Raw genomic sequence first — 57,671 nt, forward strand, 5'->3', positions numbered from 1 at the left:
TTTGTCAACATTCTCGGTGGGCTGATTGCGTATTGCCATCAACCGAAGAAGCCCTCAATTGCGATTAACCACAATTTGCTGCTTCCGGCTTAACCCGAACTCAGGTTACTTTAGGTTCTAGGCAACCATAGTCAAAAGCCCTTTTCCAATCGCTGGAAAAGGGCTTTGCATTCTTCTAATTGTAAAAGATTTACTTTCTACTTCACTAGATGCAGCAGGTCGCGGACGACGCTGTAGCCAGCCAAGTCCCAAAGTAGATATGCGGTGAAACCGATCATCGCAAAGCGTCCATTCCAGAGTTCAGCTTGAGGCTTCCAACCAAATAAGAAAGCGTTGCGATCAGCTCCATTGTATGCTTCAGCGATTGGGGGTAATTCAGTTGCTTTGTTGGCTTGCATGATTAACATTCCTTAATGTTTTGTTATATCTCTATACTATTCGCGCATTCAACACTTGCTGTCTACCTTTAGAACCATTCCTGATTTATCTTGCCAGATTAGCGATCGCGTTTGCCAATTGCACTGAATCAATCGGCTTCGTCAGATGGAGCTGAAATCCAGCCTGGATCGAGAGCGGACGCTCTCGATCGCTAGCATAAGCCGTCAACGCGATCGCGGGAATCTGTCCGCCGACCTCAAGCGCTCTGATTTGACGAATCAGGGAATAACCATCCTCTCTTGGCATTCCGATATCCGCTAACAGCAAGTTGTATCGGACAGGATTCTCGGTTAACACTGCGATCGCGTCTCTTGCTGAGGTAACAACGACTACTTCAGCCCCAAGGTCTTGTAATATCCATTTGATCAAGTCGCGACTTCCAGCATCATCATCGACTGCTAGAACACACAGCCCTGCTAGTGAGGGGACTTCAGAGATCGATGAATCTATCTGTTCTGCTGTATCGGTTGATTCTAAATCGGTCGGCAATCGCCCCTCTTCAGATGAAGGCTCTATCTGAGTCGCATTCTGCGTGAAGTGCAGCGGCAACTTGACGGTTAGGGTCGCACCTTGGTTTTCACCGGGACTTGCTGCCTCAATCGTGCCTCCATGAAGCTCGACGAGATACCGCACGATCGATAAGCCGAGTCCGAGTCCCTGACTGGTTTTGGTACTGCTAGAATCTCCTTGACGAAAGCGATCAAAGACATAGGGTAGTAAATCTGCTGGAATACCCTGCCCTGTATCACTGACTCGAATCTGCGCTTGATTCTCCACCCATTCTAACGTGACTTCCACTCGTCCACCGGATGGTGTGAACTTAATTGCATTCGACAAAAGATTCCAAAGCACTTGTTGTAAGCGATCGACATCGCCCACAACCATGACCGAAGTTAAATGCGAAACGAGTTGAATCGACTTCGCATCTGCCGCTAGCCGCACCGCCTCGATCGCACTTATCACCACCATCGCCAGATCGAGTCGTCGAGTGTTGAGGTTCAACTTTCCACTGATAATCCGCGACACATCCAGCAGATCATTGATCAACTGCGCTTGTGTTTTTGCACTGCGCTCGATCAGTTCGATCGCGCGAGCGGCAGCTTCTTCTTCTAGGTTGCGGGTGCGAAGAATTTGTGACCATCCCAGCATGATATTGAGCGGGTTTCGCAGTTCGTGGGAGAGATTTGAGAGAAATTCGTCTTTGGCACGATTTGCCAGATCTGATTCTTGACGAGCGGCTTGCTCTTGTTCAAGTAGACGCGATCGCTCGATTTCAAACTGTTTGCGCTCAGTAATGTCTTCGATCTCCAGCAAAATTCGTTGCACATCACCTTCTTGAAGAACTTTCCAACCATTGAGTAACATCGTTCTCTGCCCAATGTGTTCAAATTGATGCTCGACCTCGAAATTATGAATCGGGACATTATCGGCAAGCACGTCTTCTAAGCGCGATCGCAGTGCGGGAATATTCCACTGCCCGTTACCCAGGTCAAAAATCGATGACTGTGCGGTTTCAGACGGTGAAACCTGAAACGTTTCATAGAACGATCGATTCGCTGTGTTGACTCGAAAATCCGACTCCAGCACTATCAATGGCACTTGCACTGTTTCCACGATCGCTTCTGCGTAGTTGCGGGCTGCTTCGAGCTTAGTGCCACTCCGTTTCAGCGCGTCAATGTCAATCATGACGATCACCACGCCATCGATTTGATTTTCGATAGTGCGATACGGACGGATGCGGAGCGTGTACCAATGTCCGCCTTGCGTTTGGACTTCTAACTCTTTGGCGCTCAGTGTGTCTAGAACTTCTAAAATCAGCGGTTCTAAGTCGGGAATGTTCAGATTGGCTCGGATATCGCTGAGCGGTCGTCCAGCATCAGCCGGAATGAAATTGAACAAGCGTTGCGCCATCGGGGTAAACCGTCGAATGCGTAAATCGTTTGTCAGCATCAAAATCGGAATGTTAATGCTGGCAAGTAAATTCGTTAAATCGTTGTTAACTTGGTGTAAGTCCGAATTGCGGCTGCGAAGTTCTTCGTTCGTGGTATTCAGTTCTTCGTTGGTGGCTTGAATCTCTTCTTTCGCTGTTTCTAACTCTTCGTTGGTACTTTGTAACTCCTCGTTGCTCGACAGGATTTCCTCGTTTGCAACTTTGAGATCTTGATGAATATGCTCCTGTTCTGAGATTACCACTTGCAGATATTCGTGTATTGCCATCCGCTCTTGATTTGCGGAGGCGAGTTCCTGTCTCAGCCGAGCATTTTCACGCTCTAAATCTCCTGGTATGCTCTCCGACTCGATCGCATTGCTCACAATCGGAGGCGCTTCTTCAAACAGCACTAAAAAGTGACGTTCCTCGGTTGGGGTCTTAAACGGAATCACCTGAAGATTCACAATGCTCGATCGCTCTCCCTGTGTCAGGTGTACCCCAGTCTTGGTGACGGGAACGTTTTGCCGTTGTGCCTGATAAATTGCGGCGCGTAGCTCGATCAGCAAGCCTTCTCGCGCCATGTTGAAGAGATTGAAGCTGGCAGTTCCAGGAACGAGTTTGAGATAGCGATCGATATCTCCCCGAAGTTGCAGAACTTCGATCTTGTCATTGACCACCACTCCCACGGAAGCATAGTGAATCAAGAGCAGTTGATCCACCTTTTTCTGTAAGTCAAATCGCTCGATCGCAACCGAGTTCACACGAGAACGCTCATCGGGCTTCACGATCGAATAGTTGCTGGTCACAAAGGAAAACGCCGGACGATTGGCGATTAGCTTCTTGGTATAGAGTTTGCACTTTTTATCGACTACTGTAAATAAGTCAGAGTATTTCCCGGTGCTTTCTGAGGTTCCCAGGAGCAAAAATCCGGTTGGATTAAGGCTGTAATGAAAGATGGGCATGACCCGTTTTTGCAGTGCCTCTCCGAGATAAATCAGCACATTCCGACAGCTAATCAAATCTAAGTTAGAAAAGGGCGGATCACTACCTAAGTCCTGCCGTGCAAACACACACAGCTCGCGCACCATCTTGTTGATTTGATAATTGCCGCCTTCCAGCGTATAGAAGAATCGGCGGCGGCGTTCTGGCGAAACATCCACCATTTGATTCTCGGAATAAATGCCCGCTCGTGCTTTGTGGATCGCCATCTCGCTAATGTCGGTGGCAAAAATCTGAATCGGGGGTTGAGTCGCTTTATCTGCCAAAAACTCTAGCAAACAAATCGCGATCGAGTAGACTTCCTCACCGGTCGAACAGCCTGCCACCCAGATACGAATCGGAAATTCTGCCGACTTGTTTTGCGTAATAGTTGGAAAAACTTGCGCTTGCAGCAGTTCAAAAGCATCAGGATCGCGGAAAAAGCTAGTGACGTGAATCAGAATTTCTTCATATAATGCTTGCACTTCAGCCGGATGCCCTTGTAAATACTCAGCATAATTCTCCAATCGCTCCAGCTTGTAGAGCAGCATCCGACGCTGAATTCGTCGATCAATTGTGTTGGATTTGTAGCGGCTAAAGTCAACACCCGTCGTCGATCGCAGCAGCGCGAAAATTGTGAACAGGGCTTCCTCGCTACTTTCAAGAGATTCCTCAGCCACAATCGACGAAAATGGGCGAGCAACAAAGGGACTGCGACTGAGATTTGCCAGTTCCTCGGCAATTTGTTGGGGCGGCAGCACAAAATCGACTGCGCCCGTCGCTACAGCCGTACTTGGCATCCCATCAAACTGTGCGGTTCCTTCACACTGAGCGAAGGTGATACCACCCGACGCTTTCACCGCCTTCAAGCCCACTGAACCATCGCTATCTGTCCCCGATAACACAACCGCGATCGCTTTGTGTCCGCAATCGGCGGCTAAGGACGCAAAAAAGGCATCACCCGGCATATATTTGCCATATACCTTTTCGCGGGCTGTCAGTCGTAGTGTTCCATCCTCCATCGTCATCTTCGTATTCGGTGGAATCACGAAGACTTGATTTGGCTCGATCGTCATGCCATCTTGCACTTCGTTGACGGGCATCTCCGTCACTCGATTTAATATCTCGCTCAACAAGCTTTTAGCATCGGGTGCTAAGTGCTGAATCAACACAAATGCCATTCCGGTATCAGTTGGGAGATGGCTCAGTAATTGTTTGAACGCTTCTAGTCCACCCGCAGAAGCAGCGATCCCCACGATCGGGAAGGGAGCATCAATTTCGGGCTGCGGCGTTAGATCAGACGCTTCCATCGAAGGTTGGGGTGAATTCTGCTGCTCGGACGGATGGGAGGTCATAGAATAAACCCTTTAGCTGCAAAGCTGATGTTTTAGATCGGAATTCGACTGTAATTTCAAACTGTATAAGATCACAACTTGATCCTTCACCTTAAACAAGTTCCTAAAGAATGAGTTAATGAAAACAATGGTTCGGATAATTTTAGGATCAGCAGTAGACAGAAAAGCCATCCATCCTTTATGGGCGCGAATTGTAAATGTAACGCACCGGATGGATAGCTGTATGAGCATTGTACAGAGCCTACTTGCCAAAGTGGGCGTTTTCGCAAACCGCAATTGAGCGTGATGACGACCTTATTTGCCACGATTCTGAGGCAAGGTGAACTTTACCAATTTGAGTCGTTACAGTGACCTGAGCGAGAAAACCTACCGCCGACTGTTCAAGAAACGGTTCGACTTCACGGCGTTCAATGCTGCCCTGATCCAAGCGGCGATTCCTGAGAACCATCTAACAATCGCGGTGATGGACTGTTCCTTTATCGCCAAAAGCGGTAAGAAGACCTTCGGGTTAGATGAATTTTACAATGGTTGCCACAGCCAAGTCGAGAAAGGTTTAGAGGTGTCGTTGGTTGCCGTGGTTGATGGAGAAACCCAAACAGGTTATGCCCTCTACTATCTTTGAACTGGTTGCGGGTTTTCCCGCCTGGGTGAATTTGTCTGAAAGCTCCTGATTGTCTGAGCTTCTACCGTTTCTGACTAAAATGGCTCAAGTCTTTTTCGTTTGACAGTCGCTTGGAGCAAGAATGGCTCAATCTCAACAGTGGCAATCGATTCCCACACATTTGACCCGAGAACAGTTTGAAGAATTTGTCTTGCCCCACTTGCACCTCGGCAGTCGTGGTCCTCAACCAAAGCTCTCTTTGCACGCGATCTTCAACTACATCCTGAAACTCTTGTACCTCGGCTGCCAGTGGAAAGAACTGCCGATCCAGCAGAACAAAGCGGGGCAGCCGGAAATCCACTACACTTGAATCTATTCCGCTTTTCGGCGCTATGAAACCCAGGGGTGTTTCGATGCCATTTTCGCAGGTTCGGTTCTGCAACTTCATCAGCAGGAGTTGCTCGACATCAGCGTGATCCACGGCGACGGCACAACGACCTCAGCAAAGAAAGGCGGGGACAATCTTGGATACAGTGGGCACAAACATCTCAAAGGAGATAAAGTCGTTGCTTTCTGTGACCGCAACTGCAATGTGATTGCGCCTTTTATTGCAGCCCCTGGGAATCGAAACGAGTCACCGCTATTGCCGGAAGCACTGCCACAAGTGACCCGGATTGCCAAGCAGGTCGGACTTGATCTGAGCCAAACAATCGTCAGTTTGGATAGAGTTTACGATAGTCGAGCCAACCGCAAAGCGATTTTCAATCGCGGCATGGTTCCCAACATTCCTGCAAATCCGCGTGGGAGAAAGACTCCGAAACGAGGACGCAAACCGAGTTTCGACTCAGCCATCTTGCAAGAACGCTTTCGCACAATCGAGCGAGTGTTCGCGTGGGAGGATAAGTTTAAGCGCTTACTGCTGCGCTTCGAGCGGATCAGTGGGTTGCACTACGCCTTGAAAATCTTGGCTTACACGATGATCAATCTCCGGCATTTCTGCCAGAGCTAACCCTTTTGTTTGTCCTTCATTCTCTTGGAGGTCTCTGCGGCAGAGACCCAGATTTGTCGTCCTTTGAAAACGGGAATCGGGGCGAAAGCCGTAGAAAAACGATTAACTCGCTCGTTCTGGTGCTTTGAAAGCTCAATTTGACCTTGCTGTTCATTACTTCAACTCAACTCTGAAGCAAACCCGCAACCAGTTGACAGTTACATGAGGAAATTGAAGCACACACTCAGCACCTGACAAAGCTCACCCAAGAAGCAGCGCCCGAATTAGTGCAAGCGTTTGGCATTGGTACGGATACCGCTGCTGAAATGCTGCTCACCTTTGGCGAGAATGCTGATCGCGTCCATTCCGAAGCTGCCTTTGCAAAGATGTGTGGGGTCTGTCCGATTCCAGCCTCTTCGGGCAAAACGCAGCGCCACCGCTTAAACCGAGGCGGCAGTCGTCAAGCCAATGCTGCTTTGTTTCGCGTCGTGATTGTGCGCATGCGATGGCATCAGCCGACCCAGGACTACGTTACCCGTCGGACAGCACAAGGGTTGTCGAAACGAGAGATCATCCGCTGTCTCAAACGCTATGTAGCACGAGAGATCTATCATCTCATTCGTAAAACATGCCCGACTCTTAAAGTGTCTGGCGTGAGTCATGCTTAGAACACAAAAAAGACCTTGACATCTATAGGAGCATCAGTACCGCCTCAGATCGTATTTGCGACTTCCCGCAGATCTCACAGCCTCCTAACTCTTCGATTAATTTGGATCGGGTTCACACACAACTTCGATTCCAACCAAGCTGTAGAAATTATGAGCAGCACGACGTAACTGATAAGGGTGTTTGCCGAGCAAAAAAGTCATCCACAGATCGATTAGACATCTTTTCCGTCCTGATTGAGTTCGAGAAATCTCCAAGGTGCAAACCAGATCAAGCAATGAAATTGTCTTCCGTTTGCGTTGTTGCAGCTTTTCCATCATCGCGACAAGTTCCGTTGTCCAAGCCTCAATCTCTTCTCCGTGCGAAAGGTCTTTGATCGCATCAATATCGATCAATGGCTGACGATCCGGTAACGCATCAAGCAGGACAACCGCGTCATCAATCATCGCTTCGCGAATTGCCTGCGCCACGGCTGCCTCTGAAATGTAATTGGATCGCAAGTCATGGGGAACCGACCAGTCTCCCTCAAGATTACAGGGCAGCGGCAGTAGCGGGATCGGCTCGATGAATTCCTCGAAATCCACCACCATTGATCGCCGCACAAAGGCATCGAAGAAGTCGATCGACACCACCGGGTCTCTCGCCCCACGCGGTTGCACTTCCGCCTTCACTGCCTCGATTACACCCACGTACTTGGCTTCGACGATCGTCGCCAGTTGAAGCAGGGCATTGGCTGCCACTTCCAGCACAGCGCGATCCTCTAGACCTGAAATTACCGCATCGAATTCCCGCAAGAGATCCAGCAGTTGGGCCTCTTGCGGAGCGCTCATCGCTGCTTGGAGATGCTCAAACAGATCGAGACGAATCATCCCGTTGCCTCCAGACAGCAAGGACGAATCGGGCAGCACTGCGGGTCACGTCGAATCTGTGCCGCAAACTTGCGGATGCCGTATTCTTTGTGCAGAACACGCAGCAGCGTGGCAGTATAAGCCTTGACTACCGTTGGGGTCATGCCCTCGCAGTGAACCGGAGCAATCTCCACAATCTGCTCATTGCCCTTCCACACTGAGCCTGCGATCGCGTGCACCGGAGAATCATATCCGCCCTCGCGATATACAATCAGCACAGCATAAGCGAGATCAGTGTAGGGCGACTCAATTTGCAGTTGTTGGAAGACTTGTTCCCGCTGCTTAATCGCCTGTTTCTGACAATTAATCTCAGAATTTCGTAGCCGAGATCGCTTCGGTGGGCAAAGCTTCGGGTCATAACAGCCATCGCTTGAGATGTTCGGATCGCGCACGAAATTCTGCGGGTCCGTTTTCGGTGAACCGTGGAGTTGATGCACCTGCTTGATCGCCAGTGCCGCGCACTTATAGCATTTTTGCGGTGCTTTCCTGGGCATCCCCACTTCCCCTAATTGCCACTAAACCTTCGGCTTATTTCCCTGCATTTAGAATTTCCGCCGCAGTCAATTGTAGCGTCGGGAATTGCGACGACAGGACCGGGTCGTCCCCTGCGAATGGTCGGGATTGATAAGCTCCGTTCACCAGCTCCAGCACATTCACCACAGCTCGATTGGGGTCAACCTGCCACAGTTCAGGAATGCCTCGCGCGGCATACTCTCTCGGCTTTTCAACATAATCACGCTGATAGTTTTTGCTGCTCGGGCTGCCGAGCGACACAACTTCCACCACCAGCTGTGGAACAGGCATTCCCAGTCGGATGATTCTTTCACCAGATAGTAAGGCGTTGATCGATTCCTCGGTGTGAACCATCAGATCTGGCTGTCGGGCTGTGACTTCACGCGATTCCACTTCAATCTGATGTCCGATTGCAAGCTGACGCGGACGAATGCCCAAGGCTGAAAAAGCAACCAGCAGTATAGCTGCGATCGTCGGGTTAATTGGATCTTCACTCGGCAATTCAACTAGCTCCCCATTCACCAATTCGTATCGAGTATCCGTTCCGTCGTCGTAGTCGAGATATTCCTCGATCGTCTTAAACTGTGGCTTCGTTTGCGTCATACCCCCTGCGCCTCCTCTAGCTCACTATCGCTGTAACAATCTTGCAACCCCAATTTGCACGTTTGGAAAAGCAAGCGGACTTACCACACCCTCAGTCAACACCGTTTGCTCCTGGTACTCCCCGTTCACTGGATTCCGAAAGACGTTTAGCTCTCTGGTTTTCAAATTAACCACCCAATACTCGCAAATACCTGCTTCGGCATAAACTTTAGACTTCACTTCCAAGTCTTTCTGCAAGCTCGTGTTCGAGTATTCAATGATCCAGTAAATGTTTTCAACGTATGGGTGATGAGATCGGTAAATCTCAACGGGCAACTGAACAATTGAAATGTCGGGTTCTGGCTCTGAACGGTTAGGCAGCGTGATCGGTTTAGCTTCTCGCACCTTGGCAAGACCACGCAACTGTTCCCTGAGATATTCAGCCGCTTCATCACTGAGCGACGAGTGCGGAACTCCTTCGGGCGACATCTCTACTAATTCTCCATTCAACAATTCAACAGGCACACCCTCAAAAATCCCCGCTTCTACCGCCTGGTGATAGCGATTGATCGTCCATTTCCATGTCGAGAGTGTCATGATGCTACCTCACAGTCCCGTAGTCAATTTGCAGTTTAGCTTGAGTCATGGTGTAGTCGCGCCCCTGGTTGAATAAGTGAGCATCAAATCCCCACTATGCAAAAATTTTACCGGATTTTGCCCATTTTACACCACAGGATTCATTACAAGATTACCTACACGCTAAAACCACAAAGCCCAAACAGAATAGATGTTTCAGCGTTCACAATTTTATGTGAGATCGATTTCTCTTAAAAAATGCTTATCCATACTGCAATAATACCGTAACTACAGATAATGGTTATTATTTGTAGTTGATCTCGAAACTTGAACGACGATCGCTGAATTCCGCTTTGGTCTATGAAGCGTAGAATTGGCAAAAGGCTTATGAGTTAAGGGCTTTAAGAGTGTTGCCACCTCTTCTTCAACTTGCTCTATTCAGGCGTAAGATCCCCAAAATTCTTTTCCTGTGTGGGTTGCAGCGATTATTGAAATTACTGTGCTTCGATGGTAACGACCACTTTATCTAAATGCCATTTGGCTACAATGAATGTAAGGGCGTTTACGATACAGATGATTGGCGGATTTTTGTCCAAACTTCTGGAACCATTCTCGCATCGATTCATACGTCACCTTGATGCCCCGATGAAGCCTCATCTTCTCGATGTCCCGGTAGCCCGATAGGAAGCTGTAGTATAGCCAGACACAGTAGCTGGAGATTTCGCTAGGGAAGCAATGACGGGAGCATATGAGAAGGCGTGATCCGGTTAAAGCGGTTTAATTATTCTACGTTCCGGTTAACCTGACAAGGTCGTTAAATACATCCTCAGAAACTATCAACTTCCAGCTATCGAGTAATAGAAAATAATCCAAATGTCCTCGATCGCCTCCGGTTTTAATCTGCTGCGGTTTACACCGTTAATCTCTAATCTCTGCCACCAAGTAGAACTAGAATCGGTAGACGTTGGAAGGTCACCTTCTCGAATGTTCAAAGCAAGCGAAGTTGGAATGGAAGACGGAGCAATCTTCGGTTTCGCATAGGGTAGACCAGTTACGGGGCTTCCATCTAAAGTAAACTCATTTCCTGCATCATTATTTAGATAAATCTTGAGTTTGGGAGTACTGTATGAGAAGCCTTCCTTGACTTTTAAGAACAATACGGCGCTGTTTAGAAAAAGCTTCTGTCCTCGTAAATGGAATGGAAAACGCTCTTGGTCTAACCTGATATTCATGCTATGAGCGACGGGCTGATTAGCGGCAGGAGCAGTAGGGCGCAGGAATCGGTGCCAGTCTGCTGGAAATTCGTGTTTCAAGCTAAACAGGCGAACAAGGCGAGAATTCGTTACATTCTCAATTTCTTGCTTTAAGGCTTTTTTCGCTTCATCTTTTAATATTGCTCCACCTTCTCGTGCTGTGTAGTTGAGCCTGATGATGACATCTGAAATGGTATTAAAGTCAAATGCATTGCAGTCTTGAGGCATATCAATTCGCCATCGAGAGACGGCACCTGCACCCTCAAACGGCAAGTAACGCTCGTCGCGGAAGCTTAGCTCGAACATGCCGCTATCGTTTTGGGCAGTACTGGTAGCGATCGACTGCATGGCAGCAAAGTTAGTTACAAAGCGATCGTCGTCATTTTCTAAATCTTCCTGATAAGGTTTGGTTGGAACACTCTTAATGCGGGTTTTGTTAGCCAGTAAAGTGAGAGTACAGTTAACGCTGGTGTAAGGTCCAGTGACACAAGGAATCGTTAAGCTAACAGATTTGATACGACGCATATAGTGACCAGGGTAGTCAGCATCAAATAAGGTTTCCGGTAGTTCAACGATGCATTGTCCGGTTTCCTTCAAAGTGATCAAAGCTAGCGGATCGTGGAGAACTAGCGAGATGTTCTTGCTAATTTCATACTCGCGCTTATTTTGATCAAGGTATGCCCGCTCCATTTGTTTGAGAGCAAGATAGAGGCGATCGCCAGCCAGCAGTCCTTTCCTCAAGCTATCCCAATAGCCGAATTGAATAAAGTTTGAGGTCGTTAACCCACGCTCAAAGCGATAGGCTTTCTCTGCTTTTTTAGCTAAATCATAAGCCATTTGATAGCACTGGAAATAAATTGCTGAGACTTCTCTAGTCATCCAGCTATAAAGCTCCTCATTCGTGTATTTGGTTTGTAGAAAAGTTGCAATTTGCTGAGCATTTTCAATTTGTTTCTCGTGACTTTTTAATTCATGTTTTGAGATCTTAATACGAATATCGGCGGCTGCAATTTGCTTATTAATTTGCTCTAATTCTTTAGCTGCTAGATTGTTTTGCAGTACCCATTCCTGTTTTCTCCTATCCTGTGAAGCTAGGGTAACTGCTCTAGTCGCTTCGTAGGTGTGTTGACCTGCCCAATTGTTCGCACGTCTAGCAAATGCATTTGTTGCTGAGCCAATGTTAGAACCTCCAAATGTTTGCACTAGACCTAAACCGGTTGAAATGTTAGGAAGTGCATGAGCCATGCTTGCCCAAAACTCAATATTAGCAGCATTTTCTTGGCGGTCTTGAGCAAGTCGAGAGCGTCTGAGATTCTCATCCTCCTGTTCAGTTGCTTGCTTTGAACCATTTGCCTCTTCTACTACAGGAATTTCTTGCTGAGAACCAGGAGTAAGACTAGGTGGTTTAAGGTCAAGGAGTTCCTGGTAATAGTGATAGCGGACCTCAGTCACTCTATGAGTCTTGACTAATCCTTCTCTGACTATGGTTGCTTCTTCTTTCTGCTTCTTCTTAATCTCGGTAATCAAGTTGAGAAGAACTGTTTCTTGATTCGCACGGATTGCTGCTAACTCTTCGGTGTCTTTCTTCTCAAGAGCCGAGAGTAACGCTGCACCTAACGATTTGAGGTCGTTACATAGCTCTAGTGCTTTTTGCAGCATGTAGGTGAAGCGATAATGAGGTGTAGGGGTATTGATGTCGTTGAGTACACGACTTAAGTCCAGTCCCTTTGCGACTGCCTGTACTAGCAGTGCTGGATCAATCGGTGGTTCAAACAGGGGCAATTCTCGCACTACGCCTTCAATATTCATACAGTGCCGAATCTTGAACAGGCGATCGCCGACTGTATCCCAATAGCCCAATAACTTATCGTTCTTTGGAATACAAAAATAGAGCAGCGGAGGCAGTGTTAGCTTAGGTGTGCCACTTGGAGAAGGAGTAGTTACAGTATCGCTAGGAGGTAGTAGATTTTCTACCTGAACTACAGTTCTTGAGATAGCGTCTAGATCTCGTTCAAGTTGAGCATAGCTTCGCGGAGCAATGGTTTGTTTAGGTTTGATACTTTGAGGACGAGGCCCTAAGATTTCAGCAGCAAGGATATAAAGCTGGGTTGCTTCATTGATAGATTCAATGGTGTCTTGACGAAACAGCTGATCTGCCCATGCAATTAAGTTGTCAATGTATTTCATGACAACAGTTTTCTGATAGGCTGAAATCCGCAAACGAGCAATTAGATGAGGATTAAAAGGATTTTTTCTCCATTGGTTAATCTGCATCTCAAGCGCTTGTTTCTCGTCAAGTCGTTTTGGATCTGTACCTTTGTAGTCCAATAGCGAGAGTAAATCTTTAAGCTGCTGTTCAGCATTGGGATTGTCATAAAAGGGTTTTATTTTCCAGAATCGCTTCAGTTTACTTTCTTCCGAATCAGGGTTTGGATCAAAGCCAATGGTTGGGTCAAAGATGTAATGGAACCATTTCTGGGCTTCCTCAAATCGCTGATTCTTCATCAAGCGATCGGCAATCAGCAGCGGTGCGTGGAAAAACAGCTCCCAATTGTAGAGGGAATACGTCCCCTTGTAGGAGAAATCGATGTCATCTTTAGGATAGGGAGTGCTGACGACATCCGATGGTTTGTAAGTGGTGTTAAAGTACTCCTGTTGAAGACGTTGACGACGAAGTTGTTGAGCCGCAGGCTTCATCAAATCCTTATTCGGATTTAGCAGGCCTTCAATACCGTGTCGATTCAGTTCTTTAATGAATGTACAAACATAGGGATGATAAAAGGTTTCAAACAAATATCTGAGTAGGTAGTTTGGAATTTGGGCTGGTTGGCGGCTTCCTACCATGCTTATGCTACCGTGAGAAGATACTATTTCAGAGTTTGCAATCCCAATTGGAGCGATCGTGCTTCCATTAGCGAGTCCACTAGGGGTAAGAGCACGGATTTCATCTCCACGCAAGAAGCCTCGATTCGGTTGAAACCGTCCCAAATCTAAGTTCGGTTTCCAACGTTTTGGGGAACCTTCAACAATTTTTGAAGTAACAAAGAAAGTTCTGCCCTGGTCTTGATAGAAGAAGGGGGTAAATGCCTGACGTGGAGGCATTAGGTTAGGTTGGGCTTTATTGATGGATTCAAGCAAACGGTCTATGAAAAGCTCGAATGGGCTGTACTGGTGTGGAAAGAGTAAACGAAATGTGCCGGGAGTTGCTCCTAAAGTGTACATATAGTCTTTCACTATATAACCTCTGAGAAGAGGACTGGTGTAGTTCTGAAAAATTAGCTTATCGTTGGTATTTCGTTTCTTCTCAATCCGCCTACCATCATGGTTTATCTCAATCCATTCACTTTCCTCAATCCACATACCCATGCGATCGCTACCAATAGCAGGAGTTGAAAGTAGTAATTTAAGGCTGCTCTGAACTTCTTTGTAAGGTTTAGTGTAATCGATGCCATCAGTAAAGCTTCCTTCCTGACAACCCGTAAACAGAAACAAACCAACACCTTGCTCCTTACTTATGCCTTTACGTGGTTCAAACCTTTCGACTACAATGTTTTCAAAGCACCAAATTGCTAGAAAGGTGTCAGTTACTTGTGCTGAAAAAACATAGTCCTTCTTGTTAGGATAACGAGATTTCACATTATGTGAATCAATAGATTTGAGAGTTCTGGAAAGAACCTTTTTGGTTGACCACTTACCATTTTTGTACTCGCTCCACGCCAATTGGATCTCCCAATACTTAGCATTAGGCAGTTCAGTCTTGGCTTGTTCAGTAAAAATTGCCCAAAATAGCCGTAGCCGCCGCTCATAGACAACTGGAATCAAATGATCGCCCTGAATATCTACATCAATTCTTTCCCAAGGAGTCCAATAAGCGCTATCAACCCAGCGGCGGTAATAGTAGAAACGGGGATCAGCCCCGATCGTGCGGCCAAAGACGTGCAGTATATTAGTGCCTTCTTCAATTTGGGCATACATCCCACAGATTTCGAGACGAGCAACTCCATCGAGCTTTTCTAGATAACTACGAAATGCCGTTTCAACAGTATCTGAGGTAACTTCATTTTGTAGTAATTCGCCTTCCAAATCTTTGAAGAACGGGGATTTATCATCCCGTAATTCTGGTTCGGCCCAGTTTTCTGGGTTGAGGAAGACTTGCAGGTTGGGAGCCCAAATGGGATGGTTTTTCATCCACTTCCACTGTTGAGCTGCTTCCTGACGCAGTGAAACCTGTTTCTCCAGACCTAGGAGGCAGCGTTGCACAAATAGCTGTACAGAACTAATTGCCTGCTTAATGCGGGAGGTCATCTGACAGGCGCTCATCTCTGGATCAATCAAGAAATAGGCATAAAGATCATTCACATCATCCAGGTTGGTCTTACCAATAAGATTGGGACGTGCGAGGAGGTAGGAAACTAATACATCACGTCGCTTCTCGCGCAAAGTATTTTGCAGTGGTTTAGCGATCGCAATCCATGCGTCATTGTCATATTTGGCTTTTAATGCACCTTTGATAGCTTGTACTTGATCAAAATCAGGAGTCTGCTGGCTCCAATCAAATAACTGTTTAGTAGGTACATCTAAACGTTGGCTCCAATTCAAGCAGTGTTGGAGTTTTAGTAGGCTAATCTCGTTCTTAAAGTTGTTTGCCGTGAAGTTAAACTGGGTTGTTAAATATTCAATCGCTTGCCTGTCCCATCCTGTTGCCAAAGCGAGTGTTGTTTGAGCTTCTGCTAATGAGGTAGCAGCAAATACATCGAGTAAGCTAGTTTCAGCACCGGATAAGCCATCTCGAAGTCTGACAAAGTCATTTAATCGCTGCCATTGCTGGTAGAAACTGGGTTTAAATGCTGTTGTGCTTAGAGGTAGCTGATTTAGATTAAACTCTGCAAAATCAGTGCTGTGATTTGAGAGATAATCACTTTCCCTTGCAGTTAATTTGAATCGATTAATCAACAACGCTGATTTATGAAAACGGAGATAGGTTTGACGAAAGTGAGTGTAAGTATTATTGGTGTAGAAATTGTTTTGCGTAATGATTGCCTTTGGCGTTGAAGAACTACTCCAGCTCAGTTGAATTAGAGCATTGGGAGAACTGTTCGTGTACTCTAGCTTGAGGTCGTAAAGTTGCCCAGCATTGAAAGCGATCGTGTCGCTCAACTCTGTCAAAATTCGATTTGACCAGGGGTCAAAATCCGGTTTTTTCAGTAACTCTCGACTATCTATCCATAGCCGAATACCGCTATTGGTGCGAATATAGAAGGTGTAAGTTTCATTATGTTGTGCTAGAAGCTTACCTTCCCAACGCACACTAAAGGTTTTGGATGGAATGGTTGGCGCTGGAGAACCCTGTCCCCAGTTAAAATCGAGAATTGGATCAATTCTATTTGCAGGAGACCCTGTAAGATCTGGCGTTTTGAAGTAGTTAGCGGCTAGACCTGCACTTGTAATGGATAGGAAATCTGCGATCGCGCTAATTCTAGAATCCGCTTGTGATTTTAATAATTTCTCCAACAGTAACTCTGTAATCGTTTTATCTAACTGGAGCTGTTCGCTCAACGTTTGTTTCACTAAAGTGCGGCTGAGTGAATCTCGTAGGTAAACCAACAAGTTATTCAACACGTACTCAGTTGCTTGACTTCTGAATGCTGTCCTCTGCTCATCACTTAAAGAAGTATTAGTTACCAGTTTTGTGTAATCAGGGGTTGGTAGAAATAGACCAAAATGCAAGTTGATGAATGTGCGATTGTCTGGAGTATCAGCAGACACACTGTTTAGAAAAGCGATCGCCACTGTTGCCTTGTTGCTGTCTAGCAGGGTTGTTAGATGTCTTTGCAGAAGATCTAGGTCGGGGTTGGGTACTGGTGCAGTATCACTGATAATTTTGTTGAGACCATTCAGCAGAGTTTTGACCAGATTTGCGATCGTTTCTAGGGAAGGAGCAACTGGAGAGGGTTCAGGTAAATGACGGTACAGGTAATTGAGTTCTGAGACGAAAAAGCCCGATGCTCGGATGTTATGAACCTGCTCAATGAAGAGTAAGGTATCTTCTGGATGTGCTGTGTCAAACGGATTAATGTTGAGCAAGATTCTCAGGCTCAGAAAATCCTCAATGGGAAGTTTGAGGGCCTTTGCCAGAACCGTATAACGATAGAGCGCAGACAAGTTTTCTAGCGTGATTTCATCGGATACGGGAATTGCAGTTCTGAGGCGATCAAAATCTGCTTCGTTAATTCGCAGGGCTGCTAGAACAGGAGGTTTATGTTCAGATAGTTTTGGTCTAGGTGACGTTGAACGACTGAGGTCAAAGCTAGAGTCAACAGGATTGAAAACAGCTTTATTCAGAAATAACTTATTGTAGAGGGAGTTTTTTCCGTCTCGATCAATCGTTCCCCACAAGGTAAGCACCCTCTCTAAAGGAAGATTTAGAACTTCCTTAATTTTTTGTATGTGGGATAGGTGAGACAAGAATGAATTTGTTAACTCTCCGGATTTCAGAGCCGTAATGGTCTTGTCTAAGTCTACCATCGTCCAATCTAGTTTGCGGTGGAGGCGGACAAAGCGATGGATGCGATTCAACAGGGCTTCGGTTAAACCTGTAAATTCCATCTTGTCGATCTCACAGGTTGTTTCAGGCTGAATTTTTAGGGTTGGAACTGTGCGATCGGGATTAATAAAGCGAGTTTCCAGCAGTTCACTCAGTTCCTGATAGCTTAAGTTGGACTTTTGCAAGAAAACTCGTACTTTGGCGAGATTTGTCAATAAGCCAGTGCTAGGGTTTGATTCATACCCCCATAATTGCCAAAGAGGAGCAGAGGAGACATTCGTAATAATTTTTTGTTCAACAGGAGTTAGACCTAAATACTCCAGTGCGATCGCTTCATTCGTTGGGCTGGCAGGAGTTCCGGTAGAACTGGGTGGATTGGGTGGGATTGCTGGTTTCTGGAAAGCTTCCATCAACTCATGACGACGAATACCCAATTTTTCCAAGTAGATACGGGCTTCTTCGAGCCAACGATCGGACGGTAAATTCCAGGGGTAAACAGTGGTTTCCTTCGCCAGAATTTTGTATGCTTCTTCATTGACATATTCTGGATTAATGCTTAGCTCTTCAGTTGTGCCACGGGTTTGCAGAGGTGGTGCGCTGGTAGATCGAGGCGCGATCGCATTTTCCAGTATTTCATTTACCAGATCGATGTAGGGTAGAACCGTGTTAGTGTTTTCGCATGACAGTTCAAGATGACCAATGTCACTGCGGCGACTGTGGGCGAGTAACACGTCTTTAGCAGTTTTGTCATCTACAGGGTGAGATTGCTTCTTCAAAAACTCCAATAAATCAACCAGATAGGCAGCAGGGCTGTAGACTGAGCGGCAGTGTTCGCAGGCGCAGAAATCAAGAGAACCAAATAAAGATGCCCAGTTGGGTAGGTCATCTGCATTGGTTAATGGTCCAGGCGTAACAGCTGTTCTAAGCTCATTGAAACCAGTGGCATATTTAGCAAGAATTGCCGTTGCCATTGCAGCCGTGTGTTCTGCTTTGGCGTAAATGACTTCCGCCTTACTGGCTCCACCTAAACGATCGCCGTATTGTTGAACGAATACGTCTTTCCCAAAGCTAGCAATGCTTTGGGCGGAGTGTAACCCGTTTGAGAGCAATACCTGCATTTCGGTATGGCGAGGGGTTAAGTTGAAGACCCGCTGCATTCCTCTGAGTTGCTGAGCAACTCCGTCAGGGTTGTCTAGTCCTGCCAGTGCGGTTTCTGCATGTTCTTGTAAGTAGGTATCAACGTGGGTATTGCTAAACTCAAAGGTCGGATTTCGTCTAAAAAATAGGATAAGCTCAGTTGGAGGAAATCCACCTTGTTGTAATTCTAGTTTGTGAGCGATCGTGGCAGTTGGGAAGACCGCCTCAACGGTGTCTGTGAGCCGTTGGGCATAATTTCGGACTTTTTCCTCACTGGTTTCGCCTGTAATATCGGCAGGAACGCCAACAATACCAGTATTGGTTTGTCGAGTAATCAATTCCTGCCAATTTTCAACATTGAGCTTGACGAGATCTTTTGGAGATTGTAGGAAGCTTTGCTGCCGGAGTTGTTGCAATTCTTGGACTAAGGGTAAATGATTTTGAGTCAGTAGTCCTAGTTGCAGAGTAAATTGTAAGTCGGCAATCAAGCCTGGTTGTTGAAACTCTTGTCGCTGTTGTAATGCTTCCCAGAAGGTTTCATCAGAGCCTTCATGTTGCAGATAAGTAATTAAAAATATTGTTTGAAGCTCTCTGGAAAGCCGAATTGGAGAGGTATTGAGTAAGGCCCCTAATGTTACTTTTTGCGGGTCTTCAGGTTGTTCTAATGTTTGTTCAATGAGTAACTGTCGGAGGCGATCGAGGGCTTGATCGAGTTGAGGACGGAGCCAAGCCGGAATAATGTTGTCATCAAAGGAGGCTTCAAGGGCACGGCGTTGTGCTGCTGCATCTTGCACCAGCAAAGCAGGTAGATCGGTGGGTAAGTTTTGTCGAAACAATCCGTAGAAGAATGCTGGATCAACACTGGTGCTGTTGCCCAAGTGAAAAGCTGTATTCAGAAAGACCAAGTAATCAAAGTTAATTCCGGTTTCCCTTGAAAGGAATGTGATGTCCTGGAATTTCTCTGCTTCTGGGTTGTCTTCATCATCTTCTCGCAGTTCGCCGAGGGAAATTTGCCCTAGCAAAGGGTAGAGTTCTGCGAGGAAGCGTTCATACTCTGAAGGAATGCTAACAATATCAGCGGAAATAGTCAGGTCAATAACGGCAACGGGGGGAGCGTTAAATAGGGTGGGTGAAGTGGCAAGGGTGCGACGAGGTGTGCTTTCAGAGATAGGTCCAATGACTTTAATCACCAAATCAGCACTTTGTTTTTCCGCTCGGCTGAATTGGCTACGGGTATAGGTGATTTCATAATCACCAGTTTGGTTAGTTGTGGTCTGCCCCAATCGCTCCAAGCGACGCAAATCTTTATCAAATGCCTGTACTTCTACACCTGCGAAAGGGCTACCGTCTGCCAGTCGAATGGTGCCTTTGACGATTAGTGCTTCTTCGGTAGGAGTAGGTTGTTCCCGTACTGTGATGGTGAGGTCGATCGTTTCTTCCTGCTCGGCATTGATTTTGAGGGGAGAGGTTGCCAGAATTTGTCCCTGATAGTTGTAGGCGCGTACAATCAGGTTTGGGCCACCAACTTCACTGGGAGAGCGCCGAAATTGATCGGCAGTGTAAATGATTTCATAGTAGCCATCGACATTGCTAATTGTTTCGACGAGTGCAGTTTCATTCCCTGTATTTATATCCCGAGTGAAGGCACGCACAATTGCTCCTTCAAAAGAATCACCATCGGACTGCCGCACCATGCCGCGCACGACAAACCGCTCTGGTTCCAAGGCTCCTAGCTGGCTCAATATCTGGTTGAGTCGCTCTGCTGTTGCCTGATCGACTTCCCCTGTAGCAGGAAGTTGAAATTGCTGCTGAAAAATAGTGATCAGCCCTGCGGTGGCATCGCCATAAACTTGCTGCTGGGCTTCGTATGCCAAAGCAGCTTCTAACGATTGTCGCTCACTATCTGTGATTTGAATGATTTGCCCGTCGAGCAGCAGACGCAAACCTGCTTGCAAATTGGTAACGTCTGAACCTTGATTATCGAAGCGGAGGGGAAATGTGATGGAGGACATAGTGGGGTTTCCTAAAGGCTTAAATGGAATGAAACGAGTTAATTGGTGTAACGCTGAGAAGAGGTTTTTGCAATAGATTCAAGATTGAAGGTTTTAGGTGAATGATGAGTATATTGCCGCTTAGTGAGACAAACCATTTTATGCAATCTCATCATGCAGAAATGGGCACTGCCCACTCTACAATCTAAATGAACTGCAATTAAGGGTTCCTGTTTTGACCAACAGTCGTACTTGGGCAATTCTCAATCCATTTCTAGATATGTATGTGATTCGATAATGAGTTAGCCATGTGATTGTTCGTTCTCCTCTCTAAACGGCAAAATTCTTGACGATTAGCCTGCCGCTATATCTCGATCTCTAGACAACGTTGATAAATTCCTTCTTAGGAACAGAAGCCCTAAGCGGTAAATTTCCATAACATATCCAACGGTTTTATCGTGTATTTATTTCCAGGAAACATGTTCCTGCTCTACTTTTTCGTTAGTACCAATATTCATGGAATTGAACGCATCAGCATAAGTTTTTCTTTCTTCAATCCTTTTTCAAAGTTGACGGATGATACAACTCACTTGGATTAGATATTCCATAATCTTCCATAGTGGCTGTATGTGTATCATTCCAAAGCTTATGTGCAGCATCTTGATCGTTGGGAATTCCAGTCTTGTAACCCAATTCTCGATAGCGTACATACTCACGAAGTTCATGAGTATAGAAATTAAGATCTTCTTGAGTTGCTTGAATACGACCGCTCGATATATCCTCCAAGCGTTGAATTTGTGCTGCATTTTGGGGATCAGATCCAAACCTATCTAAATGAGCCTTAATCACTTCAATCCCTTTAGGCGTAATTCGTACACCTTCTGTGGAGAGATCTCGTATAGGAACACCTACATCATTTGGAGAGAATGGGCGACCACTTGCTTTTCCAGTATGAGTACCCCACGTATCAGGTTTTCTGGGAATTGGGGGACCTTTAGCCCCTAGAGGCTGACTAGGTGCTGGTGCTGGCGCTGTTGGTGCTGTTGGTGCTGGTTTACCACTCCATCCTTGCATTACTTTTCTGTCGTATTTAGCCTGCATTGAATTAGCACCAGTTCGTACTAACGCATTCACATCACCTGTTGTTGGCTTAACCCCAGCCAGCCAGTTGGCAAATATTGCGCCAGCTACAGCACCAGTACCGCCACTTTCAAAGTTTTCCCCCATGCCAATTAATTTAACTTGAAGATGGCGTTGTTCTGGAGTTATGGAATCATCAGCAGTAGTATTACCAGTTGGAGCATCAAGTTCACGATTAGAATCCCATGGTGTTGCAAAATCGATTAATTTCACATCAGGTGAAGGATCTACAGAAGCTTCGTTTCCTTGTTTTGGTGGTAAGAGGGTAATCTCTTTCTTATGAATCGTCTTAATCTCGACTTTCCCTGACGCAGACTTAGTTTCGTACCAACCATTAGTTTCTTCCAAAACCACTCTGCTTTGATAGCCAGTTGGATCTTTAAATTTGATTGGGTTATTTTTTGTATAGACAAATAAGTTTACTCCATCGCTAATTCCGATCGGATCTGCACTTGTCCATCTTCCTAACCAAGGTGCATAATATCTTGCTCCGTGATAGTAAAGTCCTGTTTCCTCATCTCGCTCTTTTCCGGTGTAGCGATATCGTTTCAAGCTCACTTCTGCTACACTGCGTCCTGCTTGATAGGATGTGCCACCGTAGGGATAGTACTCTTCATAGGAAATCACCTGTCCGTCTTGATTCAGTTCCAAACTGGCGGAACCAAGATGGTTCTCTAGTTGATAGCGAATTGCAGGTTTAGGGGAATCAATTCGTCCACCTGTGCCATCATCTTTGACTTCAAACGTCTTCGTCTCTACTAGTGCAATGCGTCGCTGGTCATCCATAATGTGCAGCGTTTCCCGCTCTAGCTTTAGTCCACTGCCATTACGCTTACGGTAAATCTCAAATCCGCCTAAATAAATGTGTTCCTCTACAGTTGAGCCATTGTGCTCATGCACCTTCCGCACTCGCTGACCACTGGCATCGTAAACGTAATACACTTTGCCACCGCCCCCCAAATCAACTTGTTGCAGTTGGTCTTTGAAATCCCATTCCATGTTGTTGAGATGGGGCATTTTCGTCATATTGCCGTGGTCATCATAGGTGTAGCGAGATGGCACAGACGTGAGATCATCTGAATCACCTGGTAAACTTGTGACTCGTAAGCGATTATTCGCCTTTTCATAGTCATAATGACGTGTCCAGTCGTTATCCTTTGCCCGATGAATCATTGCCAGAATATTGCCCACCGCATCGTACTGATATTCCTGGCGGTAATTCCGCATCGCCAACCCGTTATTAGGATGAGCCAAATTCATACGAGTAGTATCATTAAAGTCATAATGGGGCTTTAACTCAGGGCGATGCTCTGGGCGGTTATTGCTCGTTTGCCCGCTGTGTTCTCGTCCAGCCGCTCGAATCAGTCGATACAGAGCATCGTACTCATACTGAGTGCTAGGAGAAACAACTTCACCTCTAAAGAAAATCGTTTGTTGAGCATCATCTCGAATTTCAGTAATATTTCCCACCGGATCGTAGGTGTAGCTCAAGTATTGCAGTCGGTTATTATCTGCTTTTCGCGTTGTCTTTAAACCTTCAAGGCGGAAGGTTTGGCGATCGTATTGATAGCTTGTTTGGATGCTATTAGCAGGATTCGTGGAATCATCAATGCTGTATTCAATGAGAGTCCGCTGTCCCTTTTCGTTGTAATCAATATTCTTAATAAACAGCGTCTCTACCGATGCTCCACGCAGTTTTATCCTCACTTGATTCAATAAATTTGCTTCGTTGTAAATCGGATATACAGTGCTGTTATCAGGAGCCATCAGAGATATAGGACGATTCAAAGCATCAAATCGTGTCTGGCTGGTAAATTCCTCTTCCCGTGCCGGATTCTCTAACCAGTTCACAGAATTTCTGTAATCCTTCAGTAATTCGCGTTTACTGCTGAGTAAGTTTCCCTTAAAGTCATATTCAGTATTGGTTACCACTCCTGCCCCATCAACCATTTGGTAAACCGTGCCTCGATGGTTTTTTGCATCTCCCTGAGATTCGCCGTACGTGATTGCTTCTGCTAACCTCTCACCCCGCTCATCTTTAACAAACAGCGCTAATGGGCGCTGTAGTCGGTCATAGGTAAACCTGCGAGTAAACCCTCGACTATCCCAACTCCGAATCGGCTTACCCGCCACATTATTGAGCATCCAGCGATCGCCCGCATCCATACTGCGCGAGTAAACCACATGCCCCAGCAGATCAAACTTCTGCTCCAATACTCGATTGTTGCGAGCATCGGTCACGAGTCGCTGATTCCCCTCAATATCCAGCGTCACATGAGTTCGGTATTTTCCCGCTGTGCCGTTATCGGCGATCGTCAGAAAGGGTCGTCCTAACGTATCGAGATGAGCAATACTCGGCGTTTTTGCATGAGTTTCAGTAAGCTTTGCAGCACGGCGTTCTGCGACTTTCTCCGGTTCTGTACCTGCAAACGTAGGAGATTGGCGATCGCGATGCCACTGGCTCTCCAGCACCGTATCATTCTCATCCCAGGTTTCCTGATACCACGCATCAAACTCGACCTTCGAGAACGTGCCATTGGGTAAATCAGTGCGAACGACCCTTCCTAATGGATCGTAGTGAATGATCGGTGTGACACCACACTCAACCAAATCTTTCTCATTCTCGTAGAGGTGAGTTGGACTGAAGAACGGCTCGTATTGTTTAACTGGTTTGCCCTTGTTATTAAAAATCGTGCGTCCGGTGCCAACCCATCGAGGGTTAGTCTCTTGCAGGTTTTCGCTGCACCTCAACACTCCATCCGCATCTCGCCTTGGGGCTAATCCCGGCTCTGCTTGAATTTTGGTTTGAATCTCGCGCCCAAATCCATCGGAGTAGAGAAAACTGTGCTGAACTTTGGTCTGTTCCCCAATGGCTAGATCTGCTACATGGGTTTCTCGTGCTAACGTATAGACCACCGTCGGCTGCCCAGTTTCTGAACCATCCGGTAAAACCCGTCGAGTGCGACGATATCGCTCCAGGTCATACACCAACCGAGTTGACGCGTTTACCAAAATGTCGTGGGGATTCGTCAGCGGATTGTTAAGGTGATTGGAGATCGCCGCTTGCTCTAAGTCCGCGACAAAGCCTGTTAGGTTATCACCTTTCTTCTCCAAGACTTTTCCCATCACGGCTGTTCCCACAACCATGCCCAACGCATCGAAAATGACTTGAGCACGATTGCCATTTGGGTCGGTTAACTGTCGCGGTTGCAACACTCGGTAATCATTCTCTATCTGAATAACATTCTTCAAGGGATCTTCCGTTCGCTGCATCAGTAGAGTATACGGGTCATACTCCATCTGAAACTCCTGTCCAAACGGGTCTTTTAACCGCGTCACCGCATAGAATTTTTCTGGATTAAATGCCTGTCGTCCAGACCGAATCCACCATCCGTCATCCTGCTCCACGTACCCACCGCCATCGGGCTGCTGTGAGGCTAGAAGCGATCGCAAGTCAGCCGCCTCAATCTTGCTTCCATACACCTGGATTAGCAATCCGGGAGTAAACGCCAGCTTGAAGCTTTCACAGGGCAATGCCAGCGACTCAACCTCACCTAGAGGTAGGCAAGTTGGATCGAGGGTATTTGCCTGACTGTTTGGACGATAGCGCGATCGCACCTGCTCAATCACCCGTTTCTGAATGCCCGTCGTGGCTGAGGCTTCGTAGGGAATTTCTGTCGCTGCCTGAATTTGTTCGCGAATAAAGTTCAATTGAAAAGGCGCAAACACAGGCAAACCCGTTACTGCTAATCCCGTGATTTCATAAGTGCGCGTCTCGATTGGAACACCAATTCGATACCAATCTGTTTGATCTGGTTTATTCGTTACCCGATTTTCTGTGTAGGTGAGCAGGGTTTTGCCTTGCTCTGAAAAGGCGGGTTTGCGGCGGGGATAGACGATCGCTACGCTCTTCAGCACGTTGCCAAAATCATCCACTTTCAGCGTCATCTGATGTGCTACACGCGGATCATCAGGATTACGTTCGTAGTGGTACGCAATACTTTCTAGGGGATGGGTGAAGAAAACAGCGTGTTGCTTATCTTGTTTAGGCTGTAGTAACCGAATTGCGTAATTGCTTTCAGTCACGCTGTAGGGATGCTTGCTTTTTTCAGAGTTATCTAAGGCATAAACCTCCTGCCGCAAGACACTACCCTTGAGAGATCGACAAGCTTCTCTTTCTTCCTCTACGGTCAACGCTTCAGGCAGAACAGTGTCTGGCAGCAAGGATCTTTGAAATAACGCCTCAATCCGCTGCCTATTTTCCTCTGTTGCTCCGATAGGAACTTGATACTGTGGTTCTCGATAATACTCCTGCTGAGCAAAGAAGTTAGAGATGCGATCGCGATCCAGATAAGCTCCTGTATGAAACCAGGTCTTCGTCAGTATGGGGGGAACATGCAAAGGCTTCTCCAGCACGAACGCGCTGCCTTCTGGCTGGAACACTCCATAATCCTCAGTGTCCCACTGCTCCACCATGCCAAAGCCACGGAACTCCCGCTCTTCGCCATCGAAATAACCGTGGTGGTAAGCATAGCGAGTCACAAACCGATTGCCAGAAATATAATCCCGCGTCTCTACTCGCTCCACAACATGCACTGGAAAGGGCAGTTTTGTAATCCAGGGTTTACCCATTAACCGATCTTGCAGGTAAAACTTAGTGGAAGGCGCATACTGCACTACTGTTTCTGCACCCATGTTGTTAACGGTCTTGACCAATAGATGAGGCTTCTGCCCTCCCATCAAATCGATATACCGCATCACTCGCTGAGCATGACCGGGCAAAGGCGAAGACCATACCAGGCACGCAGTTCCATTACCTAATAAGTCAAGAGTTGTGACCGAAACAGCATTGTCGATCGCAGGAAAGCTCTTCAATACTCGTTTCGCAGACCAACTGTTACCCGACTGATTGAAGTGAACCTGTACGCCGTCTCCACTTAAGTACAGAATGTCTGTTGTTCCAGACCCGTCGACATCTGCTAGCAAAATTCGACGTTGATTAAAAATATCGGGTGCATCAAACCAGGGGGCATTATCCATCGTCACCTTGGCACCAAACCGCCCGTACCCCAGATTTGCCCAGTAACACACCTCTCCATTCCGAATCCGCACAATATCGGTCAACCCATCTCCTGACATATCTGCCAGGTAGATAGATTGGGTGCCATCCGCAAAAACGACTCGTGGCCCCTTCTCTTCATCCCAAGACTGGGGCGATCGCTCTGCGACTCCAAACCCGTCTTCTGCCAGCGAGGGATGCCAGACAAAACAATCGTCTTCTGTAATCAGAATGTCTGTATGTCCGTCACCATCTAAATCAATAAACTTCAAATTTGGATTATCCCAGTCTAGTACGGGTAGCGACTTGAAGGGAATAAATGATTCCCATCGTTCATCCTTTGTGCGTTCATAGAAGCCTGTGACTGTTCCCTGTAGAACTACGACATCAGGTTGACCATCCCCTGCCAAGTCGAGAAACTGAGCACCATTTTCCAGACCACTAGCTGGCTTACTGGCAACAAGTTCAACCGGAGCAAACTGTGCTTCAATGTGTTCCTTGCCATTGATTTGAACAGTATTAACGGGACTGAGATTGCGCTTGTAGAGCCATCCATTCCCCTGCTCAGTCAAAATACCCGATAAGCCTTCTCCATCGAGATCGATCCACTGATAGCGAGCACCATCCAATCCTTGCGGCAGATTCTCCAAACTAACAGGATCAACTTCACGTACCGTTTCGTCAATTTGAGCTTCGCTATAGGTGAACTCCAATGGAGGCAAGGATTTGACAACATATCCCCCAGATGAATCTCGTTTGTATCCTGTTTGCGTGACCGATTTCAAGAATGAATAGGCGGGATTGCGAACGTCTCTTGGGTTTTGTTCATAGGAATAGGTAAAGTCAGTCGATCTCACTAAGCAATCCCACCCTACCCCTGCTTCATCTGGAAAATGATGAAACATTAACACCCGCTGACAGAGTCGGTAAGTCCGCACCTCAAAGCCTGATCGGTAGGAAGAGAATGGATCATGACGAAGCGTTTCAACCTTCCATTGATTGGGTTCTTTAGGAATGGGATTGGTGCGATCGTGTTCCCCATAGTCAAACACCGCCTCAAACAGCCAATCCTGTCGCTGATCGAGGTCTTCATGGGGCTGTCGAGGGGTTAAATTGCCGTAGTGGATGCGCTTCAGGTAGCGATTTGCGGCTCGACTCCTTGGCGTTCGATTGCGCTCATGAGCTTGGGAAATATTAATCCCAACTGAATGGTCCGGGTCTTCTAATTTATACCGATAAAAAATGGCATTGCCTTTATCGTCATAGCTTTCGCAAATCAACCAGCTAAAAACGTGGGTTGGATTAGCAGGATCAGCGATGCGGCTCTTGTCCGTCTTGCCATACAGCGTTGTAATGTTGTCTTTTGAGATAGACTGCCAGTGAGTTTCTCCCGAATCTACCTTCGTCCAGCGTTCAATTCTGGCAAACAACCCTTCAAGGCGAGGACGGTACTTACGGATCTGATACCCATCTCGTACCGTTTTATCTACCGTGCCATCTTTCTTCAGCACGGGCACTAAATCTTCTGCACCCGAAAGAATAAAGACATCCGACGCTTCACTGTCCTGGTAGCGCGGTAACCCCTTATCGGTTTTGCGCGTAATGGATGGTAGAGAGAGACTCCAGCCCATCCCAAAAATTCCATTGCCCGCCCCGGAGTCGTAGGAAAGCGACAGCTGTGGACCGAATCCAGAACGACCGGGACTGGTGGCGATCGGTACAGACATCGAACCTGTCCCTGTAACCGGATTGGCAGCAAACTTCTCACCCATCCCTTTAATGGCTCCACCTCCCTTGGGCAGCGAGACTGTCGGTGGAGGAGAGAAATAACTTTTGTCTGGCTCATCAGTTTGCTGATTCGCGTTCCGAAGGGGGCTACTTGGCATAACCTAAGCTCCTGCAAGGAGATAAGGGCAGTCTTTAAACAACCGTTTGAATCATCTCATACGGTTTAATAGGAGTGCAGGTACCCAGACGGGTAATCTATCAATTAGCAATCGTGCAAACTCTTCGGACTCATTTGAGTAGAAATTCCGCTACAGTTCCATTGCCTCATGATTCATTAACGTTCCAGGAATCACCTTTCTCTTTGATGCCATATTGAGAATTAGTCCGCAATACGTCGTTTACCGTACTGAGGTGTGAAGAAGTTGTAACAAAAGAATGCGATTCAGAACCCAAGGGCTAGATTCTGGCTAGATCCCCTACTTGATGCATCAAAACAGGTTGCTCCTAACAAGCAAAGACATCTGTAGCATTCTTAATTTTGAGGATCAGCGATCGCAGGCTTATCCTAGAAATGTTACTTCGCGCCAGATTCGACTTCTAAGAGAATTTCATCTGAACTGAACGAAACATTCACAATTCGACCGCCCTTGACAAAAGCTTCGCGGAGTTGCCGATTGATTTGATACTCCAACTGCCGCTTTAGCTTAGGGTCGTTGAACAATTGCTGAACTGATTCACTAGCACTTTGGTTAACGTCTGGCAGCAATGAATTGAGCAGAAAACCAAAGCGCTTAAACGAGAGATTTGCGACGTTGACATTGATCTGGGGCGTACCATAGCTTAGATACTGCAACTTAGAATCATAAGTCAAAGGGAGTTTGATTTGAGCAGTAATTGAGCCAGCATTAATATCCGGCACCGGATCGGTAACAATAATCTCGTCGCCATTCGTTTCAAACGCTAAAGATAGCACAAGCGATCCTTGGTCGATGCTCATCTCAAGATTCTCTGAATTAATGTCATGCACGTAGTAGCTTACCTTAGGCTTCAAGAAGCCTATAGAAATAGATTGCTGTTTTTCGGGAAGCTGCCAGCGCCGTTCACCCAATCCGGGGATTTTTACATAGGAGTTGTCTCGATCAAGCCGAATTTGCACTTTACTGAGAAAACTGCTGGTGAGAAAGCTAAGAGTTTTACTGGAAATTGGATGCTTGCGAGCAATCAAAGTGTTTACTTCTTTGCGATTATTGTTCGGGTTCTGCTCAGGCAGCGGTGGATTTGCTACATCCGGGCGGTAGCCATCGGGAACAGCGCTGGCAGAGAAAATGGCACGCCCTTGAGTCGTTGCGGTCAAAGTAATCGTTTGACCATATTCGATCGCGGGAATTGGTTGTGATGCTAATGTCGTTGCTCCACCGGGCAAGGCAACAAAAGCATCATTGGGACTTGTTAAGACAGTACTGCCGCTAGTTCGCTCAATCACCAACCGTCCGCCGCCCGGATAGGTCTGTCCGGTTCCGGTTGTCCTCCCATTGCGGAGTGTTGCAGTGAGTTGAAAACGATCGCCGCCTAAATCCTGAACATCTAGCTTTTCTAGCACTAAGTCTGCTGCAAGACTAAATCGGTTGGGGTCTAGCTTGACACCCCCTGGAATTTGTTGCACTCCACCTGGAATCTGTTGCCACTGGCTTACTTGTACAGGCGAATTCGACGATTTAGAAGGGCTTGCTTGGGCAGTGTTCGTAAATCCCGTGGCGACAAGAACACTTGCTAGCGGAACCGAAAGAAGAAAGAGTAGACATCGCATCATTTCAAGTTCTCCAATTGATTAGGCTTTCCAGGACGAACGCAGCGATGAGCCGATAGCAAAACGCTGTGAAATCGTTGGCTTGATGACTTGTAGGAGTGAGCGATTGCGTTTATGCAATTCTTGCAGGGAGAAATCAACTGCCGTAACTTCGGTTATGCGCGATCATGGTTGTCGATTCAATACGGAGATCGGCGTATTGAATCATGAAGAAATGGCAACAAAACTCGTGAAGACTGAGAAGACTGCTGTAGTTTAGAAAACTAGAAAGCGCAATGAATGGAAGAAAGAGATGCACCACTTAACGCAGCGCGATCTCCGAGGGATGCTCAGGTTTTGCCAGTCACTTCTAGCACCCTGTCAGTTGGAGGAATTTCCCCAACAGGTGCTATTTCATTTAGCTGAAATTGTTCCGAGTGAAATTTCTGCTTACGCTGAGGTCAACCTGCACATTGGTTCTGTTTCAACCCTAGCGTCATCCTTTGACAACGGTCTTCAATTGGGGCATTCGCAAATTGAAGCAACGGCGCAGCGCCACTTTCATGAAAACCCTTTGGTCACACACTATCTGCAAACCCAGGACGGCGGAGCTTACAAAATTTCGGATTTTTTAAGCGAAAGCGAACTGCATCGGCTATCTGGAATGTACGAACAGTTTCTACAGCCTTTGGGAATGGAAGATCAGTTTGCGATCGCTCTAGCTGTCCCTAACATTACAGCCATTCCAAGACATCTGAAGCAACCTAAATTGATTGTACTTAACTTGCATCGCAGCGATCGCTCTTTTTCCGAGCGAGATCGAACGGTTCTCAATCTGCTGCATCCTCACTTGCTCCAAGCATATCAAAATGCGACTGCCCTCACACAAACTCAGCAAGAGCTGACAGCATTCAGGCAGACGATCGAGCAGCTGGGACTAATTGGGTTAAACGAAGGGGGTCAAGTTCGATGGCTGACTGATCGAGCTTGGTTGCTTCTCAAACAGTATGATCTAACTTCATCGCATCAAAAGGGTCGCCTATCAGATACCTTAGAGCGCTGGATTAAACATCAAATTGCGCTTCGTGCTACAACCAGCGACATACTACAGCCCTGCTTGCCGTTGTACATTGAGCAGTCCGATCGTCGTTTAATCGTTCGGCTTGTTGATCAGACGATCACACCTCCTGACGGATTAGCAAAAAGCGCTTTGCTTGACGAACCATACTTATTAACTGTCGATGAAGAAGCGCTTCTACCGTTTTCCGCTCAATCCTTAGAGGCGCTAGGACTCACGCAGCGAGAAGCTGAAGTGCTGTATTGGCTGATTCAGGATAAGCAGAACTCAGAGATTGCAAGGCTCTTAGGAATTCAGGCGGGAACGCTGAAAAAACACATCGAGCATGTTTATACCAAGCTCGGTGTTCAAACTCGTACGGCTGCAGTCCTCCAAGCTTTGCAGCGTCTTGGCTTACTCCATTAGTGATTGAGAATTCCCAGTTGACTTAGAGCAGCGACAATCGCACCCGCGCGAGTTTGAACACCAAGCTTCTGATAGATATGCTCTAGATGCTTTTGAACTGTTTTTTCGCTACATCCTAGCAATCGCGCAATTTCCCGATTGCTCTGGTCTTTAGCAACCCAAAACAAGACTTCGGCTTCGCGTTTGGTCAAGCCTAGAAGCTCTAGTAACCCTGCTGAAAAGGGTTGTAACCGTTCTTCTTGCAGCAGTAGCAGGTATCTCTCGTTCAGTGGATCAGGAATCAATCGCACAACGAGCCGTTTTTCTGCTCGGTCTAATCGCAGAGGCAAACAGGGCGAAGGAATTTTATCTAACTCAGTTTGCTGACATCGTTGGTGCTGTACCCACCGCAACAAATTTTCGGGTAGATGAGGAGTGGAGCAGGATGAAACTTGGAAATAGTGCCGTAATAATTCCCAGGCTCTACGAGTCATTCGCTCAACTTGTAAATCATTGGTCAAAATAATGGTCCCGCTCTGTTCTAATACTTGGTTTAGCTGCGCTAGTTCCTGCTGAGACTGGGCAAGTGCCCGAGCATTGCGGTAAGCCTGAATCAAATGAGGACGCATCAAGTTGAGAACTAAGTGATCGCGCTCCGTAAAATCTCTTTTTGAGCGGTGGAGTGCAATCACAATATCCTCTTCCCGATGGTTCAACGAAGCCGCATGGCTGCTCCCTGAAGCATTGGGTAGAACAGTCACCATTTGGTCTTCTAGCCCCAGAGGGCGTAAAGTCTTTTGATACAACCCCTCTAAACGCTGAAGTTGGTTCTGATTCAGAAAATCTGACAATGTATGTGCTCCAGCATCACCCGTTTGGAAATAGTACGAACCAAAAGGATGTTCTTCAAAATGACGATTCCCAACTTCAAGAATCCTTTCCGCAGCAGGATCGCCGGATGAGGTCACCCAGAGAAGTTTACGTTTTGAGAAATTTGTGGGAACCCAGCAGGTAAATTCTGATCGAACAAGCTGCGGTAGTGTGCTGATCACCTAAGTTGAAAAAGCCTCAACATCACAGGGAATCATTAGCGCCTGTAGAACATTAAGGATGCTTTTTAGGTCTGCATTTGTCAGCATGGCATCTTCTGGTCGGGGGCTATTTCTAGAAATCTACAACCGCTAGAACTTTCAATCCGAGCAATGTTGCGATTTCTTCACGATCGCATACGGAAAAAGGCGTATTGTAGCTCCAATTTTAATTTGCAATTAATGACTTAGTGCAGCATTGCTCAGTTGAATTACGCTACTTCTGAGAGGTTTTTATGTCTATCTCACTTCGTGTCCGAAAAACAATTTTGCCGCTCATTGTTCGCAGCCTTGTACTTGGTAGTATTTTGCCGTTCATTACAGGGAACGTTGCCTTTGCACTTGCTCAGGCTGAAACTACGTTCTCGTTAGCAAATCGTTTAGGAGTCAGCCTGTTTCAAGCTTCGATCGTTCCTCCCCCCGGTCGAACCTTGAATGGAAAAATTATTGAATACGCTCACCAAGGGCTTGCGGAAGCAAAGTTACACAGTCAGCGGCTCTCCAATTTGGGTCTATCTGTTGGCCCTGATTCTCGTCTTGATGCGCTGATTTCCGAAACCACCCCAACTCATGGCGGCCTATACAACTCAAACTTTGGTGGCTTCTATTCTCGTGTCAATTCAGTCACTCAAGACTATCGTTCTCGTGTTTACCGTTATCCACGCTACGGCGCAGTGTTTGACTTTTCTTTGAATCTTGCGATCGCGGAAGGACAATCTTCCATTCCCGATCCAAACTCCCGCAGATATGCACGTGAAGCCTTATTGAATGCCGCAGCTTGGGCAAGACATAAAGACATTAGCGCCATTATCAATCCATCTCCCCTACTCGAAATTGCTCAAAGAATTTCTTCAGGCGCGAACCACATGGATGTTTACAACGAGATCGTGCGTTGGCGTGAAACTTATCAGGCACAACTTCGAGATACATCACAACTATAAGGTCTAACAAAACCACAGGGGGAATATTGCGTTCAACCTGTGCTGCTTAGTACGGAGCCATCTGATACGTTACAAAGCGGCAATAAGCTTCAGTAGAGTTCAACGACCGGGGAGGCCAGAGAGTGTAAAAGAAATGTCTCTCGCATCAGTCTTACAAGCTCTGCTGGGGGAGGTTGAACTCCTGAAAGATCCGCATGTCCTTATACGGGCAATATCAGCCCGTCTTGGATACAATCACCTGCTTGAAATTAGATGCTTACGGTAACTCACGCTCTCTTGAAGCCTGTTGTTATCAGTAATAATTGGCAAAATCTACTGTTAGGCTTGGACAAGACTAGGTTCAGAAGTAAGAGCTTGATCCCGACTAAATTAGTTCACGCAGGTTAGTGGAGACGATAAACGATGAAAGACAAACTTTCAGGTTTGGTAAGTACAGTGATTTCTTTAGGAGATTGTTTTCCGGTTCAATTCAGGGATACGTGCTTAGGTTCCTTGAGGCTCATCCTCCCTTTGACGGGTGGTTCACTGCTGATGTTAGGGTTAGCTCCTTTATTTACACCTCCTGCTCAAGCAGAATCACCTTATCGCTTTTACAGAGTCGATGGTCGTCCAGAGGTGTATCTTGTAGACGATCATTACTGGGATATTGATATTGAGCCAAATCCCAAACCTTCACGCAAGCCTCAAACAGTTTGTCATGTTCAAAATCCCTCGCAAATGGAGACGTTTGGCGGATTTGGACAAGTTCAAGTTGTTCGGGATAGAGCATTTATGCGCGGGCGTGTGTATCAGGGAGAATGCAGTTGGCTGAATGGGTTCTACAGACTTGCAAGTCGGGCAGAGATATATCGTCTTAATAATACTCATCTCTGTTGGGTGAGTAGCCCTGAGATGATGGAAACTTATGGCGGATTTGGACAAGTTATAGTCGTTGAGGACTCTTCAGATCTACTAGCAGGACGAAAAAATAGTGGTACCTGCGAATGGCCAAAGTGATGAGACACAGAAGGGCATGCTGCGTCAATACAGATCGAGTTCGCGTCAAGGTAATCCTAGATAAGTAAGGATGGCTGGTGTGGAGACAGTCTCTTTACAAATGATTCAGCAGTCGATTAATTCATCGTGGATTGAAGTGTGGCTCGGCTTGCGATTCGGTGGCTACCGACTAGAACGACGCGGCAGTGATTTTATGCTCGAGACATTTGGGTGCATTTGAGCAAAGCGGATGATAGGGTTCGGGCACGCTTTGCGTGAGCCGTAGGCAACGAAATAGATCTGGATCTCAATCTATTTCGACATCATCCTATGAAATGCGAATATAGCAAAGATCAGGGCTTCTCTGAGCGTAACAGTCCTAAAATCTTTAACTTCTGAAACCCGCTCAGGGTGAGGATTCTGAAAACCACAGAGAAAGCTAATGTGTATCTCTAAGGCGTTCATACAGTGATTGTGACATCTAAATGTGACAATACTGCTCTAGAGCAGCTAGACCTGGAGCGCCACTTCTGGAACACTTTCGTCATACACCAGTTCTAACGTTGGGGTTCACTCAAATCATCGTTTCGATGTTGAACGCTGGCTCAAGTTATGCTTTCAAAATGGCTCAGGTTATGCTTACAGTGACACGATCGCTGAATTTCACTTGGTCTAAGAGATGTAAAACCAGCAAAAGGCTGATGAACCAAGGGCTTTAAGGATTTCGCGCCGCTTTTTTGACTTGCCTTAATCAGGCGTAAGCGCTCTAAAATTTGCTTCCTGTCTGGGTTGCAGCAATTATTGGAATTTAAAGCATCAGCTGACCAATGAGCAGGCAGTGCCAATGTCAGGCTTAAAGCCTTATGCAATCCGTTGTCGATCGCAGGTCGCTTGATACGTGTGATCCAGATCGATCGGCAAACATAATCCACCTTTGAGAAACAGCGGCAGAATCGGTAGATCCGCGCCAATTCTCAGGGTTTCTTGCCAGAACTCCAGGTGAAATGTGTTGTCTGCTTCTGCCACTCGATAGGCGATCGTATACAGACCAGTGTCTAACAGCTCAACTTCTAGCCGCAATCGCTCCATCAATTCGTTATGCAGGTTGGCATTCAGTGTTGTGACGACATCCACCACAATCAATCCAATTCCCTGTTGCAAATACGTTTGGCATTTGGATATAAATGCATCGCGTGCGGCAGGACGGTCTTTGTTTGCAGGACTGACGAGTTCAATTGCCCCGACCAAAGTGGGTCCTGCTTCGATACTAAATACTTGCACTTCCACAACATCAGTGGTGGGTTGAAACGGTAACGTAGCGGTAGGTGCTTCAGGAACCCATCGGCTGATTTCAGGCTGACGAGTCGAATGAACTGGAATTTTTTCACTGAAGGTTGCGACATCGATCTCGATGCCAAACTGGGCGCTTGGTTCCGCAAAATAGCCCTCTGGCAACATTTCGTTCAAGGCTTCAGCCAAGTAGGTAGACCAGGCATTGTGAAAGCTGTGCCAGTGCCGTCTGGTGCTGAGCGGAGGACGAAAGTGATCGAGCAAGCTCATTAGCTGGAGTTGAGAAAAGCGTCTTTCTAAGATAACCCAATTGAACCGTTTCAGACTTCTACCGAACAGTGCCGAATCAGACCGATAGCCACTATTATTTTTTCAGTATCTGAATGCGGTCGCTCTCTAAATTGCCCCTAAAGCTCAATTCGCTATGCCAGAATCTGTTCCTGATCCTATCTTGATTGTTCGTACTGCGCTGGCTCAAGCACCCACACAGGCTCCTCCGCCTGCAACCGATTTAAGGGAATCTCGCATTGAGGAGTTTTTGATGGCGAAGTCGATCGCCCCCAACAGCAAGCGAGCCTATCGTCAGGATTTGAAAGCCTTCACCGATTGGACAAACGCACCCTGGGCGATGGTCAGTCCGCGTCTAGTGGCTCAGTTCAAAGAGCATCTGCTGCGCGAGAAGAGCGGTCAGCGAGTGCTATCTGATGCAAGTGTGCGACGAATCTTAGGCACGCTGAAAAACTTCTTTGGTTGGATGACACGATCACGCTACCTTGAATTTGACCCCACGCTCGAAATCGAGTTACCCAAGCTGCCAGAGCCAGAAGCAAGAAGTCTGCCGGATCAAGCGGTTGAGGAAATTCTGGCAGCCGCCCTCTCAGAAACCACATTGCCAGAACGCAATCTTGCAATTCTGTTGCTCTTGTTGCATGGACTGCGAGCGAGCGAGGTGTGCAATCTCAACCAGGAAGACTACGACGGAACACGATTACGAATTCGCAAAGCAAAAGCCGACAGCAAAGGAACTGTTCCGCTCAATCGAGAAGCAAGAGAAGTAATCGATCGCTATCTCGAATGGTGCAAAGCGCAGGGACAAGCGATGAGTCCTGACAGTCCGATGTTCGTCTCCTATTCGTCGCAAAATGCAGGAGCACGGCTGACGTATGGCGGCATTCGTACCCTTGTAGACAAGTTGCGTGAACGAACAGGAATTAATTTCACGTCGCACCAAGGAAGACATACCTTTGCGACGAATCACGTCTTGATGGGCATGAACCCGCACCACATCATGACGATTATGCGCCAGAAGAATCCGATCAATTTCCGTAGATACACCAAGGCAGCGGAACAAGCAGCAGCAGAGAGCGAGTTTTATAAGTTTGAGAACTGACCAACTGCAAAGATAAAGTGTGATTGTGTTTGGGAGTTGACATCAGGCATCTTTTCAAGTTGTTCTCAGACCGCTGATCGCTTTAAAGTTTTCCAAGTAATAACGACGATCGAGGCTTTCATCCCTCTCATAATCCCTTTGCTTCGCGAGTGAATTCGACCTTGAATGAGAGCGCAAACCTCATGCACTGAGAATGTGCCGTGAGCGTGTCGCTCTGAGCCAACTGAAGTGCAAACCATTTCTTTACAGATGCTTCAGCAGATGATCGATAACTTTTGAGCCAGCCTGAGCATCAGGCGCTCTAAAATTAAGCAAAGCTACTTCGTGCGTTAATCAGAAGATCGACTTAATTTCTTCCTCACCGAATGAATATCTCTGCTGCCCTCTCCACTTGGCAAACGCCACCCGAACCTATTGCTCAGATTCTCGCTACGCCCCAAATCCGATCGTACTAATCTCCCCGACACGACAGTGGCTAGTGGAATTAGAGCAACTAGAATTGTGTTCGATCTCCGAATTAGCTGAGTTGGGAATTGTGATCGTAGGATTTCGGATTGATTCAAAAACGTATAGTCCAGCTCGTCAAAGTTCTTACCGCAGAATGTGGATCAAGTCGCTGACAACGGGAATTCAGCAAGAGGTAGAGTTACCAGAAGATGCTCGAATTAATTACATCACTTGGTCGCCAGATGGACAGAAGATTGCCTTCACGCTGAAGCGATCGGATGGGTTGGAACTTTGGGCAATGGATCTCGCCACTGGAAAACCCTGGCAAGTGACACAGCCAATTTTGAATGCAACGTATGGAACGCCATATTGATGGCAATCGAACGAAGCGTTTTTGTGCAAGGTAGTTCCGGCTGATCGTCTGGAGCCGCCACAGCCTTCAATCGTTCCAACTGCACCCAGAATCGAAGAAAATTTAGGACGAAAGACACCTGCCCGGACTTACACCAATCTGCTCACGAATGCTCATGATGAAGCGTTGTTTGAGTACTATCTCACATCAGCCTTGGAGCGCGTTCACTTGACCGGAGAACGAGAACTGCTGGTTCCTCCGAGTTTTAATTGATGAAGCAAGACCTTCTCCAGATGGGCGATATATTCTCCTGACGACGCTGCATCAGCCGTTTTCTTACCAGGTTCCAGCAACACGATTTCCAAAAAAGATTCAAATCTTCGATGCAGCCGGAAAGATACTGCGAGAGCTGGCAGATTTGCCTTTAGATGATCAGCGATCGATCAAATTCGATGCGGTTCGACCCGGACTTAGAGGTATCAGTTGGCGCAGCGATCGTCCTGCAACACTCTTTTGGCTTGAAGCATTAGACGGCGGAGATCCGACACGCGATGTCTTTCATCGTGATGCTTGGATGACGTTAGAAGCTCCGTTCACAGGAGCGCCGCGAGAGATTTGGCGATCGCAGTATCGGTACCACCGCATTCGATGGGGTCGAGAAGATGTGGCATTGGCTTGGGAGCAGGAGTATGATTCTCGACGCATTCGATTGTGGCGAATTGCTCCGGATCAATCTCAACCCCCAATGCTGCTCGTCGATCGTAGCTTTGAAGATAAATATCAGGATGAGGGCTTGCCGTTGATGACACTCGGCAAATTTGATCGGCAGATCCTACTGTTTACACCAGATCATCAAAGCATCTATCTCAGTGGTCAAGGTGCTTCACCGCAAGGTGTTTATCCATTTCTCGATCGCATGACGCTTTCAACTGGAACTACCAAACGACTTTGGCAATGTCAAGATCCTTATCTCGAAAGTGTTCTAGCGGTGTTAGATGCAGATGCTCAAAGCTTTATCACGCGGCGGCAATCAAAAACAGAGCCACCGAATTATTTTCTCTACCGCGATCGACGGGTTGCGGCGTTAACCGATTATCCTGATCCAGCTCCTCAGTTCGCGGGCGTTCAAAAAGAATTGGTGCAGTATCAGCGATCAGACGGAGTTGATCTTTCAGCCAAGCTCTATCTGCCCGCATGCTATGATCTTCAGCGCGATGGACCGTTACCGATCGTCTTTTGGGTGTATCCCGCAGAATTCAAAAGTCGGGAAACCGCAGGGCAGATTACCACTTCAGACAACAATTTTAGTTGTCCAAGTCGGGCATCGGTGCTATTCCTGCTAACGCAAGGATACGCCGTGCTAAACGATCCGAAGTTACCGATTATCGGAGAAGGGAATGCTGAGCCGAACGATACTTATGTCGAGCAGTTAATTGCAGGTGCAGAAGCGGCGATCGACTATGTCGTCAGTCGAGGAGTGGCGACCCGCGATTGCATCGGAATTGGGGGACATTCTTACGGTGCGTTTACCACCGCAAATTTACTCGCTCATACACGGCTATTCAAAATGGGAATTGCCCGTAGTGGAGCTTATAACCGTACACTCACACCTTTTGGCTTTCAGGGTGAGCAGCGCAACTTTTGGGAGGCAACTGAAACTTATCAACGTATGGCTCCCTTTACCTATGCCGCGCAAATTGAAGTACCTTTACTCCTGATTCATGGTGAGCACGATAGTAATCCCGGAACTTATCCAATACAAACTGAGCGGCTATTTGAAGCACTGAAGGGACTAGGCGCAACGGTGCGGTGGGTGCAATTGCCGTTTGAGGATCATGGATATCGATCAAAAGAAGGAATCGGACATACGCTTTGGGAGATGGTGCGGTGGTGTAATTTGTATTTGAAAGCGCGAGATTGAGCGAACAAGAAACTTGTTTTGACTTACTTATTAGGTGTAGAAACCTAATCCGAAATCGTCACGAAGAACTGAATGACAAGAATCTCGAGTGCGAATACCGGTATTCGCACTTTACAAGTTCGGAAAAATTTGCAAAGAACGGATCGAATTTCGCGCTTTGCCAGTATCATCTATTGAAAAGACTTGAGCGGTAACTGTTCTGCTGTAAACCAGAAACCTTCGACAGCAAGAGCAAAAAGACCGCGCTTCAACAGAATTTAAGCATTGCTGTTTTCCAACTAATCCTATGCCTGCCTCAACCACGTCTCGGAAGAAAACAAAAGCTTCAGCCAGTTCACCTGCTACTCAAGCGACAATCACACCACTCTTGGTATCGATCCTCAATCAAAAAGGCGGTGTTGGAAAAACGACAATCGCGGTTAATCTGTCGTATGCTCTCGCACAGCGAGGTATCGAGACTATCTTGATTGATGGTGATCCAAACCGGAGTACCCTCGTTGGAGCAAGATCAATTGCTTATAGCGAAACGGTTCCCTTACGAGTCATGAGCGAAACTGCATCCGTTGGGCAAACGGGCAACTGTCGTCACTTCTTCGTTGATACCAAAGCCAGACCTGAGCCCATTGATCTCGAAGAGATTGTGCAGCGGTCAACTTTAATCTTGATCCCCAGTTCGACCAAGCAAGACGAACTGCGCGTGACTGGATCTACAGTAAAACTCTTAGATTCGGTAGGCAGTAAAAAGCATCGTGTGGTATTAAACCGAGTGCATCCGAACAATCGGGAGGAAACGCTTTCTAGCTTTAAAAAGGGGCTGAGAGCGCAAGGCATTCCGGTGTTTGAATCAGTGATTCGCGATTACGCAATTTATGATGAAGCGTTTGGTCGTGGCGTATCCGTCGGGCAGCTCCGAGGAAAAACCGCAGAAAAAGCATGGACAGATATTCAACAATTGCTAGAGGAGATTCTGAATGGCTAATCGGCTTGCAGCAGCACTGCAAAATATTGGTTCAATGATGCCCACAGCAGACCTCGACAACCTGCCTGCTCCAAAATCTGAATCAAATCGCAGTGAATCCGTTGTCCGACTGCGGGTTTCTGACATCGAAGTGAGTGATCGCGTTCGTCAATCACACGATGAAATTCTGATTCAGTCTTTTGTCAGGACATTTCGCAAATCTGGCTTTCGAGGAGTCCTCTGGGTACGTCCTACTCAGCAGGGACGTTACAAGCTGATTGCGGGAGGAACTCGTTATCTCGCGGCACAGCAAGCCAAGATTGAATGGGTAGATGCCTTAATTTTTGAGGTAGACGAAGGCGAAGCGCTGGATCTTGAACTTGAAGAGAATTTGAAACGACGGGATTTCAATGACTTAGAAACGGTTCATGGCATCCTGCGATCGCTAGAGCTTGAGTTATCTCTTCCCCGTGAACAAATCATCGCCCTATTCAACTGGAATTCTCGTAACCGTCAACCAGATGGAACGCATCGTCCTCCCCGAACTGATAGCGTTCTCGCCTCGATTCCACTCGATCAGCTTGAGATGCACTGGTCGATCGTAGAGCGCAAATTTGAGCGCTTAGGACGCTATAGCCCCGAAGGATTCCGAGCGAATTTTTTGCCCTTATTAAAACTTTCCCCTTCAATTCAAACCGCGATTATACAAGGAAAAATTGAAGGCTCAAAAGCACGATTGTTCTCCCGTATCACCGATGAAAAGACGCGGGATAAGCTGCTCGAACAAGCAATCGCGGGAGAGTGGTCGCGTGAGCAAATCGCCGAAACCGTCAAAGATTGGCGAGAACAGCATGACCCAAAACGAGCAGATCAAGAAGAATTAGAATTTTCGAGCCGCATCAAGTCTGTGTTGCAGCGTCTGTCAAAAACAGCGTTAACAGGACGATCGCGCGCTAAAGCGGAAAGACTGCTGAAGGAGTTAGAGTCACTACTGGAATCTTAGTGGAAATTGATGTGCATCATAGGGGAATTACTGTCTTGAGATGAGCGCTACAATTAGCCCAAAGTTTACTGGAGCTAAGTCCCTGACTGAATCAAAATTTCCTTGGTATGGTGAAGCGTAGGCGGAAGCAAACAGGCACTCAAATTGGCGTGATTTCTGACACGCATGGCTTGCTGCGTCCGGAGGCAGTCGAAGCACTGATAAATTCCGCTCTCATTCTCCATGCGGGAGATATTGGTAAGCCAGAAATCCTGGAAGAACTCGGTACTATTGCTCCGGTGGTTGCGATACGCGGTAATAATGACACTGAAGCATGGGCACAGACTATTCCAGAATCAAAGACAATTGCTATTGATCAAGTTTCAATTCACTTAATCCACATCCTCAAGAATCTCAAGCTAGAACCAAAATTTGAGAACATTCGCGTTGTCATTAGCGGGCACTCGCACAAGCCCAGCGTCGAAGTTCGGGAAGGAGTGCTGTTCATAAATCCAGGAAGCGCAGGACCAAGACGATTTAAGTTGCCAGTCTCTGTCGCCCGTTTAGTCGTTCAGGAGACAACCGTTCACGCGGAAATTATCTATCTGTTGGAAAGTGAGAATACTGGTATTCGCGCTTCTAGTTAAGCAGCATGGTTGTGTCGCAAAAATGGTAGGGTGTGAAGACCCAATTTTCTCTAGCTTTGCTCTCAATGGCGACTGACTCCCTGTTCAAATGGCACCACTTCTTGCCTGAAATCATCTTGCTGAATGTGCGCTGGTACTGTCGTTACTCTTTGAGCTACCGAGATTTAGAGGAGATGATGGCGGAGCGAGGTGTCGCCGTGGATCATTCCACGATTAATCGCGCTCGTTTTGAAATTTGCTCCAGAACTGGATAAACGCATTCGTCCCTTCTTAAATCCAACCAACGATTCAGGGAGGGTGGACGAAACGTACATCGAGATCAAAGCGATTCTCTTCAATAATCTTTTTCCGAAGCTCCACATGCGCCCGACTCGACCCAAACAGCACCCCATCGGGCACAATCACCGCACACCGTCCCCCCATTTCCAGCACCCGCAAAATCAGATGCAGAAACAGCAACTCTGTTTTCTTCACCTTCGAGGGCAGCTTCTCATGAATATCCGACTCGTCCATCTTGCCCTTAAACGGCGGATTCATCAGCACCACATCCAGCGATCGCTCATCGTCAAACCCTTTAGAGAGCGTATCCTTATAAAAAAGTCGCGGTCGCTGAATTCCGTGCAGCATCAAATTCATCGAGCCAATTCGCAGCATCGTCATGCCCGAATCATTGTCATAAGCCGTAAATGCTTTTGTCTGCAAAAACTGCCGCTCCTCATCCGACAAGCGATCTCCCACTAAATGCTGATAGCCCTTCTCGTCATACAAAATCTCCGGACTCGTATACTTCTCCAGAATGTACTCATAGGCGTTCACCAAAAAGCCACAAGTCCCTGTCACTGTCGCGACCCGGAAATGGTCTTGACATTTAATACTCACTCTCGCCCGCGCCATAATCTTTAGTACAAAGGCGAATAAAAGCGGATGCGCCTCTTTAGCTTGGTAGAAATCCGAGGCGGCGATGAAACTGAAACGGGTTTCAGCGTGAGAGCGTGGAAGCAAGATTTTTACCAACATAGCGGCTTTTTAGCTTTCCATCTTCGCGCCAGTAGACATACCAATATGGTCCGTGCAGTTCTCCATTCGCGCCTGCACACTTGCACTTTGCCTTTCCACAGCGCACTTGTTCTAACTGATAGAGCCGATTATCAATCCACTGCACCTCAATCACTTCCCGCCCCTTTCAAGAGGCTGGCGCAATTGTCTCTGTTTGCTCCTCTAACTCCTGAATCACCTTCTCAAATTCACGCTGCAATTTCTTTGCCTGCTTTAATGTAAGCTTGCAGAAAGCTGCGCGAATTTGAGAGAGGGATAGATGCTGCGATATAAATCTTATGTACAAAAAATGCTTCTTATGTACACTCGTCAATTTGTATTACATAAGAAACTAACGAGTGTACATAAGAAGCATTTGATTATTGTAGAACGATCGCAGTCCCCAATCGCGCCCAGTTTGTTAGCTCTTTTCTTATGTACAGCACAATATCGGCTTGTACATAAGAAATCTAGGATTGCTATAAATCCTTTGTTTCAGCTTTCTTCTGCTTTACAGCCGCAAGATTCAAGGTGAATTTGCTTGACGCATTTAACATAGTTCTAGCTGATTGCTGTTTTAAAGCAGCTAGAACTATTTTGCAGCAGATTACACTGCACCGTTTGATCGCTCACTCCATCTCAAGCTTCATATTCTAAAGTTGCGAATTTCAGCCTAAACGTACAGCTAGAACCTACACGAAGTCTGCTAATGCTCCAGTTTTTCTTGTGTACGAATCGGAATATTGAGGTCATACATAAGACTATTTGAGGCAGCGACTCACTATCGGTCCGCTCTCAGAAGCCGCGATCGCACTCGATATAAATCTACATTTCCCCGTTCTGCTTCAGCCCTCGCAGTTCTGCTTGCAGCATTGCAATCTCATTTTTCAAATCTGCATAGGTCTGAAGATGTTCGTACCCATCCAGTGTCACTGCCTCAAAATCGAGAAACTGTGCCAGCGCTAACTCGATTACCTGGTTCGGGGTCAACCCATTGGCAACTCCGTAGTCGCGAATCGCCGACACGACCTGAGTATCGAGCAGATCCGTCAATTCAACATCCGCAGGAATTGTAAACGATCGCACTGCCACCATAGCTGCCATCTCCGCAAGCGAGTAGACTTTCCGATTAAACTCTGGTCTTAACGTAAAAATGACGAGAGCTTCCATTACTTCTAATAATGGCAGATAATTTCCAGAAATGGAAACGACCGCAATCCGCACATCAGGCGCAGCATAGCCTGCAAAAAATAGATCGACAAACACTTCGTGTCGTGCTTTAAAGCGTTTCCGAATGTTCGTACTCTTGCCAACATACAGCACTCGTCCGTCTCGATGCTTGAAGGCGTATAAACCAGGAGTCGCTGGGAGGTTATGCCCGTCTCGGCTCCCTTCGTAACATGACTCAAACGCGATGCAATTGAAAGAGTAGCAGACTTGTGAGACTTTTTTCTGCGCGATCGTCAGCGCACCAGAAAGTTTATCAGGCAATGAAGGATGAGTCACTCGAAGTTTTGCAATTGAGGATTGGGAAGCTACTGGTTGACTAGAAGAACTCACTTCTAAGCCATAGTTTCTGAATATTCAAGTGTACTATTTACTATTGTCGCATGGGGAAGCCGCTCAACTGCATTCGATTTTAACGTTTGGTGAACTACCAGACACCGACCGCTAGGCGGTACGGAGCTGGCTTCCCAATTCATCAGCAATTGCCTCTGCGGTCGTAGACTTGCGCCCATACCGCTTTGGTCTTACATTGCCTCCAAGGGCAGAAGCGCTGGTTCCCAACGCCAAAATCCGCAAGCCTTCATTTCTGATATTAATTGCCGCATTCACATCTCTGTCATGATGCACCTTGCAATGCGGACAGAGGAATGAGCGGACTGAGAGATCCATCTTTGGAATCGGTAGCAGCGTTGCATTGCAGAGATGTGAGGACGGGAAGAATCGACTGATTTCGAGGTAGATCTTACCGTCTTGCTCTGCTTTGTACTTCAGCATGGTCTGAAACATCCCCCAACCCGCATCGCTGATAGATTTGGCTAGGTTGTGATTCTTGACCATGTTTTTCACTGCTAGATCTTCCACCACAATCACTTGGTTTTCGTTCACTATCTTGCGGGATAGCTTGTGCAGGAAGTCTTCTCTCACTCTTGAGATTTTGCTATGCACTTTCGCGAGTGCAAGCTTAGCTTTACGCCGTTTATTGATCGTCTTGTCTCTTTTACGAGCAAGCTTTCTTTGCTTCCGTTTCAGGTTGCACTCATGCTTCTTGAGATGTTTCGGATTGTTGAATTTAGAGCCGTCAGAAGTCACGGCAAAATCAATCAATCCCAAGTCAATCCCAACGGCTTTACCCTCACTGCTTGATTCTTGCTTGGTTGTCCCATCGTCAAACAGCAATGACGCATAGTACCGACCATCCGGCATTTTCGACACGGTAACAGTCTTGAGTTTTCCAACACAATCCCGATGAATCTTTGCTTTCATCGTTCCAAGCTTGCCAGGGAATTTAATCTCAGACTCGCCCAGAATTTTGACATTTGCTGGATACTGAATCGACTGCCGACCATACCGATTTTTAAAGGTGGGATAACCTGTCCGACCATCAAAGAAGTTGCCGAACGCCGTCCCCAAGTTCAAAACAGATTGCTGCAAACATTGGGAATAGCACTCAGAAAGCCACTCATACTCTTTCTTCCAAACGGGAAGCAGCTTCTTCATATCCATTGCTGAAACACCACGTCCTGTCTGTTTGTACGTTTGAGACATGATGGCAAGTGACTGATTCCAAACCCATCTGCAACACCCGAACGCCTGAGCAAGATGAACTTGCTGGGCATCAGTTGGATAGATTCGGACTTTGACCGCTTTTAGCATGAATAATTAGAGTGGATTGATAATCACTCTAATGTAGTTTGAGTACCTGTGTTCGCTTCGTTTTTGGGAGATTGGCGGTTCCTCATCGATGCCAAGTCCTCGTACAGCTACGCTGCACATTGTTCAAAGCATCAACTCGTCAACGCCCTGGCTCTCATCCCGACGCTCCCCTTCGGGAGAGCGCGGGGCTTCCCGCCGAATTAGCTAAAGCGCTGTGATTCTTGTTTTTTCTTTCGATTGCAGCCTCTTAGAGATCATTTAACGACAGCGATCGTAAGGAGATGTATTCATTTGCTTTTAGGGTGCATTGCGCCGTAAATTACGTCAATAGTGAATTATATGCACCCTAAATCGATTGCAAGCTTTCATCTAGCCTTTACTTTTCCTAAATAGAAGGAATGATGGGTATCCCCTGACCGAAACCGCAAATAAGCATAAGGACCACAATTGTTGATCATTTTCAATTCAATACTTCCTCTAGAGCCGCGTGCCCCCGTTTTTAGGACTTTCTCTTCTCGCTTCACGTCCCACTCATCAGGCTCTGCTGTCAAGCGTTGCGCTTCTTCAGTGATCAATACGTCTAGTGCCTCGCGCAAGTACTTCATTTCTTCCAAGCCAAGTGAGTAGCAGTCTTGAAGGATGCTTTCTACGGTAGGGTTATCCTGTTTGCGCCTTTTTCGAGACATATTAAAGTTTTAATTTAGGGTGCGATTAAGAGTGAAATTGTTGCTCCAGCAAGGAGAATGTCCCCTAAAAAACAAATTTGCTCGAACGATTTAGGGTGCATAACTCTGGATATATTGAGAGTTCAAGAAGCTAATGCACCCTAAAAAGAAATCAGTAGATTTCTTTGAAAAGCTCATAATTCCAGCAGAACTCGAATTTGTGTTTGATGTTTTGGCTGGATAACGCGCTCACCTTTAATCCAGCGGGTAATCAGAGAGCGATCGACTCCCAACTCTTTTGCCAATTTTGCTTTAGACCATCCTTTTGCATCTAGTGCGATCGCAAGTTCCGCACCTGTAAGCTCTGGAATTCGTTCTAATAGATTGTCTGAAGCAGTTGGCAAGTCCGCAGTGCGTTGAGAATTGGACGCTCGAACTGAGCCTAACTTCTCCTGAATCAGAACGGTAGGCTTAATAATCACGATCGCTTTGAGCCAAAGCGTTAACCAATTCCGAGGGCGAGTTCGCGTCGGCTCAGACTCATCTGTCAAACTCCATTCTGGGCGAATACACTCAGGGTAAGTCTCATTGTCAAATTCAATCTGCCAGCCTAATTCGTGTAGCGTTAGAAGTGCGTTGTCCCATTGTGCAATCAATGCACTCCGGCGCTGTTTACTCTGCTGAACGACTGTCATCAGCTCTTTTGGTTCTAAGCGCTCCAGCAATGTTCCAACTTCGTACCGTCCATCTTGCCGAATCCGGCTCATGATTGTTAGAAAGATTGCCAGCTTAGACGCTAGCCGTTGACGATATGGATTGATTTGTAGTGTACTCTTCGCCAAATACCCATACTGGCAAAGGGCGTTCTTTCCACTCAAATCCCTAGAGTTCAGAAACTTCTCCGTCCAACTGCCAGGGCGAACTTTAATATACAACTCATCTGGATCACCCGCTTCGTAGCTCAGAGCGCTAGGATTCTTGGCATCGACGGTAAGTGCAAGTTGCCCTGAATATTCTAATTCTTCAAGCAGCCACATCGCGCCCCTAGCTACGTTATATCGATTCGCTCCAACATTGATGTTGTTAATCAACACCGATAAGCTACAAACCAACTCTACCAAGTTGCCAATTTTTTTTAGTTTTTGCCCTAGTGTGATGTCTGTTCGCTTGTCCCATCCAAACAAACGGATCAAGTCTGTTCCTTTTAATCGAATTTGCTGCTCCCAGGGTTTTTCTGAGTCAGTCGCATAGGAAGAGAAAATGAGAAGGACATAGGCTGCTTCTGGTCCAAACTGCTGAATAATTTCCCAGGCTGCTTTGCCTGGCACTAATTCTATCTGTTGGTTCGATGGGCTTTGACGCACGATGTTGTGCTGAATGAATCCTTCACCGACTAGTTTCTTCCAGTATGGATATTCTCCGTCTTCCCATTGATTATTAATTAGTGCTTGTGCGCCAGTCAAAATGGGATACCCTGTGGCAACTCGTTCAATTTCATGGTCCTTAAAGAGTGCGGGATCAGTTATTGAAGTGTCAGGAGATCGAATTCCCAATAGTTTCTCAAGGTCTTCGATCGAGAACGACGACCAATCTAAATGTCTAAGCCATTCGCTAGCAGTATAAAAGGCACAGGCACTAATCACGACTGATTCACGCCAAGCCTCTTCTTCCGGTAGTGCTGAATCAGCTTCTACAGATAAAACGCCCGGAATCGAGCAGTCCACTGGCATTCGTGACTCTACTGCCCATTGCTCAAGTCGAACCGTAATCCAATGCGCTGTTTGCTCCCAAAACGAGGCTTGCTTCAAAACAGATTTGAATAGCTTCTCCAACCGAGTAATGGATTGCTTTTGCAATGCGCCAATTTTTTCGGTTTCATTGTAGAGATTGATAAGTTCTGAGTCGCCTTTTACTTGCGACCGAAGTTGTCGCAATCGGTACTGATTAATCCCCGTTGCAACGTGAACCAAAATCAGGTTTAAGAAGGACTTACCAGAACGCAATTTTTCCGCATACTGATGCACTCGCTCAGATGAAATCATGCTATGAGCATCATTTGTTACATCCTCTATTTCTCCTGAGACGGAACCCTGCGGAATGTCTTTATGAAGCTCTTGTTCTGACACAGATTGCAAAGCAGAACCGTCCTTGTCCGGTCTTGCTGACTTAGATTGAGACGATTTAGTGTTTCTTTGCTTCACTGCGCTCACCAGCATGATTCGATTTGCCAATAGCATTTGAGAACTCGAATCAGTATACCTGTAGAGACCACAGCACAGGATTATGACATTCGCGCTGTCAACAAAACCATCTTGTCAACAACGGTCCTGTCAGTCTACAAATTCTGAGCTAAAGGCAGGACAATGCTTTACTCAACTGAGGCGTTAGAGTTGCCGTTGACAACATTTCTAGAATCACATGACTAATTTTCTAGAATGCGGTGACTTGAGGGCGAAGATTACTTTGCCTTAAACCTTGATTTACCTTAAGTGAAGCCAATTACGGTCAACACGCTCGCGCTATAACCAGTCGCTTGTTGAACAATTTCTTTATAAAACTTCACAACTTCAGTTTTGTTGACAATGTTGACTTAAGTTCTAGAATCGCTTGACCAAAATGCAGAACAATTAGAATATGCAGCCAAATGACGATTCGCTGGAAAAATTAATGACGTGCTTGACTATGAGCATTTTTCACAGTGTTGACAATGTTGACTGAGATTCTAGAATCATTTGACCAATGCACTAAAGCTATATCTATTGCAAGGTGTTGCCAATGTTGACAGAAGTTCTAGAATTTAATGACGAACTTGTAATAAGCCACATTTTGCTGCTCTAGGATCATAAGACGTGATTTTTAGCGATCGCAAATGTAGATTCTAGGATCGATTGACCTACCATTTCCCAAACTCAACGGTGGGTTAGGATTGCAGCCAATGTTGACAAACTAAGAAGGGTTGCGCGATCGAGACTGTTGACAAGCCGAAAGCCGAATTCTGCTCGTGTTATACAGATCGGATTCTAGTATCTTCGACCGAGTGTGTTTAGTACATCGCTTTTGGTGACTTCACACTCACTCACTACTGGGCTATGGCAACAAAACATTTCGCGCTTGAAAGCGTGCGTGAGTGGACTGATGAGTTTCTCGCGCTTTTTCCACATCGTTACGATTATATTTGGGCAGAACTTCCTTGTGTTGGCGCAGAAGTCAACTGGCAAACTGAGTCTCGCCATCCTTTAGGAGATCGTCTCATTCGTCAGGGCGGATATCTCTATGGTGTTCGCTTCGGTGCAGAAACACAGTACTGTCTGATTGATATCGATGCTGGCAGCCCATACCATCCGAAACGTGACCCGTTCGCAATTGGTCGAATCGCTGCTGCATTAGAACCGCTTGGGTTAGTCGAATCCATCGTCTGCACATCTAGCTACAGCGGAGGATTACATCTCTATTTTCCATTTCCGCAAGCTCACAGTAGTTGGCAATTAGCGATTGCCGTCGCGACTCTGCTCGAAAACTCTGGCTTCAAGATCGTTCCCGGACAGCTCGAAACCTTTCCGAACCCTAAGCCTTATGTTGCGAACGGAACACCAAGCCTGTTCAATGCTCACCGCCTGCCGCTGCAAGTCGGGTCGTATTTGTTGAACGCGGAATTTCAGCCCATTTGGAGCACACAGCAGACTTTTGTTGAATATTGGCACTTTGCTCAACGCCGGAATTCACTGGACACTCAACTGCTCAAGCGAATTCTCAAGCAAGCAAAACGACGATTGTTTCGAGTCTCTGGTAAAGCGGAGAAGTTTATCAATGATTTGAATGCAGAAATCGAACTCGGTTGGACTGACTATGGTCAAACCAATCGCTTGCTGGGGCGCATTACGATGAGAGCGTACATTTTTCATCACGTTCTCTCCGGTGGTCAACCGTTAGTCGGAAGTGCTCTAGTTGAAGAGATTGTTGAAACCGCGAAGTCACTGCCGGGATATGAGGAGTTTTGCCGTCACCAGCATGAGATTAACCATCGAGCCGAAGAATGGGCAAGGTGCATTCAATCAAGTCACTATTTTCATTACGGGGATCAGAAAGGAAAGTTTAAGGCAAAGTCTGAAGAATTAGAAAGCGCAATCGATCAAGCTCCGTCTTGGAACCAACAGCAATCAGAATCAGCACGAGATCGGATTAGAAGTGCGATCGCTGATCTCTTAGAAAAAGGAATTCTTCCCAGTCAATCAACACAAAGATTCAAAGCATTACTTCAATATCGAATCGGGGGAGGATCGTTGTATCGTCATCGAGATCTTTGGCATCCTCAATTTCTCATGAGCGATTCTCTAGGTAATCTACAGCAATTAGAGCCAGAGAAAAGCTCTCAGAATATTACAAGCTTATTACAGGGCGAAGGCGGTAATTCTGTTTCTAGCAATGATTCTAGCGATTCTGAACTTCAGGTTTGTGCGACTACAGGCGGTAATTCTTCTGTTAATCAAGGTTCTTGCCCTAACCCGGTAAGTAACAACATTGAGGATTCACTTGAAGCTCAAGCACAGCAAGAAGCGTGTGAAGAAGCAATTCAACTCGCGATCGAGCATCAGCTTCAATCCAGTTTGTCGAGTCAGACAGGAGCTGAGCAAATGCAGCGATATCTTAACTCTGGTGATCCCATTCTGATTGCCGAAGCGATGGCATGGAAACGAGTGGATGAACTGCGAGCGCCTCAAGTGCAATTCTCCCCATTTGTTAGTCAATCGGAGCGCTCATTGTTATTTGCCGAGATCGAATTGCAAACTGCCCGATTAGGCTGGTCGGTTGAGCAAATCGATTGGATGCTCTGGCAGCACTTCAGCGAAACCTGTCTCACGATGCTGAGTGATTTAGAACTGCGACAGTGGCTCAATTGGCTCAGTCACACCGCTTCCACTGAGATGAATCGCAATTAGGAGAACTAAATGCTCACGCTGTCCCAATTTTCCTACGGATTGGCTTCTGTGCTGATCGACTGCTCAATTACAACCGAAATGTCTTTTTGTTGCGTTGACAATTTACTCTCCTTGTTCAAAAGTGATGGCTAAGCGCCCTGACGTCGATAAACTTCGGACTGCATTCGGACATCTCACTCTGGCGCAGGCAAAACAGCTTTATGCCGAATTGGGCGACATAGTACGATCGCTTGAGCAACAATCAGTGCATTCAGAAGCGGTTACTGCAAAAGGACGCGAAGTGATTGAAACACAGCGGAGCGACGATCCTAACGGTATCGGCGGAGCCGCGCGACTGTATCAGTTGGAGCTAGTTCGGTGTGGGAAAGCAGGATGTAAGTGTGCAGGAATCGATGGAGAGTTACATGGACCGTATTGGTATGCTTACTGGCGCGAGAATGGCAAGCTGAAGAGCCGGTATGTCGGCAAGCGATTTAGACAGATTTAGTGGAGATTCTGATTACCTAATCTCAACGCGATCAAGGAAATTCTTATGTAAAGTGCTTATTTCTTATGTACAAATTTACCATTGAAACTCATCTTTCGTACATAAGAATCGATCTGACTTACATAAGAAAACTTTCAATTGAAGTAAGAGGTGCGACAATTGAGGCAACACTCATTCTCTAACTCGACATGGCTGATGCGAAAGGGTTCGGTGTCAAATCCACCGCCAATCGGACAACGAATCAAGCAAGAAATCGTCAAACTTGGGAAGGAATGCCGCAGCTTGATCTTGAAACTCGCAGCCAGCTTTGGCAGGCAGGATTACTCGATCTCAAATTGCCGATTGGATTCAAGCCGCGATCGCTCACTCAGGACGAGAAATACTGGCTTGACCGTGCTGCCGCTGTCGAATACATTCCGCCTGAACAACAGGGACAGCAGGCGATCTTTTACACCTCACCACCTCCAGCATTTGATCTAAGTGAAGCCGATTGGTATCTTCGTCCCAATGACTACTGGAATGCTGCTCCGATTCAACTATCAGAGATGGTAATAAAGTTTCCGGCACAGTTATTTCAGCGGTCTGCTTCAGGTCAACCGCCTGCTTTTTATCCTGATCGCACTCCTGAATACACTCTTGAACAAGAAGCAATCATGCGATCGATCTTCCGCGAAACCGTCCGCCTTGGCTGGTCATTGCCTCAGTACAAATGGTTCGTGATGCACCACTTGCAAAAAACGACAGCACAAGTAACGTATAGCGAAGCCGTTCAGTTACTCACGAACTTGCAACAGATAGAGAACGAGAGCGATTGATTGTTGAGTTTTGTGGATCAAGAGTGGCAGCCAAAGAAGCACTACAATTGTCACCCTCAGAGGCAAGACGCTTGATTGTTAGCAAGCGTCTTCCTAATTCTTGTGCATATCGCATCAACTTCTGCATCACTCTGTTTACGCTTCGGTTAAGACAGCCTTATTGATTCTTATTGCCGCGACTACGATTGACATAAGCACGATCGCTCGTCCCTTTGCTTTAAAACCAGTTCTATGTGGAAACGTTTGCCCTAGACGCTGTCAAATGTGGCAAGATCGGCTACAGGTTGCTTGCGCTTGAGCATGGATACTGAGGAACTCGTTGGTAGCATTGAGACAATCGTCTTTACATCCGCCGAAACTGGATTTACGGTAGCGCGATTTCAAACAACGGCTGAGGAAACGGTGACGATCGTGGGTAACTTTGCTGCACTCAACCAGGGACAATCGCTCATTCTCAAGGGCACTTGGCGGACTCATCCCCGGTATGGTTCTCAGTTTCAAGTGGAGCAATATCGCGAAGACATTCCCAACACGATCGCAGGCATCGAGGTCTACTTAGGTAGCGGCATGATTCGCGGCATTGGTCCTGCGATGGCGAAACGGATTGTGGAGCGCTTCGGACTCGACACACTTACGATTCTCGATACAGAAATTGGGCGACTGATCGAAGTGAAAGGGATTGCTCAAGCGAAACTGTCGCAGATTCGCTCTGCCTGGATGGGACAGCGGCAGATTCATACCGTCATGATGTTTCTGCAAACTTACGGCATTGGGAAAAGTCAAGCAATTCGAGTGCTGAAGCACTATGGCGAAGACGCGATCTCGATTGTTTCCAACAATCCGTTTCAGCTTGCTGCCGAGATTCGCGGCATCGGGTTTCACTCGGCGGATGGCATTGCCACTCAATTAGGCATTGCCCCTGACTCCGAGTATCGCTACCGCAGCGCGATTCTGCACGGATTGCGAGAAGCCGGACGCGAAGGACATTGTTTTTTGCCGCATGCCGCGATTGTCGAACGAGCGGTGCGGCTCCTTGCCCGTCCCGACTATCGCCCACAGCCAGATTTAATCGAACAGCAGCTTGGATGGCTCGTTGCGGCTGAGGAATTACGAGTTGAAGAAAGCCGCAAGTATCCAGGGCGGTTGGGCTATTATCTACCTGCTTTCTACCGGGCAGAAACGGTGATCGCGTCCCGGCTCAAACTGCGGCTGGATCACTCTACGAGCGTGGACGGCGACTTTGTACAAACGTGGATGGAGCAGTATTGTGAAGCTTCAGATCTGCCATTATCGATCGAACAACGCGAAGCGGTGATACTGGCAGCATCAGAGCGAGTGGTGATTCTCACTGGAGGTCCAGGCGTGGGCAAATCTCACACAGTTCGTGCGATCGTCGAACTGTGGGAAGCGATGGGAAAGCGAGTTGCTCTAGCGTCTCCGACCGGACGAGCTGCACGAAGACTGTCGGAGTTGAGTGGGCGAGAAGCTTCCACGCTGCACCGAGTGCTTGAATACGAACCAAGAAGCGGCTACTTTGGGCGGGATGAAACGCGACCCATTCCTGCAGACTGTGTTGTCGTCGATGAGTTTTCGATGGCAGATTTGTTTTTAGCTCACGCACTAATTAAAGCTGTTTCCATTCAGTCTCAGCTCCTCATCGTTGGCGATGTCGATCAACTCCCCAGTGTGGGACCCGGAGCAGTCCTTCGAGAGTTGATTGCGTCAGAACAAGTGCCGGTGGTGCGGTTAACTCAAGTGTGGCGACAAGCTCAAAGTTCTGCAATTATTCGTCAGGCGCATGCCATCAACCGAGGTGAACTTTTGGAGATGGAGCGCCTTTCCGCATCGATACAATCGGACTGCATTTGGGTGCCGTCCTACTCTCCGCAGCATGGCATCGATTGTATTCGTCAGCTGATTTGTGCAACGCTTCCTCAACTCGGGTGGGATGCGTTTAACGATGTGCAGATTCTCTGTCCGATGATCAAAGGCGAAATTGGCACAAAAGCGATCAACACGATGATGCAAGACCTCTTGAATCCGTCAAAGTGTCAAATGCTAGAAGTGCAGTCTGAGGAACTGAAGTTTAGAGTGGGTGATCGTGTCATTCAGCTTGAGAATGACTATGAGCGCGAAGTGATGAACGGCGAATTAGGGGTGATTGAAGCTTATGATGCTGAAGCACAGGTGTTAGGTGTTCAGTTCGAGGACCATTGGGTGGACTATCACCGTAGCGAATGGGACCAGATGACATTGGCATACAGTATTACTGGACACAAGGCACAAGGCTCTGAATTCCCAGTGACGATCGTACCTTTGTTTATGCAAAACGCAGTGATGCTGAGTCGTCCGTGGCTTTATACGACGCTGACTCGCGCCAAGCACTTGGCGATTTTGGTGGGACAATCGCAAGCACTGCGTTATGCGGTCACTCAATGTCGTGATCAACGGCGGTATACACTCTTGAGTCAGCGGTTGCAGGAACACGCAGCGGTCACTGGGATGAGTGAGTCGTGAGAGTAGTGCCATTACTCTTCATCCTTGATGAAATAGCACTACCAGAAAGTGAGCCAGAAGATTGGTCCTGCACTTTCTGGTCGCTTCGTTCGGTGATCGACAAAAAGCCAAGATGAGCGCAAGCCCAAAACATTTTGTCCCGCTTGAGCATCAGCATAAATTACTTGCTTCTTGTCGGTGAACAGTTCGATCGACAAGAAATCTCGCTTGTATTCTTGTCTGTGTAAGCTCAGACCGACAAGAAACAGTGAGTGAACATCTACTTGCCGAACGGGAACGCCTGCTGGCTCTCATGACCCAAATCAGAAACTCCGGCGCTGTCGCTCCCGCAAATGTCTGGATCAGCCCCAACTTTCAGAACAAAGGCGGCAAAATCTATGAATATTACAAACTCACTAGCACCAACCCGGAAGTAAAGCATCAAGGCTTGGGGAAGATTGGCAGTGAAAAATATCGCGATTGGCTGGCGAGAATCCAGCGACGAAACTGGATCGTTGAACTCGAACAACAACTCTCGATGCTGCAAGCCTTAATTGATCGACAAGCCACGATCGTTTTAGATCTTCCTCAAGCCGAGTCTGATTAAGAATCAAGCTGAAAATAGTTATTCCTGTTGCCGTTCTGGATGAATGTAGCGGTAGTACGTTGACTGCGAGATTTTCAAGGTTCGGCACACATCTTCAACGGTTTGTGTGGGATCGGCTGCCAACGTCTGACCAATCCGAATTTGTTGCGGCGTTAGGGAGCGCTTGCGTCCTCCTTTTTTCCCTTTGGCTCTCGCACGCTTTAGACCAATTTGCGTCTTCTCAGTCACGACCTGCTGCTCGGAGTTGACTAATACCCGCAGTACCCGTAGCATTTCTGCCGCATCGTAGCGCTGCGTGTCTAAATCCTCTTCCAAGCTTCTGAACGTGATTCCGAGATCGTGCAATTCAATCATCCACTCGAATAGCTGCTTGAGCGATTTGCCAACTCGATCCAATCGCCACACGACGAGGACATCACCGGGACGGGCATAAGCGATTGCTTCATCGAGTCGGGGCTGTTTTGCTCCTGGCTCAGTGGTGATGTCCGTGAAAATGAGATCGCACCCTGCCTGATTCAGAGTGTCAGTTTGCGGGTCTAGCGTTTGGTCATCAGGCGAAATTCGTCTGTAGCCAATCAACATGCACCATGATTTGTAATCTTCTTTAACATTCTTCCGTAATTAAAATCGCTAACCGGAAAACTAGAATTATCATTTTGATAGTAGTTGTGAAACCCACCTTCAAAACTCTAGGAACTAGAAAGCGATTGAAATATTGATTCTCAAAAGCTCCCCTTTTTGAGAGACAGAAATACTAAAAAGAACGGCGAATTTCAATATAAAAATAATCTTAAGAAATTCACTGATTCAGAAATATAGCTCCTTAGTGATTGGTTTCATCAATCACAACTACGTAGAAGAGAATCACTTAGCTATATAGAAATAAAATTCAGTAGCATACGAGCTATCCATCGTTTTGCGTGATCGTAAGAATTTATAGTCAAGGAGTTAGAAAGCTTACGATATCGGGCTTTTATCTCTCGATTTTGGTTCTCGTGCACTGCAAATTCTCATTCACATAGACGAATTCAAGCCGAAGAAGAATATAAATTCCCTGATCCGTAATCTCCCCACCTAATGTTCGTCAACCCTTTCTCAATAAACACAGTAGCCCTGTACCATT

The 57,671-nt window shown here is 46.8% G+C and carries 38 protein-coding genes and 2 pseudogenes; 21 read left to right on the top strand and 19 right to left on the bottom strand.

Going from position 1 to position 57,671, the window contains the following annotated elements:
- Nucleotides 1–197: 197 nt before the first annotated feature.
- Both NC981_RS22235 and NC981_RS22240 read right to left on the bottom strand, forming a co-directional pair.
- Nucleotides 198–398 carry a chlorophyll a/b-binding protein gene (locus NC981_RS22235; RefSeq protein ID WP_190376892.1) on the bottom strand — a complete coding sequence of 67 codons (201 nt, stop codon included), beginning with the start codon at nucleotides 396–398 and terminating at the stop codon, nucleotides 198–200.
- 85 nt (nucleotides 399–483) lie between these two features.
- Complete coding sequence (locus tag NC981_RS22240; RefSeq protein WP_348244898.1) at nucleotides 484–4,701, bottom strand: chemotaxis protein CheB; 4,218 nt, start codon at nucleotides 4,699–4,701, stop codon at nucleotides 484–486.
- Between the two features lie 319 nt (nucleotides 4,702–5,020).
- Here NC981_RS22240 and NC981_RS22245 point away from each other — a divergent pair, with 319 nt between their 5' ends.
- From NC981_RS22245 to NC981_RS22260, 4 genes and pseudogenes are all read left to right on the top strand, one after another.
- Entirely contained in the window at nucleotides 5,021–5,323 is a 303-nt protein-coding gene (locus NC981_RS22245) for a hypothetical protein (RefSeq protein ID WP_348244899.1), read from the top strand.
- Between the two features lie 121 nt (nucleotides 5,324–5,444).
- Nucleotides 5,445–5,672, top strand: a complete 228-nt coding sequence (locus NC981_RS22250; RefSeq protein ID WP_348244900.1) for a hypothetical protein — start codon at nucleotides 5,445–5,447, stop codon at nucleotides 5,670–5,672.
- An 87-nt stretch (nucleotides 5,673–5,759) separates the two neighbouring features.
- Nucleotides 5,760–6,311 (top strand): transposase, encoded by a 552-nt coding sequence (locus NC981_RS22255; RefSeq protein ID WP_348244901.1) that lies wholly within the window; start codon nucleotides 5,760–5,762, stop codon nucleotides 6,309–6,311.
- A gap of 197 nt (nucleotides 6,312–6,508) precedes the next feature.
- Nucleotides 6,509–6,958, top strand: a pseudogene (locus tag NC981_RS22260) (transposase); the annotation flags it as partial.
- A gap of 96 nt (nucleotides 6,959–7,054) precedes the next feature.
- Here NC981_RS22260 and NC981_RS22265 read toward each other — a convergent pair.
- The 8 genes from NC981_RS22265 to NC981_RS22300 form a co-directional block, all read right to left on the bottom strand.
- On the bottom strand, nucleotides 7,055–7,825 hold the full coding sequence (locus NC981_RS22265; protein ID WP_348244902.1) for a hypothetical protein: 771 nt from the start codon (nucleotides 7,823–7,825) through the stop codon (nucleotides 7,055–7,057).
- Nucleotides 7,822–8,358 carry a hypothetical protein gene (locus NC981_RS22270; protein ID WP_348244903.1) on the bottom strand — a complete coding sequence of 179 codons (537 nt, stop codon included), beginning with the start codon at nucleotides 8,356–8,358 and terminating at the stop codon, nucleotides 7,822–7,824. The genes NC981_RS22265 and NC981_RS22270 overlap by 4 nt, the downstream gene beginning before the upstream one ends.
- A 34-nt stretch (nucleotides 8,359–8,392) precedes the next feature.
- Complete coding sequence (locus NC981_RS22275) at nucleotides 8,393–8,980, bottom strand: Uma2 family endonuclease (RefSeq protein ID WP_348244904.1); 588 nt, start codon at nucleotides 8,978–8,980, stop codon at nucleotides 8,393–8,395.
- 24 nt (nucleotides 8,981–9,004) lie between these two features.
- The gene (locus tag NC981_RS22280; RefSeq protein WP_348244905.1) at nucleotides 9,005–9,556 is read right to left on the bottom strand and encodes a Uma2 family endonuclease; all 552 of its coding nucleotides are present in this window, start codon (nucleotides 9,554–9,556) and stop codon (nucleotides 9,005–9,007) included.
- 501 nt (nucleotides 9,557–10,057) lie between these two features.
- Nucleotides 10,058–10,192: a hypothetical protein gene (locus tag NC981_RS22285; protein WP_348244906.1), complete on the bottom strand. Its 135-nt coding sequence runs from the start codon at nucleotides 10,190–10,192 to the stop codon at nucleotides 10,058–10,060.
- A 179-nt stretch (nucleotides 10,193–10,371) separates the two neighbouring features.
- Nucleotides 10,372–20,481, bottom strand: coding sequence for a neuraminidase-like domain-containing protein (locus NC981_RS22290; RefSeq protein ID WP_348244907.1), 10,110 nt, complete (start codon nucleotides 20,479–20,481; stop codon nucleotides 10,372–10,374).
- Nucleotides 20,482–21,012: 531 nt separating this feature from the next.
- Entirely contained in the window at nucleotides 21,013–28,545 is a 7,533-nt protein-coding gene (locus NC981_RS22295) for a SpvB/TcaC N-terminal domain-containing protein (protein WP_348244908.1), read from the bottom strand.
- Nucleotides 28,546–28,961: 416 nt separating this feature from the next.
- On the bottom strand, nucleotides 28,962–30,194 hold the full coding sequence (locus NC981_RS22300) for a hypothetical protein (protein ID WP_348244909.1): 1,233 nt from the start codon (nucleotides 30,192–30,194) through the stop codon (nucleotides 28,962–28,964).
- A 292-nt stretch (nucleotides 30,195–30,486) separates the two neighbouring features.
- On the opposite strand from NC981_RS22300, the gene NC981_RS22305 reads away from it, so the two are divergent.
- Nucleotides 30,487–31,656, top strand: coding sequence for a helix-turn-helix transcriptional regulator (locus tag NC981_RS22305; protein ID WP_348244910.1), 1,170 nt, complete (start codon nucleotides 30,487–30,489; stop codon nucleotides 31,654–31,656).
- On the opposite strand, the gene NC981_RS22310 is transcribed toward NC981_RS22305, so the two are convergent.
- Nucleotides 31,653–32,603 (bottom strand): helix-turn-helix transcriptional regulator, encoded by a 951-nt coding sequence (locus NC981_RS22310; protein ID WP_348244911.1) that lies wholly within the window; start codon nucleotides 32,601–32,603, stop codon nucleotides 31,653–31,655. The genes NC981_RS22305 and NC981_RS22310 overlap by 4 nt on opposite strands.
- Before the next feature lie 356 nt (nucleotides 32,604–32,959).
- On the opposite strand from NC981_RS22310, the gene NC981_RS22315 reads away from it, so the two are divergent.
- From NC981_RS22315 to NC981_RS22325, 3 genes are all read left to right on the top strand, one after another.
- Nucleotides 32,960–33,664: a hypothetical protein gene (locus NC981_RS22315; protein WP_348244912.1), complete on the top strand. Its 705-nt coding sequence runs from the start codon at nucleotides 32,960–32,962 to the stop codon at nucleotides 33,662–33,664.
- Between the two features lie 402 nt (nucleotides 33,665–34,066).
- Nucleotides 34,067–34,660: a hypothetical protein gene (locus NC981_RS22320; RefSeq protein WP_348244913.1), complete on the top strand. Its 594-nt coding sequence runs from the start codon at nucleotides 34,067–34,069 to the stop codon at nucleotides 34,658–34,660.
- Nucleotides 34,661–34,739: 79 nt separating this feature from the next.
- Nucleotides 34,740–34,880, top strand: coding sequence for a hypothetical protein (locus NC981_RS22325; protein WP_348244914.1), 141 nt, complete (start codon nucleotides 34,740–34,742; stop codon nucleotides 34,878–34,880).
- 620 nt (nucleotides 34,881–35,500) lie between these two features.
- Here NC981_RS22325 and NC981_RS22330 read toward each other — a convergent pair.
- Nucleotides 35,501–36,199 (bottom strand): DUF4058 family protein, encoded by a 699-nt coding sequence (locus NC981_RS22330; protein WP_348244915.1) that lies wholly within the window; start codon nucleotides 36,197–36,199, stop codon nucleotides 35,501–35,503.
- Between the two features lie 154 nt (nucleotides 36,200–36,353).
- Here NC981_RS22330 and NC981_RS22335 point away from each other — a divergent pair, with 154 nt between their 5' ends.
- The 8 genes and pseudogenes from NC981_RS22335 to NC981_RS22370 all read left to right on the top strand — a co-directional run.
- Nucleotides 36,354–37,319 carry a tyrosine-type recombinase/integrase gene (locus tag NC981_RS22335; RefSeq protein ID WP_348244916.1) on the top strand — a complete coding sequence of 322 codons (966 nt, stop codon included), beginning with the start codon at nucleotides 36,354–36,356 and terminating at the stop codon, nucleotides 37,317–37,319.
- Between the two features lie 391 nt (nucleotides 37,320–37,710).
- Nucleotides 37,711–38,139: a DPP IV N-terminal domain-containing protein gene (locus NC981_RS22340; protein ID WP_348244917.1), complete on the top strand. Its 429-nt coding sequence runs from the start codon at nucleotides 37,711–37,713 to the stop codon at nucleotides 38,137–38,139.
- A 21-nt stretch (nucleotides 38,140–38,160) separates the two neighbouring features.
- Nucleotides 38,161–38,391, top strand: coding sequence for a hypothetical protein (locus NC981_RS22345; protein ID WP_348244918.1), 231 nt, complete (start codon nucleotides 38,161–38,163; stop codon nucleotides 38,389–38,391).
- Between the two features lie 145 nt (nucleotides 38,392–38,536).
- The gene (locus NC981_RS22350; protein WP_348244919.1) at nucleotides 38,537–40,039 is read left to right on the top strand and encodes a prolyl oligopeptidase family serine peptidase; all 1,503 of its coding nucleotides are present in this window, start codon (nucleotides 38,537–38,539) and stop codon (nucleotides 40,037–40,039) included.
- A gap of 286 nt (nucleotides 40,040–40,325) precedes the next feature.
- The gene (locus NC981_RS22355; RefSeq protein WP_190379189.1) at nucleotides 40,326–41,018 is read left to right on the top strand and encodes a ParA family protein; all 693 of its coding nucleotides are present in this window, start codon (nucleotides 40,326–40,328) and stop codon (nucleotides 41,016–41,018) included.
- The gene (locus tag NC981_RS22360; protein ID WP_190379190.1) at nucleotides 41,011–42,000 is read left to right on the top strand and encodes a ParB/RepB/Spo0J family partition protein; all 990 of its coding nucleotides are present in this window, start codon (nucleotides 41,011–41,013) and stop codon (nucleotides 41,998–42,000) included. Before NC981_RS22355 ends, NC981_RS22360 begins: the two co-directional genes overlap by 8 nt.
- A gap of 107 nt (nucleotides 42,001–42,107) precedes the next feature.
- Nucleotides 42,108–42,626: a metallophosphoesterase family protein gene (locus tag NC981_RS22365; protein WP_190379191.1), complete on the top strand. Its 519-nt coding sequence runs from the start codon at nucleotides 42,108–42,110 to the stop codon at nucleotides 42,624–42,626.
- Between the two features lie 65 nt (nucleotides 42,627–42,691).
- A pseudogene (locus NC981_RS22370) lies at nucleotides 42,692–42,950 on the top strand (IS6 family transposase); the annotation flags it as partial.
- On the opposite strand, the gene NC981_RS22375 reads toward NC981_RS22370, so the two are convergent.
- From NC981_RS22375 to NC981_RS22400, 6 genes are all read right to left on the bottom strand, one after another.
- Nucleotides 42,915–43,643 (bottom strand): N-6 DNA methylase, encoded by a 729-nt coding sequence (locus tag NC981_RS22375; RefSeq protein WP_348244920.1) that lies wholly within the window; start codon nucleotides 43,641–43,643, stop codon nucleotides 42,915–42,917. The pseudogene NC981_RS22370 and the gene NC981_RS22375 sit on opposite strands and share 36 nt — an antisense overlap.
- Nucleotides 43,606–43,788, bottom strand: a complete 183-nt coding sequence (locus tag NC981_RS22380; RefSeq protein ID WP_190379192.1) for a DUF6788 family protein — start codon at nucleotides 43,786–43,788, stop codon at nucleotides 43,606–43,608. Before NC981_RS22380 ends, NC981_RS22375 begins: the two co-directional genes overlap by 38 nt.
- A gap of 698 nt (nucleotides 43,789–44,486) precedes the next feature.
- Nucleotides 44,487–45,167 (bottom strand): hypothetical protein, encoded by a 681-nt coding sequence (locus tag NC981_RS22385; protein WP_190379193.1) that lies wholly within the window; start codon nucleotides 45,165–45,167, stop codon nucleotides 44,487–44,489.
- 165 nt (nucleotides 45,168–45,332) lie between these two features.
- Nucleotides 45,333–46,541, bottom strand: a complete 1,209-nt coding sequence (locus NC981_RS22390; RefSeq protein WP_348244921.1) for an RNA-guided endonuclease TnpB family protein — start codon at nucleotides 46,539–46,541, stop codon at nucleotides 45,333–45,335.
- Between the two features lie 365 nt (nucleotides 46,542–46,906).
- Entirely contained in the window at nucleotides 46,907–47,146 is a 240-nt protein-coding gene (locus NC981_RS22395) for a hypothetical protein (RefSeq protein ID WP_348244922.1), read from the bottom strand.
- Nucleotides 47,147–47,400: 254 nt separating this feature from the next.
- Nucleotides 47,401–49,443 carry a helix-turn-helix transcriptional regulator gene (locus tag NC981_RS22400; RefSeq protein ID WP_348244923.1) on the bottom strand — a complete coding sequence of 681 codons (2,043 nt, stop codon included), beginning with the start codon at nucleotides 49,441–49,443 and terminating at the stop codon, nucleotides 47,401–47,403.
- An 852-nt stretch (nucleotides 49,444–50,295) separates the two neighbouring features.
- Between NC981_RS22400 and NC981_RS22405 the strand changes: the two genes are divergently transcribed.
- The 5 genes from NC981_RS22405 (at nucleotide 50,296) to NC981_RS22425 (ending at nucleotide 56,548) form a co-directional block, all read left to right on the top strand.
- Nucleotides 50,296–52,143, top strand: a complete 1,848-nt coding sequence (locus tag NC981_RS22405) for a hypothetical protein (protein ID WP_348244924.1) — start codon at nucleotides 50,296–50,298, stop codon at nucleotides 52,141–52,143.
- Nucleotides 52,144–52,267: 124 nt separating this feature from the next.
- Complete coding sequence (locus NC981_RS22410; protein ID WP_348244925.1) at nucleotides 52,268–52,630, top strand: DUF6788 family protein; 363 nt, start codon at nucleotides 52,268–52,270, stop codon at nucleotides 52,628–52,630.
- Nucleotides 52,631–52,818: 188 nt separating this feature from the next.
- Complete coding sequence (locus tag NC981_RS22415) at nucleotides 52,819–53,445, top strand: hypothetical protein (RefSeq protein WP_348244926.1); 627 nt, start codon at nucleotides 52,819–52,821, stop codon at nucleotides 53,443–53,445.
- 300 nt (nucleotides 53,446–53,745) lie between these two features.
- A complete protein-coding gene (locus NC981_RS22420; RefSeq protein WP_348244927.1) occupies nucleotides 53,746–55,962 on the top strand; it encodes an ATP-dependent RecD-like DNA helicase in 2,217 nt (738 codons plus the stop codon).
- A gap of 247 nt (nucleotides 55,963–56,209) precedes the next feature.
- Nucleotides 56,210–56,548 carry a hypothetical protein gene (locus NC981_RS22425; protein WP_348244928.1) on the top strand — a complete coding sequence of 113 codons (339 nt, stop codon included), beginning with the start codon at nucleotides 56,210–56,212 and terminating at the stop codon, nucleotides 56,546–56,548.
- Nucleotides 56,549–56,566: 18 nt separating this feature from the next.
- Here the strand turns inward: NC981_RS22425 and NC981_RS22430 are convergent, their stop codons facing one another.
- The gene (locus NC981_RS22430) at nucleotides 56,567–57,130 is read right to left on the bottom strand and encodes a recombinase family protein (RefSeq protein WP_348244929.1); all 564 of its coding nucleotides are present in this window, start codon (nucleotides 57,128–57,130) and stop codon (nucleotides 56,567–56,569) included.
- Between the last annotated feature and the right edge of the window lie 541 nt (nucleotides 57,131–57,671).

This window comes from Leptolyngbya sp. DQ-M1, from assembly GCF_039962505.1.
In the GTDB taxonomy this organism is placed as follows: Bacteria; Cyanobacteriota; Cyanobacteriia; order Leptolyngbyales; family Leptolyngbyaceae; genus Leptolyngbya.

Bases quoted from the DNA above. Each gene is read 5' to 3' on its own strand.
- NC981_RS22235 (WP_190376892.1), bottom strand. From the start codon at position 398: ATGCAAGCCAACAAAGCAACTGAATTACCCCCAATCGCTGAAGCATAC.
- NC981_RS22240 (WP_348244898.1), bottom strand. From the start codon at position 4,701: ATGACCTCCCATCCGTCCGAGCAGCAGAATTCACCCCAACCTTCGATG.
- NC981_RS22250 (WP_348244900.1), top strand. From the start codon at position 5,445: ATGGCTCAATCTCAACAGTGGCAATCGATTCCCACACATTTGACCCGA.
- NC981_RS22265 (WP_348244902.1), bottom strand. From the start codon at position 7,825: ATGATTCGTCTCGATCTGTTTGAGCATCTCCAAGCAGCGATGAGCGCT.
- NC981_RS22270 (WP_348244903.1), bottom strand. From the start codon at position 8,358: ATGCCCAGGAAAGCACCGCAAAAATGCTATAAGTGCGCGGCACTGGCG.
- NC981_RS22275 (WP_348244904.1), bottom strand. From the start codon at position 8,980: ATGACGCAAACGAAGCCACAGTTTAAGACGATCGAGGAATATCTCGAC.
- NC981_RS22280 (WP_348244905.1), bottom strand. From the start codon at position 9,556: ATGACACTCTCGACATGGAAATGGACGATCAATCGCTATCACCAGGCG.
- NC981_RS22285 (WP_348244906.1), bottom strand. From the start codon at position 10,192: ATGAGGCTTCATCGGGGCATCAAGGTGACGTATGAATCGATGCGAGAA.
- NC981_RS22290 (WP_348244907.1), bottom strand. From the start codon at position 20,481: ATGTCCTCCATCACATTTCCCCTCCGCTTCGATAATCAAGGTTCAGAC.
- NC981_RS22295 (WP_348244908.1), bottom strand. From the start codon at position 28,545: ATGCCAAGTAGCCCCCTTCGGAACGCGAATCAGCAAACTGATGAGCCA.
- NC981_RS22300 (WP_348244909.1), bottom strand. From the start codon at position 30,194: ATGCGATGTCTACTCTTTCTTCTTTCGGTTCCGCTAGCAAGTGTTCTT.
- NC981_RS22305 (WP_348244910.1), top strand. From the start codon at position 30,487: ATGCACCACTTAACGCAGCGCGATCTCCGAGGGATGCTCAGGTTTTGC.
- NC981_RS22315 (WP_348244912.1), top strand. From the start codon at position 32,960: ATGTCTATCTCACTTCGTGTCCGAAAAACAATTTTGCCGCTCATTGTT.
- NC981_RS22320 (WP_348244913.1), top strand. From the start codon at position 34,067: ATGAAAGACAAACTTTCAGGTTTGGTAAGTACAGTGATTTCTTTAGGA.
- NC981_RS22330 (WP_348244915.1), bottom strand. From the start codon at position 36,199: ATGAGCTTGCTCGATCACTTTCGTCCTCCGCTCAGCACCAGACGGCAC.
- NC981_RS22335 (WP_348244916.1), top strand. From the start codon at position 36,354: ATGCCAGAATCTGTTCCTGATCCTATCTTGATTGTTCGTACTGCGCTG.
- NC981_RS22355 (WP_190379189.1), top strand. From the start codon at position 40,326: ATGCCTGCCTCAACCACGTCTCGGAAGAAAACAAAAGCTTCAGCCAGT.
- NC981_RS22360 (WP_190379190.1), top strand. From the start codon at position 41,011: ATGGCTAATCGGCTTGCAGCAGCACTGCAAAATATTGGTTCAATGATG.
- NC981_RS22365 (WP_190379191.1), top strand. From the start codon at position 42,108: ATGGTGAAGCGTAGGCGGAAGCAAACAGGCACTCAAATTGGCGTGATT.
- NC981_RS22375 (WP_348244920.1), bottom strand. From the start codon at position 43,643: ATGTTGGTAAAAATCTTGCTTCCACGCTCTCACGCTGAAACCCGTTTC.
- NC981_RS22390 (WP_348244921.1), bottom strand. From the start codon at position 46,541: ATGCTAAAAGCGGTCAAAGTCCGAATCTATCCAACTGATGCCCAGCAA.
- NC981_RS22395 (WP_348244922.1), bottom strand. From the start codon at position 47,146: ATGAAGTACTTGCGCGAGGCACTAGACGTATTGATCACTGAAGAAGCG.
- NC981_RS22400 (WP_348244923.1), bottom strand. From the start codon at position 49,443: ATGCTATTGGCAAATCGAATCATGCTGGTGAGCGCAGTGAAGCAAAGA.
- NC981_RS22405 (WP_348244924.1), top strand. From the start codon at position 50,296: ATGGCAACAAAACATTTCGCGCTTGAAAGCGTGCGTGAGTGGACTGAT.
- NC981_RS22410 (WP_348244925.1), top strand. From the start codon at position 52,268: ATGGCTAAGCGCCCTGACGTCGATAAACTTCGGACTGCATTCGGACAT.
- NC981_RS22415 (WP_348244926.1), top strand. From the start codon at position 52,819: ATGGCTGATGCGAAAGGGTTCGGTGTCAAATCCACCGCCAATCGGACA.
- NC981_RS22420 (WP_348244927.1), top strand. From the start codon at position 53,746: ATGGATACTGAGGAACTCGTTGGTAGCATTGAGACAATCGTCTTTACA.
- NC981_RS22430 (WP_348244929.1), bottom strand. From the start codon at position 57,130: ATGTTGATTGGCTACAGACGAATTTCGCCTGATGACCAAACGCTAGAC.